Source organism: Agrobacterium sp. B1(2019) (genome assembly GCF_008274755.1).
Classification (GTDB): Bacteria; Pseudomonadota; Alphaproteobacteria; order Rhizobiales; family Rhizobiaceae; genus Agrobacterium; species Agrobacterium salinitolerans.
Map to the genome: position 1 here is coordinate 1,237,515 of NZ_VTPB01000001.1, position 56,387 is coordinate 1,293,901.

A 56,387-nucleotide genomic window follows, 5' to 3' on the forward strand; every position below is an offset into this window, starting at 1 on the left:
CAGCCGCCGCACGAAATATCTGCTGCGCAAGGCGCGCGAACGCGCGCATGTGTTGGTCGGTCTGGCGATTGCGGTCGCCAATATCGACGAGGTCATTCGTGTCATTCGGCATGCGCCCGATCCCGCTTCGGCCCGCGAAGAGCTGATGACGCGGCGCTGGCCGGCGCAGGATGTGGAAAGCCTGATCCGCCTGATCGACGATCCGCGCCACCGCATAAATGAAGACGGCACCTACAACCTTTCGGAAGAGCAGGCGCGCGCCATTCTCGAACTACGCCTTGCCCGCCTCACGGCGCTCGGGCGCGATGAAATCGGCGACGAACTAAACAAGATCGGCGCTGAAATATCCGAATATCTGGAAATCCTGTCGTCGCGCCTGCGTATCCAGCAGATCGTCAAGGACGAGCTTGTCGCCGTTCGTGACGAGTTCGGCACGCCGCGCCGTTCCGAGATTGTCGAAGGCGGCCCAGATATGGACGATGAAGACCTCATCGCCCGCGAGGACATGGTCGTCACCGTTTCGCATCTCGGTTACATCAAGCGTGTGCCGCTGACCACCTATCGTGCACAGCGTCGCGGCGGCAAGGGCCGTTCCGGCATGGCCACGCGCGACGAAGATTTCGTCAACCGTCTCTTCGTCGCCAATACCCATACGCCGGTGCTGTTCTTCTCCTCGCGTGGCATCGTCTACAAGGAAAAGGTCTGGCGTCTGCCGATCGGCACGCCGCAGTCGAAGGGCAAGGCCCTCATCAACATGCTGCCGCTGGAGCCCGGCGAGCGCATCACCACCATCATGCCCTTGCCCGAGGACGAAACGACCTGGGAAACGCTGGATGTGATGTTCTCGACGACGCGTGGCACGGTTCGCCGCAACAAGCTCGGCGATTTCGTACAGGTTAATCGTAACGGCAAGATCGCCATGAAGCTGGACGAGGAGGGCGATGAAATCCTCTCCGTCGAAACCTGTACGGACCGCGACGACGTGTTGCTGACGACCGCGCTCGGTCAGTGCATCCGCTTCCCCGTTGACGATGTGCGCGTCTTTGCCGGCCGCAACTCCGTCGGCGTGCGTGGCATCAACATGGCCGAGGGCGACCGCATCATCTCCATGACCATTGTGGGCCATGTGGAAGCTGAACCGTGGGAGCGTGCGGCCTATCTGAAGCGTTCGGCTACCGAGCGGCGTGCCGCAGGCGTTGATGAGGACGATATTGCGCTCGTCGGCGAGGAGGTGACGGAAGAGGGTGAACTCAGCGAAGAGCGTTATCAGGAACTGAAGGCGCGCGAAGAATTCGTGCTGACGGTTTCCGTGAAGGGCTTCGGCAAGCGTTCCTCTTCTTACGACTTCCGCACCTCGGGTCGCGGCGGCAAGGGCATCCGCGCCACCGATACCGCAAAGACCAACGAGATCGGCGAACTCGTCGCAGCCTTCCCCGTGGAAGAAGGCGACCAGATCATGCTGGTTTCCGATGGCGGTCAGCTCATCCGCGTGCCGGTCAACGGTATCCGCATCGCCAGCCGCGCCACCAAGGGTGTGACGATTTTCTCGACCGCCAAGGATGAGAAGGTGGTTTCCGTGGAGCGCATCAACGAGCCGGAAGGCGACGACGAAGCGGAAAATGGCAATGGCGAAGACGCCGCCGACGATCTGCCGAATACGCCGGAGGCGCCGGAAAGCGAGGCGTAAGCCGCCTCGTTATCTTCGGTTACCAATCAAGAGAAACCCCGCGTCGCTCAGGCTCCGCGGGGTTTTTTCTTTGTGTCTTGTCGACTTCGTTTGATTTTCAGCGTATCCGAATATGCACCGGTGCGCGGCCCGAGCGGCTTGCGACATGAAGGTGGATGTTCGCTTCCGGCTGATTGGAGCGCCAGGCGCGGGCGCCATGCGACAAAAGCAGCGCCACGAGATCGCGCGTCTTCGCCTTGGAACGGTTGAGACCGAGATCGGCGATACGCATCGCCGCCTCGTGAATGGGATGCAGAACCGACAGGCTGCCATGCCCGTTGCCAGACGCAATGTCCGAATAATTCTCGTTGACTGCCATCTTGGAAAGCCTCGCTACACATTACAAATTTCGAGGAGACAGGCGATGTTTCGAGCAGGAACCACCGCCTGTGGAAAGGTCCGTTACTGGCGTGACGCCCAGCAGTTGACGCCTTTCTTTTTCAATGCATTGCATGCATTCACCGCGGCGTTCTGGCCATCGAAGCCGCCGAAACGGGCGCGGTAGATCTGGGAGCCGTCCTTGTTGAAGGCGACCGTAAAAGGCTTTGCGGAGCGCAGCGCAGCGCCGCCTTTTTCCTGCGCGTTCTGCAACAGGCCGCGCGCGGAGTTCTCATCGGGAGATGCGCCGATCTGTATGACCCAGCCGCCCTGCGGAGCCTCGGACCTGGCCGAAACCGAAGGGGCGGAGACGACAGGCGTCGTGGTGGACGCGGTGACGATATCATCCACCTTGGTGGAGTTGGTGATCAGCTTGCGGTCCGGTGCGGAAGGCGCACGAGCAATCGGGTCCTTGCCCTTCTGCCAGGTTGCGGCTTCCATCGCCTTGACGGCTGCATTGGAAGAGGAGCCTGCAAAAGCGGTGACTGGCGCTTCCTCGTAACGGGTCTGCGGCACTGGACCGGAATTGGGCAGGCCGGCTGCCGTTGCTGCAACCGCCACGGAAGGAACGGCAGCGGCTACGGCGACGGGCTCTTCGACCGGCGCTGAGCGGGTCTGCGCAATCAGGTTGCTGTTGCCACCACGCGATGCCTGCGGCAGGTATGTTGCGACAAGCTTGCGCATGGTGGCGTCACGGGCAGCGCTGGAGCGGCCGCCGAGAACGACGGCGACGATGGAACGACCGTCGAGCTGAGCCGATGTGGCAAGGTTGCTGCCGGCTGCACGGGTATAACCGGTCTTGATGCCATCCACACCCTTCACAGTTCCGACGAGGCGGTTATGGTTGCCGATAACCTGCTTGCCGAAGTTGAAGGTGCGGGTAGAGAAATAGCCGTAATATTGCGGGAAATGCTGGCGAAGCGCGATACCGAGACGGGCCTGGTCGCGTGCCGTTGTCATCTGCGCCGTGTTGGGCAGGCCGTTGGCGTTGCGATAGGTCGTGCGGGTCATGCCGAGCGCCCGGGCCTTGGCGGTCATCATTCTGGCGAAACGGTCTTCCGAGCCGCCGAGATATTCGCCGAGCGCGGTTGCCATGTCATTTGCCGACCGGGTGACGAGTGCAAGGATGGCCTGTTCCACGGTGATGCTGCCGCCGGCGCGCACGCCGAGTTTGGACGGCGGCTCCTTGGCAGCGTTCGCTGACACCGGCACCTTCGAATCGAGCGAGATACGTCCGGTATTAAGCGCCTCGAATGTCAGATAAAGCGTCATCATCTTTGTCAGCGAGGCCGGATAACGCAGCCCGTCCGGATCCTCGCCATAAAGAACCTTGCCGGTCTTGGCATCGATGACGATGCCCGCATATTTCGGATCGGCCTTTGCGGTTTGAACGGATGTTGCGGTTATGAACGCCGCCGCAAGGGTTAACGCAATAAACCTCACAAAAGACGTCGCACCCGCTTTGCGCGAATGTGCTCCAGATAGACTTTTCAACACTGCTGAACTCTTCAATCGCATATTTATGTTCCGCTCGGACACGCCCCGCCCGATGCTCCGGGAAGAAACTTTATCGGGATGGCGTTACCAAGTGGTTTATGAAAGGTATCCGCCTTCCATAAAATGCGACTTTTCGCACGCAATCTGTGCCGTGCTGTTTCACCGATTTCCGTCTTTTACGAGGCGGTGCTCTACATAGTTTTTTACATCTGCGTCCAGCTTTTGCCAGTGCGGCAGCAGGGCTGAGGAGAAACGGTAGAACAGGCTGAGGTCCTGTCCGGCGTGAATATCCCTCTGGCAATCGCTGCCGGTGGCCGTCTGCGGCGTTTGCGGCAGCAGGCAGCGCACCACATAGACGCTTTCGCCATCGCGATCGCCGGTCAATATGACTTCCTTGCCATAGCCGGAATCGGCCCGCAGACGGTGCAGCAACAGGCCGTGCTTCAGCGGCACCGGTTGTCCTTCCGTCAGCCGCGAATAGATCGGTCCGAAACGACCGGACATGTCCTCGGACATGGTGCTTTGCGAAAGCTGGATGAAGATCAGACCTGCCGCCTGCGCCGGATCATCGAAAACGGCGCGATTCGCTTCCTCATACCCCTTGAGATCAGGCCAGCTCAGATAAAGGTCGACGCGCTCCCGTTCTCCGCCGAGGCGCCCGGAAGGCGCCCGCAGGGTGTTTTTGGCAAGCTTCAGCCGGTCGTTGCCGATGACGATCTCAACCTCTTCGGTGTCCGTCGTATGGCCCGCCTGAAGAATCCGCTCGCCATACCATTTGATACCGACATTTAGGACGCCGAGAAAGACGAGCAGAATTGCGGCGATAAGGACGGCCCGCAGCATGAGTGATGATGACAGCAGGGGTTTCTGGTCGTTCATGGGCTTCCATATTCATTCCAGTCGCCGGATGAGTTTCCCGCCGGGAAATAGCCGTGCAAAGCTTTAACCCGAGGCGATCGGCATTGAAATGATGTTTTGCCGCTGCTACCTGATAACAACCAAGCAAAGGACGGCATATGGCAGCGCGCGACAGATATTCCCGGAAGCTCGAATGTTCCAAATGTGGTCATCAGGGTTTTGCCGAAGCGTCGGAATCGGATGATAAGAGCCGCCGGGACGTCGATTTTCGCATCGATGAAATGCCGCGCGGATTTCGCGCGGAGCGCGTCTCGGGCGATCCGACGGATTTCATGATCCGCTGCGCCCAGTGCGGCAATATATTCCGTTTCTTGCAGAAAACCGCGTATGCGCCCGGAGGCGAGCCGCGCGTGAAGGCCTGAAGGAAAGGTGCCGGCATGACCTTACCACAACAACCGAACGGAGCGCCGCAAAGGCGCAAGCCGATCTGGCCGTGGATCGTGCTGCTGGTGCTGACGCTCTCGGCCATCTATTCCTATAATCGCGCCAACGAAATCATCACCGAGTTGTCTGATAGCTTGCCGCCGGCGCTGCTAAATCTATTCGAGGATATTCTTCGGGGCGACGGCCGGCACGGCAATAGCGGGCCGAGCATCGGCGTTTGAGACGATGGCGGTTATCGGCCGCTGGCCTTTCGGTAACGTTTGTTTTTTGTGGTCATAATAGAAAAAAAGCCCCGCAAAGAGGCGGGGCAGGTTGATCGCTCGGGGAAAGTTGGGCAATGCCCGGGAGCGATGGCCTGATATAAATGACAATATTGCTGACGCGATAGGCCACTTCCGTCTCAAACAGTACGCCTATGCATAAATTTCGCTCAATTTGCAGATTTTTGAACGATGAGTTTGCAGAATCTGTAAGACAACTTGACAGACTTCCGCTTTGTTCTTTGCATTGCCTAGAATTGCACATATTCGCCTTTAATATAACGTGACATGAGCAAACGCATGGATAAATCGGGAATCCTCTTTGTGGCGCTTTTGCTGGCGCTTGTGGCAATAGTTTTAAGCCTGACGCTATTCGATACGGCTCAGCAGGTGCCGTCGATACCTTCAGGTGACGGATCCCTGCTGCCGCCGGCAACGACACCGGGGCAATGATCTGCCAACCACGAAAGAAGGGCGATGCCGCTCGACCGTGCGGGATTGACGACCTTTTTCAAACCGCTATAAAGCCTCACCACCGATGGATGGGTGTCCGAGTGGTTTAAGGAACCGGTCTTGAAAACCGGCGTGCGTGAGAGCGTACCGTGGGTTCGAATCCCACCCCATCTGCCATCAAGCTTTAAAAATCATTCGAACAATGCTGCGGTGAGGCATGCTTCGCCCCCCTTCCTGGCTTTGGAATGGCTGCAAAAAAAGCGCGAATGGGAAGCCCGCTGTGCGGCGGGTTCCATTTTGTCGATGCAATCATATTTCCGGGCAGCCCCGTTCATTGGCGAAGGTGATGCGATCCGGTCCCCGGCGCGTGAAGCCTTCTACGACGACACGACCCGGGGTGACGCGCACGACCTCGGGATCGCGCAGGCCGGCCTCACGGGCGGCGGCGCGGGCTTCGCGTTCGCTGCAGCCGCGCATGCGGGGCGGGCCGCGGCGGTCTACGTCCCGGTCACGATCGCGGATGACGGGGCGAACGCCGTCGGGGCCGATTCTGAGTTCCATTCCCTGCGCACCGGCGGGGATCGGTGCGGCGAAGGATACGAGGGCGACGCCCATTGCCAGAGCTACGGTTTTCATTAGCTTGATCATGTTTCCTCCCTCAGCCGAAACCGGCGGAAGCTTGTTTGCTTGCGGGGAGAGAACGTGCTCGCCGTCCGTTTGTTCCTTGTGGGAGGGGGTGAGCGGGAGATGCTGCGGTGGCAAGTCTGGCCCGAGGGGAGGGCTGAAAAAATAGAAATCATTAACCACGTTCGTTACAATTTTATCGAATTTGCAGAAGTCGTTCGCATTTTCGCCACGTTATGCACAAGATTAAGCGACTGTTAGGTGCTTCGATGGCAGGGGCAAATAATCGAAGCAAGTGAGGGTGCGGTTCTCCGAGCCAATAGCAGCGTGGGGCAGACGATTTGAATTCTACGGTCAAGAAACTCGGCATCAACGCCAGGTCGGGCGCGAAGTGGCTTGCAATTTCCGTGCTTTGCGCCGCAACCGCGTCGTGTTCCACCACATCCGAGACCAAGTCCAAGCCCAAGCGCAGCAAGGAATATTTTTCCGAATCCGAATATGGCGTCAAAGCCAGCCCACGTGTGGCCGATGGCAAGGCCATTCCGAAGGGCGGCGGTCGCGAGCTGATCGGCAATGCCTATACCGTCAAGGGCCGCCGCTATTTCCCGAAGGAAGAGCCGGGTTACAACAAGACCGGCCTTGCCTCCTGGTATGGTTCCGCCTTCCATGGCCGCCTGACCGCCAATGGCGAAGTCTACGACAAAGAACATCTTTCTGCCGCACATCCGACATTTCCCCTGCCGAGCTACGCGCGCGTCACCAATATGGACAATGGCGCGTCGGTTCTGGTGCGCGTCAACGATCGCGGACCGTTCCACGAAGGCCGCCTGATCGACGTTTCAAGCAAGACGGCCGATCTTCTCGACATGAAGACCACCGGCACGGCCAATGTTCGGGTACAATACGCTGGACGTGCGCCGCTCGATGGCCACGACATGCCTTATCTGATGGCTTCTTATATTCCGAAGGGTTCGCGCTCGCCGGGTGTGGCGCCGGAAGGGCAGATCGCGACAGGCGTGATGGTGGCTTCAGCCTCGCCGAATTTTGTTCCGGCACCGGCGTCCAACCCGAATTATGGTGGTTCGACCCAGACAGCGCTTGTCGGCTCCAGGAAGAATGCAGCGCTGCAGGCCATGCCGCTGGTCAATGGTCCGGCGCCGGCTTTCGAACAGTTCGCGATCCTGCCGGAAATCGGCCCTATCCTGGCCGAGCGTCCGGAAGGCAATTTCATGCGTGAGCCGACGGTGCCCGGCGGCAATTATTTGCGTGTGCCGACGCCTTCGTCCAAATTTGCGGCGGCCTATTCCGAAGAATCGGCTACGGTCTCCAGGACCGAGAGCGCCTTCGACAGCGTGCTCGTCGACCGTGGCGCGCTCAATGAGCAATCGATACTCGCCCATGTGAGGCGTCAGCAGGCGAAGTCGCGCTGACGGATTGAAGGATACGGCCGGCCTTTTGCCTTTGTCGCGGGCAGCCGGTTACGGCAGGCAGGACTGGGCGGTTTCATGCGCAAGGCCATTCATCGCTCCTATTGTTCGCTCGTCGCAGCGGCGGCGTTTGCGTTTTTCAGTGCAGGCCCGGCGCAATCGCAGACCGGCCCCTTCATCGCAAAGGCCGAACAGGCCTATATGATCGATGCCGAAACAGGGACGGTGCTTCTTTCTCAAAATGAGGATCAGCCTTTTCCACCCGCATCGCTTGCCAAGCTGATGACGGTGGAAGTGGTGCTGGATGCGCTCTCAAAGGGGCAGGTGACCGCAGAGACGGCTTATCCCGTTTCGGAATATGCATGGCGCACGGGCGGCGCGCCTTCACGCACCTCAACAATGTTCGCGGCGCTGAAATCCTCGGTCAGCATCAACGATCTCTTGACCGGCATCATCGTTCAGAACGCCAATGACGGCTGCATCGTCGTTGCCGAAGGCATGGCGGGTTCGGATGCCGCTTTCGCCAAGCGCATGACGGTGCGGGCGGGCGAACTGGGCATGAGCCGCAGCACCTTTACCAATTCGACCGGGCTTCCCGACCCCGGCAACCGGACGAGTGCAAGGGACATGGTGCGCCTTGCCCAGCATCTGCATGACACCTATCCCGACCGTTACGGGCTTTTCACCAAACCGGATTTCGAATGGAACCGGATTTTCCAGCGCAACAAGAATACGCTCCTGATGCCCGGCAGTGGTATCGACGGTCTCGGTCTCGGTTTTGCGGAAGGCAGCGGTTTTGCGGCTGTCGTTTCGGCCGAGCGGGAAGGCCGCCGTGTCTATCTGGCGCTTGGCGGTATCGCGGACGACAAGACGCGGCAGGAAGAGGCCCGCCGGGTGGTGGACTGGGGCCTGACCGCCTTTGAAAAGCGCCATCTCTTCAGCAAGGACGAAGCGGTCGGGTCTGTGAGCGTTTATGGCGGCGATGTTTCGCATATCGATCTTTCGCCGAAGGAAGATGTCAGCGTGCTGGTGCCGGTCAATAATCCGGATCGTATTTCCGGCCGCATCGTGTATCGCTGGCCCCTGAATGCGCCGTTGGACGTCGGTGCAAATGCCGGAATGCTTAAGATTTTTTCGGGCGAGCGCCTGTTGCGGGAGGTGCCGCTTTATACGAAGGCGGCGGTCGGCAAGGGGTCTCTCACCCAGAATGCGACAGGCGCGCTGAAGGAACTCTTGCTGTTCTGGCTCTGAAAGATTGATCGAGGCGCGGCCTGGTTCCTATGCTTTTTTGCAGGCATCGGATTTTCTGAAAAGCGCTTCACACTTTTCGGTTCGATGCTGTAAACAGGCATTTCAACATTGACGTGAATTCCTCGCAGGACGTGACATTGGCCGAAAAGACCGGATTGTTTATCAGCTTCGAAGGCGGCGAAGGGGCGGGCAAGTCGACGCAGATTCGCACGCTTGCCGAGGCGCTTCGCGGCCGTGGTTTCGAGGTGGTCGTGACGCGTGAGCCGGGCGGCTCGCCGGGTGCGGAGGCCGTTCGGCATGTTCTCCTCTCTGGTGCGGCGGAGTCCTTCGGGGTGCGCATGGAAGCAATCCTGTTTGCGGCGGCGCGCAACGACCATGTCGAAGAGGTCATTCGCCCGGCGCTTGCGCGCGGCGAGATCGTGCTCTGCGATCGGTTCCTCGATTCGTCCCGTGTCTATCAGGGCACAACCGGCAATCTGGAACCGGATTTCATCGAGACACTGCAACGCATCGCCATTGACGGCATCGTGCCGGAACTGACGCTGATCTTCGACATCGCCGCCGAAAAGGGTCTCGCCCGCGCCAGAAAGCGCGCGGATGAGGGTGCCACGCCGGATCGGTTCGAAAAAGAGGAAATCGAGACCCACGAGAAGCGTCGTGAGGCCTATCTGGATATTGCGCTCGCCGAGCCGCGTCGTTGCCGGATCGTGAACGCCGACCAGCCGCAGGACAAGGTGACGGAGGATGTCATGTCCTTTGTCGAGCCTTTGCTCGAGCGTGCGGGAAAAGCTGCGGACGCCGCGCATGAGTGAGGTTCAGGGCGTTCTCGACGGCGCGATTGCGCCGCAGCAGAACACGAGGCTTTTCGGGCACGAGGAGGCGGAGGCCTTTCTTGCGCAATCTTATCGCTCCGGCAAGGGCCATCACGCCATTCTGATCGAGGGACCGGAGGGGATCGGCAAGGCGACGCTCGCCTTTCGTTTCGCCAATCATGTGCTGACCCATCCCGATCCCGCATCCGCGCCGGATTTCCTTGCCGATCCCGATTCGCAATCACTGGTCAGCCGGCAGATCACCGCCGGCGCCTCGCACAATCTGCTGCATCTGACCCGTCCTGTGGACGAAAAGACGGGCCGTGTGAAATCCGCCATTACGGTGGACGAGGTGCGGCGGGCAGGGCACTTCTTCTCGCAGACCTCTGGCACGGGCAACTGGCGTATCGTCATCATCGATCCCGCCGACGATCTCAACCGCAACGCCGCGAATGCCATTTTGAAGATACTGGAAGAGCCGCCAAAGCGGGCGATGTTCCTCGTCCTGTCGCACGCGCCGGGAAAATTGCTTCCGACCATCCGATCCCGCTGCATGCCGTTGAGGTTGCTGCCGCTTTCCGATGCGACCATGGTGCGATCTCTCGATCATCTCGGTATCAGCCCGGAAGGCGAAAAACGCGACGCTCTGCTTTCCGCCGCCAAGGGCAGCGTGGCGCAGGCGCTGAAACTGATGAATTATGGCGGTTCCGACATTGTCGAGGTCTTTGCCGAGGTGATGGCTGCCGAAGGGCCGGGGGCACGCAAGCGCATGCACAAGCTTGCGGAGGTTCTGGCACAGAAGGATGGCGACATCGTCCTCGGCTTCTTCATGGAGCATGTGACGGAAGAACTGATGGCACGAGCGCGGGCTGCGGCAATGGCGGGCGATATCGCCGCGGCGGAGAAACATGCACGGCTTTCCTCGGCGCTCTCTGAACGCACCGCTGTCGCGCAGGCCTATAATCTCGACAAGAAGCAGATGGTGCTGTCCATTCTGGAAGATATTCGTTCGGTTTAGGCACCGGGGTATGAATCATACCCAAAATGGGGAAGTTGTTGTTTCGCTGCTGCGAACAATGGTTTAAGAGCGGTCTATCCAAAAAACAGCCTGTAAAGTCGATAGACCGTCATGACAGACAAGACACCATTCTACATCACCACCGCGATCTCCTACCCTAACGGCAAGCCGCATATCGGCCATGCCTATGAGTTGATTGCGACGGACGCCATGGCGCGCTTTCAGCGCCTGGATGGAATGGATGTTTTCTTCCTGACCGGCACCGACGAACATGGTCAGAAGATGCAGCAGACGGCCCGGGCGGAAGGTATTTCGCCGGAAGAACTGGCTGAGCGCAATTCAGACCAGTTCCGCGAAATGGGCAAGCTGCTCAATGCCTCCAACGACGATTTCATCCGCACCACGGAAGAGCGCCACCACGAGACGTCGCGCAATATCTGGAACCTGATGGCCGACAGCGGCGACATCTACAAGGACAGTTATGCCGGCTGGTATTCCGTTCGCGATGAGGCCTATTACGCCGAGGACGAGACGGAAGTGCGCGCTGACGGCGTCCGGTACGGGCCGCAGGGCACGCCGGTCGAGTGGGTGGAGGAGGAAAGCTATTTCTTTAAGCTCTCCGAATATCAGGACAAGCTGCTGAAGCTCTATGAGGAAAACCCGGAATTTATCGGTCCGGCCGAACGCCGCAACGAAATCATCTCCTTCGTTAAATCCGGCCTCAAGGACCTGTCGATTTCCCGCACCACCTTCGATTGGGGCATCAAGGTTCCGAACGATCCGAAGCACGTCATGTACGTCTGGGTCGATGCGCTGACCAACTACCTCACTGCCACAGGTTATATCGAAGACAGGAACGGTCCGCGCGCCAAATATTGGCCGGCCGACGTGCATATCATCGGCAAGGACATCATCCGTTTCCATGCCGTCTACTGGCCGGCTTTTCTGATGAGTGCGAAGCTGCCGTTGCCCAAGCGGGTCTATGCACATGGCTTCCTGCTCAACAAGGGCGAGAAGATGTCGAAGTCGCTCGGCAACGTCGTCGATCCGGCCAATCTGGTGAACCATTTCGGTCTCGATCAGGTGCGTTATTTCTTCCTGCGCGAAGTCTCGTTCGGCCAGGATGGCAGCTATAGCGAAGAGGGCATCGCCACCCGTATCAATGCCGATCTTGCCAATGGCATCGGCAATCTCGCCAGCCGTTCGCTCTCGATGATTGTCAAGAATTGCGACGGCCAGATCCCGACGCCCGGTGAGTTCACCGAAGAAGACAAGGCGATGCTTGGCTCCGCCGACGGGCTGCTCGCGCTCTGCCGCGAGGAGATGGGCAAGCAGCTCATCCACCGCGCGCTTGCGGCCATCATCGCCGTCGTCTCGGAAACCGACCGCTATTTCGCCTCGCAGGAGCCGTGGGCACTGAAGAAGACCGATCCCGAGCGCATGGGCACCGTGCTTTACGTGACGGCGGAAGTGGTGCGCCAGATCGGCATTCTCCTGCAGCCCTTCATGCCGCAATCCTGCGAAAAGCTGCTCGATCTTGTCGCTGCGCCTGCCGATAAACGTGATTTCGCTGCTTTGGGCGAAGCTGGCCGTCTGGTTCCGGGTACTCCCCTGGAAGCACCGAAGCCGGTTTTCCCGCGTTACGTCGCGCCGGAAGCGTGAAGGCGACAACGATGCTGATCGATACCCATTGCCATCTGGATTTTTCCGATTTCGAGGCCGAGCGCGACGACATTATCGCCCGCGCGCATGCTTCTGGCGTCGCCCAAATGGTGACGATCTCGACCCGGGTGCGTCGGCTGCCGGAGCTTTTGAAGATCGCGGAAAAATATCCGTCAGTCTTCTGTTCGGTCGGTACGCATCCCAACAATGCCGACGAGGAACTGGATATTTCCGCCGACGAGCTTGTGCGGTCGGCGGAGAGCCACGACAAGATCGTCGCCATCGGTGAGGCGGGTCTGGATTATTTCTACGATACGCAGAAGCCGGAAGACCAGAAGACCGGTCTCATCCGACACATTGAGGCCGCAAGAAGAACAAAGCTGCCGCTCGTTATACACAGCCGCAGCGCCGATGAGGACATGGCCGCTATTTTGCGTGAGGAAAGCGACAAGGGGGCGTTTCCCTTCATTCTGCACTGCTTCTCCGCCGGTCCTGAACTGGCGAAAACCGGCGTCGAACTTGGCGGTTATGTGTCCTTCTCCGGTATTCTGACCTTCCCGAAATCGCAGGATATCCGCGATATCGCCGCCACCGTGCCGCTGGACAGGCTGCTGGTGGAAACGGATGCGCCTTATCTCGCGCCGAAGCGCTGGCGCGGGAAGCGCAACGAACCCTCCTATGTGGTCAACACGGCGGAGGTTCTGGCCGAGGTGCATGGCGTTTCCTTCGAGCGCATGGCCGAAATCACCACCGAAAACGCCTTCCGCTGCTTTTCCAAGATGACAAGGGTGTAGGCGTGGCAATCTACCGTCGTCGCTTCACGGTTCTCGGTTGCGCGTCCTCGCCCGGCGTGCCGCGCATCAACGGCGACTGGGGCGCCTGCGACCCCGAGAACCCGAAGAACCGGCGCACGCGAACGGCCTTCCTAGTGGAACAGATCGGCCCGGATGGCGGCAGGACGACCGTCGTCATCGACACCGGCCCGGATTTTCGCGAACAAATGATCGCGGCGAAGGTGGAGGCGGTCGATGCGGTGCTTTACACCCACGCCCATGCCGACCATCTGCACGGTATTGACGATCTGCGCATTTATTTCGCCCTTCAGCAAAACCGCATTCCCATCTATGCCGATCCCGTTACCATGGCGCGCATAAAGGACGGTTTCGCCTATTGCCTGGAGACCCCGCCGGGCAGCAGCTATCCACCCATCGTCGAACCACGGATCATCGCCGATATCGACACGGCCTTTATTATCGACGGGGCAGGCGGGCCGATCCCATTCAACGTGCACATGCAGCAGCATGGCGATGTGCATTCGTTGGGTTTCCGTATTGGTGACGTCGCCTATTGCACCGATGTCAGCGATTTTCCGGTAAAAAGCCTGCCGAAACTTGCCGGTCTCGATGTCCTCGTCATCGACGCGCTGCAGCACCGTTATCATCCCAGCCATCTTTCGCTGGAACAGGCGCTCGGCTGGATCGAAAGATTCGCACCCAAAAGGGCGATCTTGACCCACATGCACATCCCGCTCGATTATGAAACGGTGATGCGTGAAACGCCTGATCATGTTGAACCGGCTTATGATCAGATGCGTTTCGAAATAGAGATCGAAGCAGCCTGACGCCGCCTGAGAAGGAATAACATGTCGACCAAGCCTTTCCGTGCACCCAGTATGGCGAGCTTTTTCGACAATCTGCGCGCCAGTCGCCTGCGGGCGATGTTTCGGCGCGGTGAAGTGGGGCTGGTGCTTCTTGCCGTCTTGATTGGCATTGCAGCGGGCCTTCTGGTGGCGTTGATCGGCGCCCTGAGCACGGCACTGCATGTTCTGGTTTTCGGCGTCGAGCGGCTGAGCAGCAGCGATCTCTCCGGCCGTATCGTGCTCGCCGGGCCGATCATCGGCGGCATCGTGCTCGGCCTGATCATCTTCATTCTTTCGAAAACACGCAAGAAACCCATGGTCGACCCCATCGAGGCGAATGCGCTGCATGGCGGTCGCCTGTCGCTAACGGACAGCATCATCGTCTGCGTGCAGAATATCGTCTCCAATGGTTTTGGCGCGTCTGTCGGGCTTGAGGCCGGCTACACGCAGATCGCCAGCGGCGTCGCCTCGAAGATCGGCATCAAGCTGAAGCTGCGGCGAGGGGACATGCGCATTCTTGTCGGCTGTGGTGCGGCGGGCGCGATTGCTGCGGCCTTCAACGCGCCTCTGACCGGGGCGTTTTACGCCATCGAACTCATCATCGGCACCTATACCGTGGTGACGCTTGCGCCGCTCATCGTCGCGGCGCTGGTGGCGACGACGGTCATCGGAATTATCGGCGGCCATGGCATTTCGATCGATATTGTCGATGCCAGCCGTGTGACGCCGGCCGATTACGTGCCCGCCATCTTTCTCGGCGTCGTGTGTGCGGCCATTGGCATCGTGCTGATGCAGGCGGTGTCCTTCATCGAAGAAACTGCGCGCAAAAGCGCCATTCCGGGCTGGCTGCGCCCCGCCATGGGCGGCGTGGCGGTGGGTGCTCTTGCGCTGATTTCACCGCAGGTGCTGTCGAGCGGCCATGGCGCACTACATGTCAATATTGATGCCGAACTGACGATATATGGGGTGGCCGGGCTGTTTCTGCTGAAGGCGGCGGCCAGCGCCATTTCCATCGGTTCGAATTTCCGCGGCGGCCTGTTTTTCGCGTCGCTGTTCATGGGATCGCTGCTCGGCAAGATTTTCGCGCTCTGCGCACCCTATATCGGTTATGGGTCGACAGCGCCCATCGTCTATGCCGTGATCGGCATGAGCGCCTTTGCCGCCGCCATCATCGGCGGGCCGCTGACGATGACGTTTCTGGCGCTGGAACTGACAGGCGACTTCCAGATCACGGCGCTGGTGCTTGCCGCCGTCATCACCACCTCGCTCGTGGTGCGCACCACCTTCGGTTATTCCTTCGCCACCTGGCGTTTTCACCTGCGTGGCGAGAGCATTCGCAGCGCCCACGATATCGGCTGGATCCGCGACCTGACAGTCGGCAGGATGATGCGCGCCGATATCCGCAAGGCCAATGTCAGCATGGGGCTTCCGGCCTTCAAGGAGAAGTTCCCCCTCGGCTCCACGCAACGGGTGATCATGACCCATGATGACGGGCGTTATGCCGGCATCGTCCTTGTCCCGGAAATCTACGCCGACCCGATGGATCGCGACCCCAGCAAAATCAGCCTCGAAACCTATCTGCATTACAAGAACGATGTGTTGCTGCCGACCATGAATGCCCGGCAGGCGGCGGCAGCCTTCGATGCGGCGGAAAGTGAAGCCCTTGTCGTCGTCAACGACAAGATTGAAAACCGTCCTGTCGGATTGCTGACTGAAAGCCATACGCTGAGGCGCTACAGCGAAGAACTGGATTTGCGACGCCGGGAAGCGTCAGGAGAATTATGAAATTACATTAATTTATCATTTTTAATTATTGATATAATTGTATTATTGGTTATTTACATGATCATTCTTTCCGCTGAGCGGAGACGACATTCGGCGCTTGACATACTATATATATCCATTATTCTGGATGTATGGATAACAGCAGTGCAATAACCGCGCTCGGCGCGCTCGCCCAATCTACCCGACTGGAGACCTTCCGGCTTCTCGTGCACCATGAGCCGGATGGCGTTCCGGCCGGTGAGCTTGCGCGTCTTGTCGACGTTCCCCAGAACACGATGTCGGCGCATCTCGCCACGCTTTCCCGGGCTGGCCTGGTCAAGAGTGAGCGGCAGAGCCGGTCCATCATCTATCGCGCCGATCTTGACGGGTTGCGTCTGCTGACGCTGTTTCTGCTGAAGGATTGCTGCGGTGGTTCGACCGAGCTTTGTGCGCCGTTGATTGCCGAGCTGACACCCTGCTGCAAACCTGCGGGCGAGGCCGGCATGAACGCCGCCGGGCTGGTGTCCACAACCTCTTCTGCTCCCATCGCGGGGCTTGCCAGACAACCGACCTAACCACGGACCGAAACCATGACCGAAAAGATCTATAACGTGCTCTTCCTGTGCACGGGCAATTCCGCTCGCTCCATTCTCGCCGAATCCATTCTCGCCAAGGAAGGTGAGGGGAGATTCAATGCCTATTCGGCCGGCAGCCAGCCGAAGGGAGAGGTTAATCCCCACGCCCTTAAGGAACTGGCGCTGCTGGGTTATCCCGCGAGCGGGTTCACCTCGAAAAGCTGGGATGTGTTTGCAGGGCCTGATGCGCCACAGATGGATTTCATTTTCACGGTGTGCGACAGCGCGGCCGGCGAAGCCTGTCCTGTCTGGATCGGCCACCCCATGACGGCCCATTGGGGGATAGAGGATCCTGCTGCTGTCGTCGGCTCGGAAATCGAGGTTCAGCGCGCCTTTGCGCAGGCGGCGCGTTTCCTCAAGAACAGGATCGCGGCTTTCATCAGCCTGCCCCTGCAGTCCATCGATCGAATGGCGCTGGAAACCCGACTCAGACAGATCGGCTCTTTGGACGGAACCACCAATCCTGAAGGAAAGTCGGCCTGATGTCCCTGTTCGAACGTTATCTGACCGTCTGGGTGTTTCTGTGCATTGTCGCCGGTGTCGCGCTCGGCCATCTGATGCCCGGCGCGTTTCAGCTCATCGCTGCGGCCGAGATCGCCAAAGTGAACATTCCGGTTGCGATCCTGATCTGGCTGATGATCATTCCGATGCTGCTCAAGATCGATTTCCGGTCTCTTTCGCAGGTCGGCATGTTCTGGCGGGGTATTGGTGTGACATTGTTCATTAACTGGGCCGTCAAGCCGTTCTCGATGGCGCTGCTCGGCTGGGTTTTCATCGGCTGGCTGTTCCGTCCTTATCTTCCGGCTGGTGAGATCGATTCCTATATTGCCGGTTTGATCATCCTTGCCGCGGCTCCATGCACCGCCATGGTTTTCGTGTGGAGCAACCTTACACGGGGTGAGCCGCTGTTTACGCTGTCTCAGGTGGCGCTCAACGATGCGATCATGGTCGTGGCTTTTGCTCCCGTTGTCGGCCTTCTGCTCGGTCTTTCCGCCATTGCAGTGCCCTGGGATACGCTTGTTCTCTCTGTCGCGCTCTATATTGTCGTTCCCGTCATCCTCGCGCAGCTGATCAGGCACCGGCTCATGACTGACGGAACATCAAGAATGCTGGATCGCGTTCTTGCGAGGCTGCAGCCGATCTCGCTGGTGGCGCTGCTTGCAACACTGGTCCTTCTCTTCGCCTTTCAGGGCGAGCAAATCATCGCCCAGCCGGCCGTCATCGGCCTGCTCGCGATCCCCATCCTCATCCAGGTCTATCTGAATTCGGGGCTTGCCTACCTCCTGAACCGCATGACGGGTGAACGCCATTGCGTTGCCGGACCTTCGGCACTTATCGGTGCCAGCAACTTCTTCGAACTCGCGGTCGCGGCCGCCATCAGCCTGTTCGGATTTCAGTCGGGCGCGGCGCTGGCAACTGTTGTCGGCGTCCTCATCGAAGTTCCGGTCATGCTTTCGGTCGTCTGGATCGTGAACCGCTCGAAGGACTGGTATGAGGCTGCCCCCGCTGTTTCCCGAACGATAATGACCGAAAGGCAATGACCATGGACGCCACCATCTATCACAACCCATCCTGCGGGACGTCGCGCAACACGCTGGCGCTGATCCGCGCGGCAGGGATCGAGCCGACCGTGATCGAATATCTGCGGGAACCGCCTACACGCGAGCAGCTTGCACGCATGATTGCGAATGCGGGTCTGACGGTGCGCGAAGCCATGCGCGAGAAGGGGACGCCCCACGCCGAGCTCGGTCTCGACAATCCGGACCTGACTGACGATCAGTTGCTCGATGCGATGATGGAAACGCCGATCCTCATCAATCGTCCCTTTGTCGTAACGCCGCTCGGCACCAGGCTCGCCCGTCCTTCAGAGGTCGTGCTGGATATTCTGCCGGACACATTCAAAGGACCGTTCTTCAAGGAGGACGGGGAGCAGGTCCTCGACAGTGAAGGAAAGCGCGTTGCCTGATAGTTTTCCCGCGTTGCAGGGGCGTCACCTGCACAGCATCGACCCGGAGGCTCTGCGTCCGGCGTTTTCGACCCATAAACCACGCATCCTGATCCTTTACGGCTCGCTGCGCGAAGTCTCCTATAGCCGTCTGCTGGCATTCGAGGCTGGGCGGCTGCTCGAACGGCTCGGTTGCGAGGTTCGGATATTCGATCCGAAGGGCCTGCCTTTGCCCGATGAAGCGCCGGTCAGCCACGCCAAGGTGCAGGAATTGCGTAAACTTTCAGAATGGTCGGAAGGACAGGTCTGGGTGAGTCCCGAACGCCATGGCGCGATGACCGGCATCATGAAATCACAGATAGACTGGATTCCTCTTGCCATCGGTTCTTTACGACCAACACAGGGCAAGACGCTTGCTGTCATGGAAGTGTCTGGCGGCAGCCAGTCCTTCAATGCCGTGAACCAGATGCGAATTCTCGGCCGATGGATGCGGATGATTACCATTCCAAACCAGTCCTCGGTGGCAAAGGCCTATCAGGAATTCGACGCGGAAGGTCGGATGAAGCCGTCATCTTATTATGACCGGGTCGTCGACGTCTGTGAGGAACTGGTGAAATTCACGCTGCTGACGCGTGACGCTTCCGTCTATCTCACAGACCGATATAGCGAACGCAAAGAGCTGGCAGATGAACTTGAGAAACGTGTTTCGCTAAAATCAATCTGACGGGCTGGGGTTTGGTTCAACGTTTCTGCTTTTCAATCGCGGTTGAATGCGGCTGATGTAAAAACGGAATGTCGTATGGCCCAAACACCTCTTAAAAGCCCCTGAACTGCACCCCATTTCGACCGGACAGTCGGCATAAGCAGAAAGGCTCAAGCACAGGCTTGAGGACAGGCTTATGTCTAACGAGTATCGACATGTTGAATTGCTGACGGGTGATGTGCGCCGCAGGCGGTGGACAACCGAGCAAAAGCTGACGATCATTGAGCAGAGTTTCGAACCAGGCGAGACGGTATCGTCCACCGCTCGCCGCCATGGCGTCGCGCCCAATCTGCTTTACCGGTGGCGCAGGCTCTTGAGCGAGGGAGGTGCTGCAGCTGTGGATTCTGACGAGCCGGTGGTCGGCAATTCGGAAGTGAAGAAGCTGGAAGATCGCGTCCGCGAGCTGGAGCGCATGCTTGGCCGCAAGACGATGGAGGTCGAAATCCTCCGCGAAGCCCTTTCCAAAGCGGACTCAAAAAAACGGATATCTCGGCCGATCTTGTTGCCGAAGGACGGTTCGCGATGAAGGCCGTCGCAGATACGCTGGGCGTATCCCGTTCCAACCTCATCGAGCGGCTGAAAGGCAGATCTAAGCCGCGCGGCTCCTATCAGAAGGCCGATGATGCAGAGCTTGTACCCATCATCCGCAGACTGGTAGATCAAAGGCCAACCTATGGCTATCGGCGGATCGCCGCGCTCCTCAATCGCGAAAGGCGAGCCGCCGATAAGCCCGTCGTTAACGCCAAGCGGGTTCACCGCATCATGGGCAACCACGCCATGTTGCTGGAGAAGCATACGGCCGTTCGCAAGGGCCGCATCCATGACGGCAAGGTCATGGTCATGCGCTCCAATCTGCGCTGGTGCTCCGACGGTCTGGAGTTCACTTGCTGGAACGGCGAGGTGATCCGTCTCGCCTTCATCATCGACGCTTTCGACCGGGAGATCATCGCATGGACGGCGGTTGCCAATGCAGGCATTTCCGGCTCGGACGTGCGTGACATGATGCTGGAGGCGGTCGAGAAACGCTTCCATGCAACCCGAGCCCCGCACGCTATCGAGCATCTCTCCGACAATGGCTCTGCTTACACCGCGAGGGACACGAGGCTGTTTGCACAAGCACTCAATCTCACACCTTGCTTCACGCCGGTCGCCAGCCCTCAGTCGAACGGCATGTCGGAGGCATTCGTCAAAACCCTGAAACGGGATTACGTGCGCATATCACCTCTGCCGGACGCCGAAACAGCGCTCCGGCTCATCGACGGATGGATCGAGGATTATAATGAAATCCATCCCCATTCTGCCCTCAAGATGGCTTCCCCTCGGCAGTTCATCAGGGCTAAATCAACCTAGCCGACTTGTCCGGTCAAACGGGGTGCACTCCAGCCCCTGATTTTCAAGGAAAACGGAAGGCTAGAGGCCCAAAACGGAACGTGGCTTGGCCCAAATTTGAGGGAAATCAAGGCACAAAAAAACCGGGTCGAAACCCGGTTTTTATTGGGGATGGCACGAAGTTCAGGCTGGTAAGTCGGACACCAAATTCGGATGCCGCTCCCGCACCACACCTTCGAGAAACTTGCCTAATTCCAAGTATCCTGGCAGGTCATGTCGCTCAATAAGCTCGGCGTATAATCTGCCAAGAAACATCGAAGCTCGTACCCGGCGACTTATCGGATTGAATTCAAGGAATTCCTGAAGGGCAGCTCTCACGGCAGATTCCCCCGTTTCCGCAATTCCAAACCCGATCTCGGCGACCTCTATCCAGTCGTCTGAGGTGTAGCTTTCCAGGTCAGGTTCGGACCCGTCCCGGACGACTGCACCGAGAAGTTCGGCAAAATGTGCCGCTGCCTGCAAAGGGAAATCGTCCAGCCAGCCGCCCTGCGTTTTGCTCCCGCGCATCCGGTTGATCACATAGTCCTGGAGACGAATAGGGATATTCAAACGAGGCTTACTCGCGTGAGTTTTCAGCTCCTCGATTATCGCCCGTATTTGCGTTGCGAAATCACCGAAGTTCTTTCGCCCACCACCAAACCTAACCAGAGGAATTTTATGATCAGGACATGTATGGACGAACCGCAGCATCCATTCTGTGCGACCATAGGCCCGATGGAATGAAAATTCCGGACCGATGTCCCGCAGCACGCATGCCGGGCAGACGCGACAACGGTCCGTGTCGATAAACTCCCGAGTGAAGATGCTCTCTTGGATCACGACCGTTTTCCCATGCTGAGAGAGCTGGCCGCGATGCAACTGAATAGGCATTTTCCCAACAAGCTCTGCAAACACGTCTATCTCCGCGTGCCCGCCCTTCACCAGCCGGTCGAAACGGAAACCAAAATGCGCCGAGAATTCCGACGCACTCTCGATGCCGTTTACAGCAGCAATGCGGGAGCAGTAGCTTGGCAGTGTCTCGTTTGACTGAAACGGAAGTGTCAACGACAGTTTGGTCATGTTGTTACGCAACCTTCTTCCGGGACCAGCGCTGTTGGCGGCTTCGGGTCCCCACCTCATTTTCTGCCGATGTGTATGGTTTGATATCCTCCCAGTTCTTTGCGACAAAGACGTTCTCGGCTTCGTCGCGGCCGGTATTGCTTTCAAAGCACTCGGCGAAATGCTTTCTGGTGATCACGCATTCGTCTGCGTATATCGCAAGCTCAACGGCACCTCGGATCATTTGAACCATGGTACCGAAATCCTTGTCGCAGCCGTGCCTCAATCGCTGGATGAATTCTTGGTCCTCATGCAAAGAGGTCTTCATCTCGGCGTGGTCGAAGATGATCAACCGTGCGACCTCTGCCATTGTGGCAATTCCGGCGGCACCTACCATTTTACCAAAGGGAATCTTCGTGCAACGATTAGCCAACTGTTTCCGGGAAAGGAAAGCGTCGAGCGGTGCAACACCCGCCAGGACGATCCTGACCGGCCAATCGGGCATCTGCACGAGGTTTTTCAACGCGTTGCCGATTTTGGTAATCTCGACACCATTGGAGGCGTCCACCGCGTGTTGGGCTTCGTCGATGACAAGCCACATCACGCCATGCGCCTTCAACACATCGCGGAACAGTTTCCACATTTCGTTTTCCTTGAGGTTCTGGCGGACAGGGTAACCCATCGCATGCAGACCTTCGTATGCCAGGAGCTTTGGAGTACAGGGACTGGGCGCAGTCATCATCAGGAGAGGATGAACAAGGTTTCCGTCGTCGTTGACGTAAGGCAGCATCGCTGCGCACTCCGAGGTATGGGTCAGAAGCGCAGTCGTTTTACCGGCTCCGGATTCACCACAGAGCGCCACAATGCGACGTTTGTCCGGCTTCGCCATGTCGGAGATGCCGATGACAGCAATGCTTGCTACCATGGCTTCGAATGCCTTTTTGAGCGCAGAGTCACGAGCAAGCCCGATATAGCGCCCATTGATCCTTGCGACGCGGTCAGCCTTCGATAAGGCGTCCTGCGACATCAACGCACGAACACGTGCAATTTCGGCTGCAGGAAATTGAGCGACTTTCATATTGTTCTCCCTAAACTAGGGCGCGGACTCGTTAAATGATGCAATCCATATCCTTATTGCTGCGAGCTTGAGTGCTGCCAGATAGTTGTCGGCCCGGCGGTCATATCTTGTGGCAAGTCCGCGCATCTGTTTGATATGATTGAAAAAACGCTCGACGTGGTTGCGCTGACGATAGACCCAGCGGCTGAAGCTGAAGGTCTGTTTGCGGTTGGCCTTGGCGGGAATGTTTGCCCAGCATTTCCGTTGCTTGGCAAAGCGACGGATCGCGTCGGTGTCATAAGCCTTGTCCGCAAGAAGCGTCGCACCGGGCCGCAATCCGCTCAGCAACTTTTCCGCCATGGGAGCGTCGGCAGCCTGACCTGCGGTCAGCTCCATACGAACAGGCCGCCCATCGGCATCCACGAGCGCATGGATTTTGGTGGTCAGGCCGCCACGGGAACGTCCCATGCAAGGATCGGCAGAGCCCCCTTTTTAGCGTTGGCACCGTGCTGGTGAACGCGAACGCACGAGCTGTCGATCATCACGATGTCACCCGCATAACGCTTTGACACGGCATCAAGAAGTTGATCCCAGACACCTGCCTTTCGCCAGCGAGAGAAGCGATTGTAGAGCGTCGTTCGCGGGCCATAGCGCTCGGGCACATCGCGCCAGGACGAACCCGTCCTAAACCGCCAAAGGATACCATTGATCACCCGGCGGTCATCAACGCGTTTCACTCCACGGCTCTTGGTGGGAAGCAGCGGCTCGATGACGGCCCATTCTTCGTCGCTCAGTTCGTGACGGCGCATGACGATCTCCCTTCAAGGGGAGTGAATCATAATCCGCTCGCCACATGAACCCCGTTTATGGGGACGCGTCCTAGGAAAAAGATCAAAATCGAGGCCCGCTGTACCGAGTGCATCTGAAACACGATCTGCTTCCGCGCGAGCGGGAATTGGCTTGGAATTCTCTCGTGCGTACGGGAACGTGTCGCTGATCAGAGCTTTAAGGGATGCCCATGAAACCGCGTCATTGTTGCGCTCATAGTCGACCCACTGTTCTTCTTCCAATACGCTGACGAGAGGTTTGCCGTAAACTTGCTCGGTTCGCGCCAAGGTGATCTGGTAGTTCCTGATTATATTTGACAACCTGGCCTGGGCACATTGGTCAGCGTGCTGGATCGACGCTTTTAGAACATCCAGAGTTTCCGCGCGGCAGGTTCTTACGTTCTCCACCTGCGGCATGTTCGGGATCAAATCGTCCCCGTTGAAATTACGACGAATATTGTGATCGCAAACTTCAACGAAATCATGCAATGCCATCGGCAGTAACGAATTCGCTGCCGACAACGCCGCTTCCCGATCACGATTTTCTCGCTCTCTGAGGTCTCTAACCTGATGGGAAATTCCCAGAAGTGCGATCAAAGCTGCCAGTGCGGTGGCGGCGATGGTGAGGATTGTGTTGAAGTAGCTACGAAAAGCGTCGTCGTTCTTCGTGATGTCGATCAGCCAGAAAACGACGAGGAAAAACTCGGAAGCTAGAAAGATGCCAAGAACGACGCCATTCAGCGAGGTCAAGGATGTGTAACGTTTCCAAAAATACCGCAAGGCTTTAAATCTCGATCTTCTCTTCAGCAGGGGAGATGCCCCAATATGCTTGGTAGCGAGGACCATGAGATTCCGGCTGTTGCCCTTTTTCGGGTCGGTCAATGAGCACGGGCAACGGAGCTGGTAGTTCCGGACCGACAATAATGGCTTCTCCCTGCGCGAGCGATGGAATGAACGCGGCAGCGTCGCGGTCCAGATCACCGCATGCACGCTCGATGGTATCACGGTCACGGTCGTTGGTCAGGCGATGCACGAAAAGCGTCCCGAGCTGACTGAGGACGTCGGTTGGAACGTCTCTGGGTCTTTGTGTGGCTATGGTCGTCGTTAGCCCGTACTTCCGGCCTTCCTTTGCAATTAGACCGAAGGCATCGAGTGTCACATGGTTCGTATCGTCACCAATGGATCGACCGATAAACTGGTGGGCCTCGTCCAAGAAACAGACCAAAGGGCACCTTTGAAAGACATTTTGCCGAGCAAGGCCGAGCAAGTATCGGCCGAGTGTGTTTAACAGCAGTTCGCGCGTATTATATTTGAAGCTGACATGCTCGAAGGACAGAACGAGTGCGTGTCGATTGGGATCGTCGATGAATTTCTTTATCTCATCGCATATGTCAGCGCCGTCGTCAGAAAAAAGACACCGCATTTCCGGTGAAGACAAATAGTTTTCGATGCGGACATTCAAGGAATTGCAGTTGCCCAAAGAAAAATCGTCATAGGTGCCATACTTTCCCATTTCGTCAGGCGTATGCTGCTTGATGCACTCTTCTTTGATCTGATCAGAAAGGAGGCGTATGTCGAAGTCGCAAAAATGAGAGTCCAACTCGCTGGTCAACTCAATCACAGCCACAGACAGCGCATTCCGACTGTTTCCTGCTTTTTTAACCACACCCTTACGTCGAACCTCAACATACCCCCTGTCTCCAATTTGATAGCGCTCGTTTGCGCCCTCCAGAGTTTGGGCATATCTGTGAGGCGTCTTACGAAGGGCAGTAACCAGGCGCAGGCTCTTGATTGCGCTGCGAAGGTTGGGGCCTTGGCTTTGAACCGACGGTGTCAGGAGAGCATAGAGGTCGATTTCCGAAAGCTGCCGATATGGAAACCTCGCTAGAGGCTGTTTGTCATTCGTTTTCGAGAACGAAAACTCTGTTGCGCCGGACACCTTGCCAGCAAACTCGCCCGTGGGATCGAAAAGGATACACTTTCCTCCAAGGCGGACTGTTTCATTCAGAAGCTTTGACAATGTCCAGCTCTTGCCGCCCCCGGTTGCTCCGAATATTCCGCAGTGCCGCCCAAACAACTTTTCCGGGGGCATCGCAATCGTCGCGTTCGCAATGCCGGACAATCTGCCGAGATTCACCAGAAGGCGCTCATCCTTTCCCGGCTCGACTTCTCCTTGCAGCGCTTCTCTGATGGCAGCCGCGAGTGCTCCGCCATCTGCCAGATGGACCCCGTCACCAACGCGCGGCTTGACATTGATACCCCGCGTGACCTTGTGAGTTGCTTTGTTCACAGTGGCGAGAAGTTGGGCACGACCTTGTGGTTCGGCACTCGCGTCAATTTCCATCTGCCGTTCTAATCCAGGCCGTTGCCGGTCGGGGATGAAGACATCTGTTATTCGGCCGAGGATGGTTTCGTGATCGCAATCGATGAACACGAAGTCACCGGTCGCGCCTCTCGCCAAGCCTCGTTGGCCGCTTGCAGCCAGCGCTTTCGGGATCGTTAGCTCAATCGAAGACGCGCTCACCCTCGTCACAGTGCCGACGCGCTTGTCAGGATCGATCAACGCGATTATTGGATCGGTCATACTGCGGCATCCCTGATCTGATCGAGGCGCATCTGGAGGCGTTGCCGATCTGACTCGCCCGTGATCGTGGGAATGGCATCGACCAAATCTTCGAATCTACCGTTCAGCAAGGTCACTCGTGGATCGCCTTCTGCGACCAGGCGAGCCATCCGATTTTGATATTTCCTTGCCGGTAGCCCAACGTCGAGAAGGTGGTCGGGAGCGGGATGGGCGTCCAGCTTCACCGATGGGATGAAAGACGGATCGACCAAAATAAGGCGGAGGCTGAGATTTGATTCCAGAGCTGACCAGATGGGAGTGCTGATATGATCGTCGGCGAAGCCGAAACCGGCTATCAGAAGGGCGGTATCTGGTTCACGAAGAGCAGCTTGAAATGCCGCGAACATATCAAGATACGGGATTTCGAAAGCTTCCTGATATTTTGTGGATCGAGGATAAATCAATACCGGCATCAGGGACGGATCGTTAGCACGGGAGCGGATGACGACGCCATCGGCACGTCGTCGCCAGTCGACCGAACCATGAAGCTTATAAAGTTGGAAGACGCCGTCAATGTAGTCGGCCTTTGTACCGGACGTCTGCCGCCTTACAATATCATGCTGGAAGTAGTCGCGGTTGAAACGTTGTTCAGCGCTATGGGAAAAGCCGTCGATGAGCACGACGCCTAGGCGAGACGCGGCTTCTTCGACGCAAAGATCGTAGTTCGTTGTGAACAACTTGACGCGATGTTTATCTACAGCACGTTTTGCAAATTTCTGGATTAGACCTTTGTGCGCGGGCAATTCCGTCATCTGGCTAACAAAATCGACCTTTTCAAGAATTGCTCCTTCGGCTTTCGTGATAAAGGTCTTCAGTCTGGTGATCGGACTTGCAGGATCAGCCTTTTCAGCTTCCGTGGCTCGAACCTCCATCAATTCAAGTTTCATCTTGCAGAGGCTCAGGAGATTTTCGATGTTGCCAGCTCGTCGCTTCCCACCGTCTTCAGGCGGCAACGTACCGATTACCTCCAACACAACACTATCGAAATCCGAATGGTTTGCCAGATTCTCATCGCAAACTTTTGTTCTAGCGGCGTGCCAAAGATCGCCCATGCCAGGTGCTTGTCGCGCGTCAGCGTTTTTCGCACAGAACGAAGCACCTGAACCAAGGAGCGTCAAAACGTTGGTCGCGTGAACTGACTGCGTCAGAACCTCGTTGACAAGTCCTTTAGCGCCAGCGATCCTTCTGCTGCTGGCATCGTCTCGGTCGGCTTCCCGATCCTCCCATGCGAGCCACTTTCCTTCCCGGGTCAAGAGGCGGAGATTGCTCGCTGCCCCAGGTCTGTCTGTCCAATAGTCGCTCAAGCACTCCCCCGACTCATCAATCAACATAAGGTTGCGGAGAAGCTTATTAGCGCTTTCGCCGTCAAAGCAAGTGGAGCGTTCGACCGAATTAAAGGTACTCCTCTGCGTTATCCTTGCAGTGCTGTAAAACCGTCTCCAGCCATCTCTCAAACCATACCCAGTGGGCCTTATAGTCACCCACGCAGCCGTACCCCTTAGCGGGATTCTTCGCATCAAGCTGGTTCATCAGTTTCGTGTGTGCGCCTGAGCCGAACTTCGGGAACCCTGCTTCCGCGACCTTATCGAGGATGTCCTGCCTAATGTAGCGTGTGCGGTTCACCTCTTTAAAAACCACCTCAACCTGCTCGGCGAGGGAAGAGCCGGGCGAGACGACCACGACAGCCTGATCGGCACCTGCAGCCTTCTTCGCTGCTATAGGAACGAAAGCTACTTTCAACCTGAACGCCGGGTCCTTGACCTGCTCCTCTGTCAGATCGTGTTCAAATGCCGATATAAAGGAGGACACGTGAACAGGTAGGCTTGACGCTTTCTTTAATGTGGTGCGCTGATCCAAACCGAACGACACAAACTGTAGTGCAATGGGCAGGCGCTTTTCCAAACCGAACTGGTGCCCAAACAACTCCTTCAAGGCGTCGTTGAAGTTTAGGCAGCAGGACTGAAGCTCCGCGCCAACTGCGTCATCAATCCTGCTGGTGGATTGATGCTCGATCTCGTTTCGCAGTCCGATCAGGAAATGCAAATTGTTCTTCACCCCTAAAGATAGAGGGCATTTGCCCGTATCCAGACACTGCGTAAGGTCCCAAAAGCGGTCCTGTCCATTAGGTGTCTTTTTCGCCTTATAGACATATGGAACACCCTCGCGCTTGAAGTATGCATGCAATAGATACGTCCAGGCGATGATAGCGGTCACAACGAATAATTCGGCGCGGAACGTTAGGCCTGCGCTGTTGAAAGTATGAACGGCGGCGATCATCGCTTCGCGAGCCTTGATCAAGAGTTCGTCGCCACGGACACTCAAGCCCGTTTCATGATCGATATCCGGCCACGTAGAGAGGAAAGCGTCCAATTCCCCGTCATCTGCACCTTTCACAGCTTTATGTTTTAAACCTGTCCTTATTTCGCCGATCAGCCGGTGATTCACGGTCCGCGTCGGGCGAGTAAAGTAAGAAAGGATATCCTGGTCGTTATAGGTATTGCGGCGAATCATTGCCTTAACTAAGCTTGCTTCCCACTTCTCCAGTGTGTTGCCGCGACGACGTCTGACCTTTGGTTTCGCAATTTCATCTCCTATCTCACCGATTTCAGGTTCGTGCTCTTCATCATCGTCCACTACTGCGACCGGCGCATCGTTATTCTCTACCGCCATTTGCCATCCCTTGTTGCAGCGGACATATTAGCGAGAGTCGCTACGGGAACAACATTAAGTAGCAGTGCTATGCTGGTGGCATTGAAGCCTTTACGGGTCGGTTACAATGTCTTGTTGGTATGGTCGGATATTGCCGAGTGCATTGATCTGTTGTTTATGATCGCTTGTGCTTCGCTCCCTGATCCTCTCAATGGCCAGAGATTACCTCAAAATGGATTACTTTCACCGAGAGGCAGGGTCACAAAAGTAATTTACCGAAGCCCTGTAAGGTGACCTCGAAAATCTTCACCAAACAGTGGTGGAAAATTACATTTCCTTAGGGAGATGCAATCCGCTCTTTGTGCAACATTGAATGGTTAGTAGCAGCACATACCTGCGAGGCGGCAGATTATGAGACTTCATCCAACTCCCAAAGAAGTGGTTTTGTACGAGGAGGGATTCAGCGATTCCGATCTGCTAAGTCGTGCATCTGTCGGGCAAAGAGTTTCAGAACTCGTTGAACGGATCGAAGACCCGATGGTGCTCGCAGTTGATGGACCTTGGGGAAGCGGGAAGTCTTTTTTCCTGAAAAGGTGGGTGGGGGCGCATACGGTTGAGAACGGCGGTACAGCTACGACTGTCTATTTCGATGCTTTTGCGAATGATTTTTTGGACGAGCCCTTGGTTGGGCTGATCGGTGCCATCGGCGAGCGCCTACCGAAAGGAAGACCTCAGAGAAGTCTAAAGAAAGTGAAGGAGGTCGTTTACAAGGTGGCTGGTCCTGTTGCGAGGATTGGTGCGGCTGTCGTGACGGCGGGTGCGACCGAGCTTGCGGGTCCCATTCTTGATGCGGCAATCGAGGCTGGCGGAAAAGAAGCTCAAGACGTGGCCGAAGCGTTTTGGAAACGAGAAGATGGCCGCAGGGCAGCTATTTATCAGTTTCGATCCGCCCTAAGCGAGATTACGAAAGACGGAAAACCTCTCGTAATCGTTGTCGATGAGCTTGATAGGTGCAGGCCGGACTACGCGCTCGCTGTGCTAGAAGTCATCAAGCACTTTTTTGCAGTTGAACGAGTTCACTTCGTGCTGGGTGTAAACCTAGATGCGCTGGAAGATATGGTTCGGATTCGCTACGGAGCCAACATCAATGCGGGGGGCTACCTGAAGCGCTTTGTCTCGCTTTCTCTGTCGCTTCCAAATAATCTCGGCGGTGATCTTTCTGTCAATGCCTCCGTCCATTACTTCCAAGTGACCGGCAGGGAAATGGGTATTGAGCCAAGATTGCTCGATGTAGCGACTGACCAACTAAAAATGGCCGTGACTGCTACGCCGGTATCCCTGCGAGATATCGAGAAGGTGCTTATCCGGTTTGCGCTGCTTCCAAGGAGGAAGGGTTTCGAGCGAACCTACCCCGGATATCAGGCTCTCATCGTGTCGCTGACTTTGTTCCAAGTCTTGAAGCCAGACCTTTTTCGGCGAGCTTTCAGGCGCTCTTTGAAGATCGGCGATATCGAGATTTTTTTCGGTATGACGCAGTCAACGCTCGATGAAAATTCTGATAACTACGACAGAGACGTCTCTTTCCTCAGAGGTCTATGGCAATTTGCGCTGACAGGCACAGTCGATGTCGAGAGTGAAAAGCCACATTTTGCCAGGGCGTTTAATGGACGCGTACGCACCGTTTTTGAAACCATTGAACGAGACTATTTTGCTCTCTTTGAGATCAACGAGACCGCGTAGGAAACGGAATTGTTCGCCTTAGTTCGGAGATTGGCTAAATCATCGAATTCAAGGTTAACGCTGGATCGCTTGCAACTGCAGCGGCATAGACAACCGCTGAGCGTACCGCAGTTTGAATCGCCGCCCGGTCGGCGCGCGCGTCAGCGACTCGCAGTCTCCTCTGGTATCTCTTGAATATTACTGTTTGGTCGTTTCAGCTCCAATTTAGCTGGGCCAGACATCGGGGCTCTTTTATCCATCGTCTGATTGTGCTCTCTAGAATTATTCAACGATAACGGTAATCTGCAGTCTTTAAGGGCTGGGGAGCATCAATGAGTCCAGATTATTCAGTCGCAATTGGCGTTACTTTCGCTCTGGTCATTCCGGTGGCAATGTTGGTTTTCTTGGTGCTGTGGTGGAAGCAGCGCCGAAAAGCAAGAAAGGCCACAACTGAAGCCGCCCAACTCAGCGGTGAACTGACCGAGACGAACGCGAAACTCTCGAAGGCCACGGAGCTAGGACGCAAAACTCACGAAGAAAAAGTCGTCTTGGCTGAGCGCATGGCGGGGTTGGAAGATCGGTTTAAGGGCGTCCTCGATGTCGATGCTGAGGTGTCGAAGCTTCAGACACAGGTGAAGATTGAGACGGCGAAGATAGATGATCTACGCAACTCCTATGTAGAGAAGCGGGCCACCTATGACCGCCTGATAAAGGAAGTTGCCGTCTTCGATGAGAAGCTGGCATTTGCGGAGATGGGCGTTTACGAGCCGCATTTCGAGTTTAACGACAGCGAAGAGTACAAGCGCAATATTGAAATCGTGAGGGCTTCCCAAAAGGCGATGGTGACGGCCAAAACAGCCGCCGTGTGCCCCACCGCCTGGACGGTCGAGGGGAGTACCTCAAAGGGCCAAACGATGACTAATCGGAACATCAAGTTGACGCTCCGAGCCTTCAATAATGAGTGCGAGGCTGCAATAGCGAATTGTCGGTGGAGCAACGTCAACGCGATGGAAAAACGTATTGCCTCTGCCTTCACCCAGATCAACAAGTTGAACGAGTCCAACCATGTTTCTATTACCGAACCGTATTTGAAACTAAAATTCCAGGAGTTGTTCTTGACACACGAGTACCGGGAGAAACTCAAAGCCGAGCGAGAAGAACGGGCGGAATTGGCTAGGGCAGCCAAGGAAGAGCAGAAACTCATCCGCGACATGGAGCGTGCCGAAGAGGAGGAGGCTCGTTATCAGCGTCTTCTCAATAAGGCCAAGGCCGAAGCCGAGAGCGCGGTCGGCCCGAAACTTGAAGCATTCAATACCCAGATTGAGATGCTGGAACGCGACTTGGCGGAGGCGCATGCAAAGTTTGAACGTGCGCAGGCGATGGCTGAGAAGACCCGTTCGGGGTATGTTTACATCATTTCAAACGTCGGTTCGTTCGGCAGTGACGTCGTGAAGATCGGTCTGACACGCCGTCTCGATCCAGCAGACCGCATCCGCGAGCTTGGGGACGCCAGCGTTCCATTTGTTTTCGATACTCATGCCATCATCTATAGCGACAACGCTCCGGGACTGGAGCGTGCTCTGCATGCCGAATTTGAGCCTGTGCGAGTGAATGCCCAGAATTACCGGAAGGAGTTCTTCAAGGCGACTCTGGACGAGGTCGAGACTGCCGTTAAGCGCTTGGCTCCAGATGCCCCGTTTTTCAAAGACGTTGAGGCGCAGGATTATCGGGAGACACTCGCAAAGCGGCGGTCTACCCTTCTTGCTCAGGAAATGGCAGCCGAAGCATTGCTACCCGAGGCGATCTGAGAAAGGACGCGTCACAGGCCCCCGTCAGGAAACCAGCTCTTACTTCATTCGCAACCGGACAAGTTTTCTTGTAGGGAGAGATGGGGGGCGGCCGTGACGATCTCGGAGGGACTGGAACATGATCAATCCAATCGTGAGGGTAATTCAGGGGGCGATTGTTAATCTCTGTTTCTCCGACCCAGCAACCGGTGCCAAGTTGGGACGACTGAAGCTGCAGGCAAACATGAACATCAGGACCGCGTTGAAAGTGGATGGTGACGTGCTCCACTACAGCAGAGAGCACGTTAAAAGCTTGACCACGGCAGAGCTAAAGGACGCTCTAGCGAAGGCGGTCGGGGGATAAGATTTACGGTTCGGATACCACCTCAAAAAAACATTGACGCAGCGGTTTTTGTTCTTTATTCGTTCTAATCATGAAAGACGCACCTCTGCACATCATACGAATATCCCGTTAATCCGCTGCCTCGTCAGAGGCTTCGATTAATCGCGAGTATTCGAGTGTGTAGATGAGTATCCAGCCGTTTCCTTCTGGCAGGACGCCACGTACGTCGTCAGCCATCTTGTCCCAGCCCAAATTCAGCCGATGCGTAGGACGCTTCATCGCCAGAGATCAACTGGCGCGTGATGTCGCGTGCCTTTTGGAATTCGAAGACGCAGTTTCGAGCTGGAACTGCCGGTCCCTGGAGTTTCGACAGGGCTTGGACACGTATCGCCCTGATTTCGTTGCCGAACGATCTCAGGATATCTTGGTAATCGATGCAATCGGGCAACATCGTCCTCCGCCTTGGATTTCTGAAGCCGTCCGCGCAGAGAACTATACTTATCAAACCTGGTCACGCGGCGACATTGATCCGATCCGCTTGAAAAATTGCAAAGACCTGCTTCGTTACGCCGGGACTGAGGTCCGTCTCGGTGACCGCATCCGGTTGCTTTCCGCGCTTGAAGATCAAGGCTCCCTCACGTTTTCAGAGTGCTTGCAGATGATGAGGGAGAGCCAGCCGATATGCGCGCTGGCGAACATGATTTTAGCCCGGTTTATCGAGATCGATCTCGATACCGCGCTTCTAGGGCCTGACACCAGCATCCGCAAGTTCTCTCGATAAATCACGTATTCTCATATTAGATCGCCAAGGGATCACCATGTCACGCAGCAAAAAGCATAGCCGTGCGCCTCAATCCATGCGCCAATACGTATTCGATAGCATCATCACCCGCGCTATCAGGGAGCATCCTCTGTTTGCAGCAGGGGGGCCTGGCTTTCTGGTCCTTGTAACGCCTGAAGGATATCCCCCGTCTGAATATAAAGCGTCTGTTTTCGAGCACCTTACCCAAGAGGACAGCTTCTATAGAAGCGATGATGTAGGCTGCATTCTCATCAATCTGAAAGATAAATCATCGAAGTTCGAAGACGACTATTACCAGTGCTATAGAAGGGAACGCGTCGTCGCTGTGATCGAGAAAGGTGTTGAGTTGCCTTCGGTAATCCGGCTCGCCGCAGACTTGGTGATCGACATTCCCCCTATCACGTCCGACGATCTAAAAGCTGCATCGAGGGCTGTGTTGCGTCTCCCTATGACGGACGAGCAAGCCATCATTGCACTCAGCTATCCACGTGAGCACCTCTGGGCAGCTTTTCGTCCGAGACGTTCGATCAGCGAAACAATGCGACGCTTGAGGGAAACTCCGGTTGCCGCGCCAAGCAATGAGGCGAACCAAAATAAGATGCGGCCAGCCTCTGAAACGCCGATGCTTGCGGAAATGTACGGCTATGGTTCGGCAAAAGAATGGGGCATGCAGCTTGCGACTGATTTAGCCGATTGGCAGGCTGGAAAGATCGACTGGGGCGATGTGGATAAAGGCATCGTGCTTAGCGGTCCTCCTGGCGTTGGCAAAAGCATTTTCGCCAGCGCGCTTGCAAAGCAATGCGATGTTCTCTTGGTCGCATCATCACTTGGACGGTGGCAAAGTAGGGGGCATCTGGGCGATCTACTTAAGGCGATGCGAGCGGACTTCGACCGCGCCCGTAGCAATGCACCGTCTATCATGTTCATCGATGAAATTGATTCCTTCGGGTCACGGGACTGTTTCGACCACGACAATGCTAATTACAGCATTCAAGTCGTGAACGCGCTGCTGGAATGCCTGGATGGATTGGATGGAAGAGAGGGTGTTGTCGTAGTAGGTGCCACGAACAATATTGATCGCATTGACCCGGCGATCATTCGCGCTGGCCGACTTGACCGACATGTTCAGATTCCACTGCCATCAGTTCCAGACAGGATTGCGATCCTTTCCCAATTGACGGACCACTGCATCGCGATTTCTGAACTCGCATCTCTAGGACCGCTCACCAAAGGTATGACAGGTGCCGATTTGGCAAAAGCTGTTCGCGATGGACGGAGGCTGGCAAGGCGGGATAAGCGGCAGCTCACGCTGGAAGACCTGAAGGCAGGACTCCCGGAAGTAGTCAAAATTTCTGGTGAATACCGTTGGGCTATTGCAGTTCACGAAGCCGGGCACACAGTTGTTGGTACTCAACTGAAATACGGCACGTACCTGGGCACTAATATTTCAGATTTCGTGCGCCCTGACTAAAAGCATCAGATGGGCGGAGCAGCTCATTTCGACATTCCCTCGGTTGGTCGTCGTAGCCAACAATTCTATCTGGATTGTGTTGCAGTGATGCTGGCGGGCCTGGCATCAGAACAACTGTGTCTAGGAGACCTTAGTGACGGGGCGGGCGGAGGAGAAAACTGCGACCTCGCCGTCGCCACGCGCATTGCAACCTATGCTGAAGCCAAGCTGGGGATGGGGGCATCGTTCCTTCACAGTAAGGCTGAGAGCGATGAGGAACTCGAAAGGATCAGGCTGCACGACGCGGGTTTGCGAGCCCGAGTGGAAAAGACCCTGACAGACCAATTTGAGAGAGCGAAGGACATCCTGAAAATAAAGCGAGTCCTGCTTGAGATGCTGGCGACGGAACTAGACGCGAACGGCTTTCTCTCCCCTCAACGCGTTATCGAACTGGAGAAAAGCATCGCCGTTTCAATTCCTTCGGAACCTCAAATGATTTGAACCCAGCGGTAACTGCTAGTTGGCCCCAATTTTTTCGAGGGAAGCTTCATGTGGGTTGGTGGTATGCCACGTGTCGGTCTGGGGATTATAGATTCCCGGGAGTGGGTAGCAGCTGTGGATAAGAAGGAAGTCTCGCGTATTGAAAGTCGCAATAGGTGTTCTATGTACCAGAGCTGCTGCGGCAACATGAAGGTCCTGCCCATGTCTGAGACGTTTTGCACCGGGATGAGAAACGATGAGATTGCGTAGCTTCGGATCGGCAGCTAATGTTCCCCAAGCTTCGGCTACCTCTTTCCCTGTTTCCAGGATAGGCATGCCCAACGTCATTAGATTCTGGTACCACCGCGTCAATTGCACCGCTTTCACCGGATCGCGGGAACAAAGCTGCGTAATGCCCTGTTGGAACTCCATGATTGCGGCAGCTGGAATAAAAAGGTTTGAGGCCGTTTCCATGAAGCGAATGACGTCCGGATGAGGCCTCACCCTGCTTGTTTCGCTTAGGACGCATGTGTCGAGAATATATCCTACCACCATGGAAGTATGCTCACGTGAAAATAAGGGCACGCTCCACATTTATAGTTAAAGCGGAGTTAATCTCGCTTTATCGGAAATCGCCCGGCGATATTCATTCACCTAGGAAGCTGCAATGACTGAAGACGAGCATCTCTCACCATCGGAAGGCTCCAGTGGAAACATAACCGGCGAGGAGATTGCTATTCCAGTAAAGGGTGAACTAAGGCGATTCTTTGAACTCCTCCGCAGCAAGGGGAAAATCACGGTCAGCGATGGAACGGATCGCTTTTCAGTGCGTATTTCTCAGATTCAGATTTCCGATAAGGCACGAGAGTTTTTGACGCGGGGAGGGCCTGCTTCAACGGATTGAACATTGTTGTAATCATTGAAATTCTCGAAAAATTGTTCTAGTTTGCAACCGGTGCGGGCGGAGTGGGTAAAACCACTGGCTCACTTGTGGGTCACGGTCATAAAGCAAGGCTTGTCCTTGGCGTCTGCTACATTCCTAGAGAGTGTTTAGTTGCTTCGAGATATTGCGCCCGCACCAATAAGTCGCTTGGGGGGAGCATGGACGCAACTGGGAAGTCTACAATAAACGATACCATATGGATCACATCCAGAGTTCGTATGATTTCGGAGCGGAAGGCGCTTAGAAACCAAAATGTTTCTTTCCTCGCAGTAACTTACTACTCCTTGTTTACGGTAATTCTATCGGTCTTTGATGACTATTACAGAGAGCCGTATCCGTTGCTCGATGAGATTAATCTCTCGTCGTCTGTTATCGTTTTGGTCGCGTCGCTGGTGGCGGCAGGTTTCCGCTTGGAAGCGCGAGCGTCGACTTTCCGGGAGTGCTATCTCAAGCTTCAGACGTTACACGACGAGGATATCCCTGAGCAGGAAAAGAAAATGAAGTACAGGGAAATACTGGTCGATTTTACGAACCATACCCCAAAGGATTACACCGATTTTGTAGTAGGTCACATTTTTGTCGAGCGAAAATCACTTTGCAGTGGTGGCAGAAAGTTGGAGTATACCACGTTGATGGTGTTATCGTATTTCTCCCGGATCGCATTGTACTGGAGCTTGGTCTCAGCTCTTTTTCTAGCGCCGATCCTCTTTCTTCTTAGGCCTCTGGTGTGCTGATGGTCACGACACCAAAGCAGATTTTCGATAATCAGTTCAGCGCGCTCAATCTCTCCACGATTTTCAGTGAACGAGTATCGCAGTCCGGCACTGTGGGGCGGGACGGGGTCCATCCCGTCGCTTTCGAGAAAAATCTCGATCAAGAAATCGCGCTGATTAGAAAAAATGTGAATGCCTGTAAGTACCGTTTTACTACTTACAAACAACGCTTGGTGCTAAAGGGAGCGGGAAAGGCACCACGTGAAATCTCAATAGCGGGTGTCAGAGACAGAGTCTGCCTTCGAGCTTTGAATAATTCATTAGCGGCGATTTTCACTCAGGCGAAACCAGCGCTCGCTCATCAATACATTAGCGAAATTAAGGCATATATTAAGCCGTTGTCGGACGATTACTCGTTCGTACAGATGGACGTTGAAAACTTTTTTCCCTCAATTTTACATCAGGAACTAATGAAGCGCTTGCGCAGCAAGACGCGGTATCAAAAGCTGTTGTCTCTCGTTTCGGCGGCAATTACGACGTCGACAGGTGTGAGTGGCACCAAAGACAAAGGAGTTCCGCAGGGGCTTAGTATTTCGAACGTGCTTTCGTCGATCTACATGATACCCATCGATGAAGAGGCCTGCGATAAATACGAGTATTACAGGTACGTCGACGATATCCTGATCATCTGCAAAAAAGAGAACGCCGAAGCGAATTTAGCCTTCATGACGAAGCGACTAGCGAGGGTTGGTTTGACTGTTCATGAGCCCACGCTTGGCAGTAAGACCAAAATTGAGCCTCTCTCAAAGGGCGTTGAGTATCTAGGCTATCACCTGACGCCGCGTAAGGTCTCAATCAGGCGCAGTTCTTACCGAAACATTATGGAGAAACTTGTTTCCGTCGTCACTGCGGCGAAATACAAGCCGTCCGACCGTCGCCAAGTTCGGCGTCTCAACTTAAAGATCACCGGTTGCTTCGTAAACGGCAAGCGATATGGGTCGATGTTCTATTTTTCGATGACTGATGACAAAGAGCAACTGATGCGTCTAGACAGATTTGTAGGTCGTCTATGGAAAAAAGCAGGCTTCGATAAGTACGGAACGCCGAAAACCTTCGTCAAAACCTTTCATGAGATAAAATATAACCTAGCAGCAACGAAATACATACCACGCTTTGATGATTACACCGTCGAGCAGATGATGCAGTTTATCGCCGATCTGGAAGCCCGAGAACTCGATGATGTTCGGACTTGGACGGAGGAGAAAATCCGGAAGACTTTCAGACGTCACGTTAAGAGAGAAGTTAGCGATCTGCTCAAAGATATGACACCGACGAGTTGAGCTGTCTTGTGACGGCTTCGTTCAAAGTTGGGCCACGCTCAATTCTGTTTTGGGCCAGATAACGCCGGTTTGGGCCATACTGAGTTCCGTTTTTACAGCTGAAATCCATAACCACACCATCAGTTAAGTTCCATAATCTATCTTATGCGATTATTCCTTGTAGCCGCAAAGTTAGAATGTCCTAATTTAGCAAAGTTAGAGTGTCACACTCCCCGCGTTTGATAACGCGGAGACGAGCAGATGGGATTGATAGCGATGAGCGAGCGGGATCTGCAGCGGATCGAGGTTTTGTCGAAGGTGGCGGCTGGCCGTATGACGATGGTGACGGCGGCGCATGTGCTTGACGTGAGCACGCGCCAGGTGCGCCGATTGTTGACCCGGATGAGCATCGGTGGAGCCGCATCGATCCGCCACAAGGCGATCGGACGTCCATCAAACAACCGGATCAGCGACGGCGTTCAGGATTACGCGGTGACGCTGGTCCGGGAAAGTTATGCAGACTTTGGCCCGACCCTCGCGTCAGAGATGTTGGCCGAGCGGGATGGATTGTGTGTGTCGCGCGAGACGTTGCGTCATTGGATGATCGATGCCGGCATCTGGTTGTCGCGCAAGCAGCGCCGGACCTTCCATCAGCCAAGATTGCGCCGCGAGGCTTATGGCGAACTGGTGCAGATTGATGGCTCCTACCATCGCTGGTTCGAAGATCGGGGCGATTCGTGTACGTTATTGGTGTTCATCGACGATGCGACCGGCAAGTTGATGCAATTGCGGTTTGTGCGATCGGAAAGTGCGTTTTCCTACTTTGAAGCGCTAGGGCTTTATTTGCGTGAGCACGGTGCCCCAATCGCGTTTTATTCAGACAAGCATTCGGTGTTCCGAGTGGCAAGGAAGGATGCCAAGGGCGGCCAGGCCATGACGCAGTTCGGGCGTGCGCTTTGCGAGCTAAACATCGAGATTCTCTGCGCAAATTCCAGCCAAGCCAAGGGTCGTGTCGAACGGATGAACCGGACATTGCAGGATCGCCTAGTCAAGGCGCTGCGACTGGCCAGGATCGATAACATGGAGACTGGCAACGCGTTTCTGGCGAGTTTCATGAGCCGGTATAATGCGCGATTTTCCATCGTCCCTGCCCGTTGCGATGATTTGCACCGGCCGCTGAATCTGGCGCCGGATCGATTGACCGAGATCCTATGTAAACGCGAGCAGCGTTACGTCGGAACACAGCTGACGTTTTCGTTTGAACGCAAGCGGATCATGTTGGCGGAGACCGACGTGACGCGTGGTCTGGTTGGCCATTATGTCGAGACCTATGCCTATGAGGATGGTCGGCTCGATGTAAGCTGGCAAGGATATTCCCTACCCTATACGGTGTTCGACAAGGACCAGCGGGTAACGCATGCGGCAATTACCGAGAACAAGCGGCTCGGTGATATTCTGGCTTACGTCAAGGAGCGTCAGGACCAGCATGTGCCACCGGTCGTCAAGACCAACAGCGAGAAGATCGGTTACCAGCCACGGGGTCGAAAGCCGGGACGGAGCACGGATTTCATGAATGATCCCGCGGTGATTGCGCAGCGCAAAAAGGCGCTGTTGAAGCAGACAGCTGCGGAGTGAGCTGAAGGTCGAATAGCCTCAAAGCTAAAGGCGAAGAGGTGTGTTTGCCACCCGCCCCGATCTGATCTTGCAAGCGGGATTAGCCGCTCAGATCGGGGCTGGTCGGTGTGCCGTGTAGCGACCAGTCGGACATTTCTACTTTGCAAACCGGCGGACATTTCAACATCGCTGCCACATTCCTCTTTGAATTGAAGCTAACGGTATTCGGTCGATCCGGTCGAAATCCGTGAAAAATGGAAGAACGATATTCGCACTGCGACCGGCTTCAACGTCGATTTCCAACGATGATGCGCTTGCCCGTTTCGGTTCCTATGACACGGTTCTTCCCTATCTGCGCAAGACCAAACAGCCCGGCAGATTTGAAGCCTGGAGATGGGGCGTTGAAACATCATCGTCCCATCCTTCGCCTCTTTCACGGCTTTATCATTCCGCCATGATAATCAAGCCGGTATGTCTCGACGTGTCCCCGGTAAATGCGCTCCAAGCCGGTGAAGGACTTGAACTCTCCGGCATTCGTGTCGACATAGACCAAATCCTCCACCGGGTGGGTGAAGCCGCCGAGAAAACGGCCCTCACGATAGAGCGTGGAAAGCGACCTCTGGATGACCCTGCCGGCCGTAGCGCCATCGATCATGTCGGGCCGGAGGATGCGGCCGTAACAACTCATCGCCCACACCGCCGTTCCCTTATGCCAAACGACCTCCTGACCTATGAAATCGGTTCCCCCGAAATAGCTGTCGATATAGTGCCAGTCGCCGTTCCGATAACCGAGATCGTGCGATCCCTTGCGAGTGGGCGTCGCGGAGTTGTTGCCGCCGCCGACATACGTCGCGGACTTGGCCTGCACAATGAAATCTTCCAGCATGGGAAACCTTTTGGAGGCAAGAACATAAAGTGAACATAGTCGACTTTTGGGATGTTCGCAAGTGCGCCCCTGCACGGCGTCGAACCCGCATTTCAACAATCGCGGGCTTGGTAATCGCGGCGTTTGCGCTTAGAAGCGTGGCAGGAATTATCCGAAAAGAGTGTCCATGCCGCAAAACCCGCAAATCTATGTCGATGCCGATGCCTGCCCCGTGAAGCCGGAGATTCTCAAGGTGGCGGAGCGGCATGGGTTGGAAGTGACCTTCGTCGCCAATTCCGGTCTGCGCCCGTCGCGCGATCCTATGGTGAAAAATGTCATTGTTTCCGCCGGTTTCGACGCCGCGGACGACTGGATCGCTGACCATGCCGGCGAAAACGACATCGTCATTACCGCCGATGTACCGCTGGCCGGGCGCTGCGTCGCCAAGCGTGCGCTGGTGACCGGGCCGACGGGCCGCGTTTTTGACCAGTCGAATATCGGGATGGCGACGGCGATGCGCGATTTTGGCGCGCATCTGCGCGAAACCGGTGAAAGCAAGGGATATAACGCGGCTTTTTCACCGCGCGACCGCTCGGCTTTTCTGGAGACGCTTGACCGTTTCTGCCGCCGTGTCAAAAAATGACGGCGCCAACGGAGAGGCGCCACCCATGAACCCGGCCACTATGAAAAGCAACAGCTATCGTCGCCATCAACCTTTCGTCATTGCTTTTTTGGTCGGCGCCGTGAGCCTTGGCCTGGCGCTGGTTTTTGCGCCGCCGCTGGCGATCGAGATCGCGGCCGTTCTGTTCTTCCTGACCTATCTCACCTTGATTGCATTTCGCCTGTCGGGGTTGACGGCGCAACATCTGAAGGCCCATGCCGATAGCGATGATCTGCCTGCGGTCGCCATCATCGCCGTCACGCTGCTTGCCGTTGCTGTCGCGGTAGTATCGCTGTTTCAGGCCCTCAATCATACGGGCGAAACGGTCTGGGCGCTGCTCATCGCCTTCGCCTCGGTGATCTTCGGCTGGCTGACCATCCACACCATGACCGCCCTGCACTACGCTCATCTTTACTGGCGGCCGGCAATGGCCGACGGCAAGCGCCAGCATCGCGGCGGCATGGATTTTCCTGGGACGAAGGAACCCTGCGGTTACGATTTTCTCTATTTCGCCGTGGTGATCGGCATGACGGCGCAGACGTCGGATGTGGGGATAACCACGACCGCCATGCGCAAGGTCGCGTTGCTGCACTCCATCGTTTCTTTCTTTTTCAACACGGTTCTGGTAGCGGCGGCGGTGAATGCCGCCGTCTCGCTTGCGGGCTGAACCGGAAAATTTTCACAAGGAATAGCTTCATGAACATTATTTCGCAAAATACGGCCTTTGGCGGCATGCAGGGCGTGTTTTCTCACACATCTGAAACCCTGAAATCTGAGATGACCTTTGCGGTTTATGTGCCGCCGAAGGCGATCCATGAGCCCTGCCCTGTCCTTTGGTATCTTTCCGGCCTCACCTGCACCCATGCCAATGTCATGGAAAAGGGTGAATATCGCCGTATGGCGTCGGAACTCGGGCTGATCATCGTCTGCCCCGACACCAGCCCGCGCGGCAATGATGTGCCAGACGAGCTGACCAACTGGCAGATGGGCAAAGGCGCCGGATTTTATCTCGACGCCACTGAGACGCCCTGGTCCGAGCACTACCAGATGTACAGCTATGTGACAGAGGAACTACCTGCTCTCATCGGCCAGCATTTCCGTGCGGATATGAGCCGCCAGGGCATTTTCGGCCATTCGATGGGCGGCCATGGCGCGATGACCATTGCGCTGAAAAACCCTGAGCGTTTCAAGAGCTGCTCGGCCTTTGCGCCGATCGTGGCTCCCTCGTCGGCCGACTGGTCCGAGCCGGCGCTGGAAAAATACCTCGGTGCGGATAAGGCCGCGTGGCGCCAATATGACGCCTGCGCGCTGGTCGAGGACGGTGCGCGTTTTCCCGAGTTCCTGATCGATCAGGGCAAGGCCGATAGTTTTCTTGAAAGCGGCCTGCGCCCCTGGCTGTTCGAAGAAGCGGTCAAGGGCACGGATATCGGCCTGACGCTGCGCATGCATGAGCGCTACGACCACTCCTATTATTTCATTTCCACCTTCATGGACGACCATCTGAAGTGGCATGCAGAGCGGCTGAGCTAAGAACGGAGAGGCAAGCTGGCGGCGTCCTGTAAGCGCCGCCGCTGCGGATTTAACCTGACATTACGGGATACGGGCAATGACCTTGATCTCGAAATCGAAGCCGGCAAGCCAGTTGACGCCGACGGCGGTCCAGTTCGGGTAAGGCTTTTGGCTGAAAATCTCCTGCTTGACGGTCATGATCGTTCCGAACTGGTGTTCCGGATCCGTGTGGAACGTCGTCACATCCACAATATCCTCGAAGGTGCAGCCCGCCGCCGCAAGCGTTGCCTGGAGGTTTTCGAAGGCAAGCCGGACCTGCCGCTCAAAATCAGGTTCAGGCGTTCCATCGGCACGACTGCCGACCTGGCCGGAAACGAAAAGAAGGTCGCCGGATCGGATAGCTGCGGAATAGCCATGCTCCTCGTAAAGCGCATGCCTGTTGGCAGGGAAAATTGCTTCGCGTGCGGTCATTGAAAATCTCTCTTTTTGGCTTGGGTGGTCATGGACGCGAGAAGCGTTGCTCTTATTCAAAGAAGGCTTCGGACGTCCATTTACATACGTTACGTATGCCAGATAGATACATACGCGCCGCATGTCAATTCCATATACGCGACGTATGTTAACTTAGGGGCACCGAAGATGCGCCCGATTGAAGCTTGAGATAGAAGCTGAAATGCGGACGAATTGCCGTCACGCCTTCGCCTTTTGTGTCCTGCTTATGGAAACAGAGCCGTCGCAAGCGTCGTCGGGGCGGGCCGGTTCAGCCTGAATTCGCGGATCACGCGTTCGGCGACGCCATAGGCAAGTTCCTGCTCTATCGACTGATCGTCGAAGCTGACGACGGTGGCGGTGAATTTGGCTTCCGCGATTACCTCTCCCGTCGCAACAGCGGCGGCGCGGACGATGACCTTGGCTGACGCCCTTTCCCCGAACAGGAAGGGACCGCGTACAACGGATGCGAGACGGATGGTCAGCACCACGCGCGGCCGTGTTTCTCCACGCGCCGTGGTTTTGATCGCATTTTGCACCTGTGCATGGATGGACTGCATCAGCGCCGGAGCGACATCCGGGCGTGCCGCGACGAACGCGCCGCGCACATCGTAGAGCAGCCGGTCGGTATTGGTCGCTTCCGGTTCCAGCCTGAAAGACATGAGCACGAAACACGCCAGCACAAGAATGCCAAGGCGTTTTAGCGTGGTAATCATGATCAGCGGCTCCCCTCGCGCATCGGCCGAAAATCAGAACGATTTTCGACAGGAACGATGCGCAAACTCAAGCTGCTAGAGCGTCCTGTTGCACGCCCTTTCGGGCGTGCGGCGCTCTAGTGTGAGGTAGCCATATGTTCGACGAACAGGGTTAGAAAAGCGTTAAGAGGCGCTCTTCAACGACTCCAGAACATTGAGGGCTGCGCGCATGTCGACAAGCCTGACGGCGCGGCGCTCCAGCGCCTCCTCGTCCTCGCCCCATTGCTCGGCGGTCCAGTCCTCGTCCAGATGGGCGAGCGCCCATGTTTCTTCCAGCGTCAGCTGCCCTTCCGCCAGCGCCAGCGCCAGAATGGCCGAGCCGGTCAGCGACGTCATGGTGTGAAGAGCGGCAAGCGCAATCGGTGTGTCGTATTTCTTCAGCGTTACGGCAAAAGCCGCAATAGCTTCGCGCGGCTGGTCCTGATGCATCACGCCTTCTACGAGAATGAAACGCGCGCCGAGCACATTGGCCGCCCAGTCCAGAACAGGATCCCAGTGGTCCGTCTGACGCGCAACCAGCGCTTCCGGATCGCCGGCGCGATAGCAGAGGAGATCGGAAGAGGAAAAACGAAGTATGTCCTCAAAAACAGCCTGCGTGTCGTTGGCGACGCCATCAATGGCCGTGTTCACATGCCGAGAGACGGGCATGACCACCGGATTGACCACGTCTTTCTGGTCATCCCATTCATCGCGAAGCAGTTCCGCCAGCGCGCGCGTCGGGACGGTCAGCGGCTTCTTGGCTGGAGTGCGCAGCGGCTTGCCATCGAGAAGGATGGTAAAACCGCCCTCCTCCGCCTCGCCGACGGTGACATCCTTGTAGAACCGCTTCGGCAGAGGTTTCTGCATCTGGATCTGCGCGCGCAGGATCGGGTCGGGATGGCTCAGGCCCTCCGAAAGGTCGTTCAGGAGATCACGCATGGCACGTCCTCGTCAGTCGGATAGAAAGGTTATTCAAGAATATCGGCCGGAACATAGGCCGGAATTTCGCGCGGGTGGCTGACGACCGCATCGGCGCCCGCCTTCCAGAGATCGTCAACCGAGGCATAGCCCCAGGCGACGCCGATTGCTTTCGCGCCCGCAGCCTTGGCCATCTGCATGTCGTAGATCGCATCGCCGATAACGACAGTATCGGCCGGAACCATGCCGGTTTCATGGCAGCATTCCATCATCATGGCCGGATGCGGCTTGGAGGGGCAATCATCCGCCGTGCGCGAAACGATGAAGTGATCGGCAAGGCCGTGGGTCTGCAGGATATGGGTAAGACCGCGCCGGCCCTTGCCAGTCACCGCCCCGATCAGCACATCGTCGCGTTTCGAAAGCGCATCGATCAGCGTGGCAATACCGTCGAAAAGCGGCACGGTCATTTCCGGCCGCTCCCGCAGGGGATGATAAATTTCCCTGTAGCGCTCCGTCATCGCCTTCGCTTCGTCATCCACATGCGCCTTGCCGAGCATGCGGGCAATGGCGATATCCAGCGTCAGGCCAATGATCGCCTTGGTTTCGGAGATATCGGGGCGCGGCTTGCCGAAATCAGCGAAAGTGTCAGCCATGACGGCATGGATCAGGCCGGCGCTATCCACCAGCGTTCCGTCGCAATCGAAAAGAACCAGTTTCATGGGCTGTCAGTCTTCCCTATCGCCATCGGCCACGTCGAGACCGAGCAGGTTCCAGGTTTGCACCATATGCGGCGGCAGGGGTGCGCTGACCCGAAGCCGGCCGCCATTCGGATGCGGAATATCGATATGGCGCGCATGCAGATGCAGGCGCTTCTGGATGCCGCCCGGGAAATCCCAGTTCGGATCGTCAATATAATATTTCGGATCGCCGATGATCGGGTGGCCCATGTGCAGCGCGTGCACGCGAAGCTGATGGGTGCGGCCGGTATAGGGTTCCATCTCCAGCCAGGCGAGGTTCTGCGCAGCGGTATCGATGACACGATAATAGGAAACGGCGTGATCGGCCCCCTCCTCACCGTGTTTGGCGATACGCATGCGATCACCATCCATCGTCTGTTCCTTGACCAGCCAGGTGGAAATCTTGTCCTGATGCTTGCGGGGCACGCCCTTGACCAGCGCCCAATAGGTCTTCTTGGTGTCGCGCTCGCGGAAGGCGGCGGTCAGCTTCTGCGCAGCACCGCGGGTGCGGGCAACCACCAGCACGCCCGACGTATCGCGGTCGAGGCGGTGCACCAGACGAGGCTTCTCGCCTTTCTGGCTGGTCCAGGCTTCCAGCAGCCCGTCAATATGGCGGGTGACGCCGGAGCCGCCCTGCACGGCAATGCCGGCCGGCTTATTGAAAACGAAGACCTTGTCGTCTTCATGCAGCAGCATGCGCGCCAGAAGCTCGGAATCCTCGGAATGTTTGAGGTCTCGCGATCCGATCGGGCCGCTCTTGACCTTGAGATCGGAATCGACCGGTGGAACGCGCACCATCTGTCCCGGCTGCACGCGTGCATCCGTCTTCACCCGGCCGCCGTCCACACGCACCTGGCCGGAGCGCAGAAGCTTCTGCAACTGCCCGAAACCAAGTCCAGGATAATGAATCTTGAACCAGCGATCGAGGCGCATACCGGCCTCGTCGGCCCCGACCTTGATATGCTCGATACCTGCCATGAAATTTCCAGTCTTTCTGTCCTAATCGCGCGCCCTGTTCGCCAGCGCGCCGTTTGGACCAAGCCTTTAGAACAAACTGCGGCCCAAGGCCAGCCCGGCGAAAACCGCAGCGATGGAAACCACAAGGCTTGCAAGCACGTAAACGGCGGAAAGCCCGAGTGTGCCGCGTTCGAACAGCGAGACCGCATCGAGCGAAAAGGACGAGAACGTCGTAAACCCGCCGAGCAAGCCGGTGACGATAAACAGGCGCATTTCCATCGATGCATTCAACCGCCTTGCCACGAGTTCGACCAGCAGACCGATCAGGAAAGATCCGGCCACGTTGACCGCAAGGGTTCCCCATGGAAAATTCGGGCCGGCAAACCGCATACACAAGACCCCGACCAGATAACGGAAGACGGAACCGATTGCGCCGCCTGCGGCGACAAGGGCGATATTGATCATTGGGAATTGTGTCTCCGGAAGAAATCGTCGGACCGCGCGGTCCAAGCTATTTTTAGACCATGAGAACTGCTGGCGAAACCCCATCGCCCCGTGCTTTCGGTTATTAAAATTCGATTAAATTGCAGCTCCGCGATTTAGCCTTCCGACAATGGGCAGCTGTTAATCTCCGGTTTTTCAGGGTCGGCTAAGATCGCCGGAGGTTCGATGACACAGGTTCTTTCCGTTTCCGCGAATACAGCGGCCTATGCACTCGAGGCCGTAAAACCGCCGCAACGCGTGCCGCGCAAGAGCGAGATTGAAGAGGCCATTCACGAACTGGCGCGCAAGGCCGAACACGGGGATGACTTCCAGCTCAGGGGCCTGATGACGACGATCAAGCCTCCGGCCCTCACCCTCTATTTCCTGATAGCAAGCAGCCAGCGTCAGGAGCCGCAGGCGACACTGGAGCAGGCCGTGGAGGCCTACGAGGAAAACAGCTTTACATCAAAATCTGAAAGTAATTTATAGATCAGGTAGATATATAGATATTTAAATGTGGTTTCTTCAGTTTCTCGACATATAGACGGGATCCCCGCATTCATCCTGGTGTCAGACTGATTTTCTAGAGATTTGCGACCGAGTTCCGGAAAATCTCGTGGGCGAACCCTTCCTTTTCCGCCACGGTGCTGAAGAACAAAAACGATAGATCAAAATTTGCGGCTACCGGACGTGTCACGCTTTCCGGTAGCCGTTTTTCATCGGTCAATTATGCTGGTGGTCGCCGCCGCCCTTGGCTGCGCCTGCGGACAGCACGATCTCGACCTTGCCGGCCTTTTCGAAGATGAGCGTTACCGGCACCTTGTCGCCTTCGGCAAAAGGCTTCTTCACATCGAAGAACATCATGTGCAGGCCGCCGGGCTTCAGCTCCACCGTCTGGCCGGCGGGAATGACGATTCCGTCATCCAGCTTGCGCATTTTCATGACGTCGTTGACCATGGCCATCTCGTGAATTTCAGCACGTCCGGCGGACGAAGATTCGACACCGATCAGCTTGTCGTCGCTATCGCCGGCATTCTTGATTGTGACATATCCACCGCCCACGGGCTGGCCCGGCAGCATGGCCTTGGTCGCGCCGCCCGACACTTCGAGGCTGCCGGCCTTTACGATATCCATATCCATGGCCGAGTGATCATGCCCGCCGGCATGTGCAGCTTTTGCGGTAACGCGAATGGTGGGAGCGGGACTTTTCAGGGAATGCGGATCGACGCCGGCCGCTGCCACTTCGTCCCAGGCAACCTTGCCTTTGTCGCCGCAGAGCTGCGTTACTTTGAATGGCAGGTCCTGCCCCGCCTCAATACCGGAGATTTTTCCCTGCACGGCGAAGGTGTCGTAGAATTCATCCGGCAGGTTGCCGCCCTTCCAGCGGATTTCAACCGGTCCGCTTTTAATCTCATTGCCGTGGTTCTTGTAGGCCTTCTGGTAGTCTCCCTTGATGACCTCCAGTTCCCAGCCGGCCTTCGGCTGCGGCTTGGCGGAAATGAATCCTTCCGGCAGCTTGATCTGAACTTCGGTCGTGGCGAGCCCGCCTTCGCAGCCATGCGGCACCTGGAGGGCCGCGACGATGGTGCTTTCCTGTTCGGCCGAACCGTCAACGAATGTGGCGTGGGCGAAAGCCTGCGCGGTCGATACCGAAGCGACGAAAAGGCTGCATGTGATGATCTTGGTAGTTTTCATTTGCTTGTCCCTGCGACTGCTCTCCCTCTGGGTCCGCGCAGCCGATCCGTGCCACCAAAGGCGGCGATGATACCGTAAAACGAATAATCAGTCGGACCGGGTTGGCGGGCCGCGCGCAGCGGGCTTCTGGATCGTCAGCACGGAGCGGAAGCTCCATTCCGAAGGCAGGCGATTGTCGAGCCAGGCAAATTCAGTCCTCAGCCAGCCAGCCATATCAGGCGTCGGCAGAAGAATGGATGAGGCCAGGAGGCAGGCCTCACAAAACAGGATGGCATCGCCGGAATGAGCGGGGCCTTCCTTGGTATGGGAAGCGTTGACGCCGTCGCCATGACCAAAACAGATTTCCGCAAAGGTGCCGTCCGGCAGCCGGTAACTCTCGTCAAGGACAACCAGAGAGCTGACGGCAAGCGCGGGCTTGTGGGCAAAACCGAGCGACAACATCAGGGCAGCGCAGAAAATGCGAAGCATCTTCTCCAATCCTGCCCGCCGTCGCTTTCGATCTGTATCCATACTCTACGCGATATCTCGCTTTCCTGCCGATTTCAAAGGGGAATTTTGCCGCAGGCTCGATAGTTGCGAGGGAACAATCAATGCAAGCCGGCATTTTTCTGCTGGAGCCATCGTTTCAAAGGAGGCAACCATGCCAGCCAAATCGAAAGCCCAGCAGAAAGCCGCGGGTGCGGCTCTCGCCGCCAAACGCGGCGAAGTGAAAAAATCAAGTTTACAAGGCGCTTCAAAAAGCATGGAGAAGTCTATGACAGAAAAGGAACTTGAGGATTTTGCCTCGACGAAACGGAAGGGCTTGCCGGAGAAAAAATCCGATTAGCATTGCATCTTTACGCTGGCCGAATTCCGGTCGCTGAAGCGCATCTGCAAACCTTTCTACGAGACGGCTGCTATGACGATGGCGCAGATGGAGCAAGAATCTGTTCAGATGCGTCATTTGGTCCTTGCCAATAGCCGGGCTTCGAAGATAATGAGCGCGCATCATCGTTGGGAGAAACCGCTTTAATGCGGTGCCGAAGGAGCAACCGCCCCGGAAACTCTCAGGCAAAAGGACCAGCGGTGACGACGGAACTCTGGAGAGAAGCCACCTTTAAACAGGACGGCTCGCCGAAGGGATAACAATCTCAGGCGACAAGGACAGAGGGGGCTCTTGAACCCGGCGCATCGCGCCATGACCTGAGCCCGCGCGATCATTCGCGCAACCCTGGAGGCGTCCTTGGACGATACCGCCGCGCTGAAAACCACGCCGCTTCATTCCCTGCACATATCGCTTGGCGCCCGCATGGTGCCATTTGCCGGTTACGACATGCCTGTGCAATATCCGGCCGGTGTGTTGAAGGAGCACCTTCAGACCCGCACCTCCGCCGGCCTGTTCGACGTGTCCCATATGGGCCAGGTGATCCTGAAGGCAAAGTCCGGCGACAATGCCGATGCCGCGCTCGCGCTCGAAAAACTGGTGCCGGTGGATATTCTCGGCCTGAAGGAAGGCCGGCAGCGTTACGGTTTCTTCACCGACGAAAACGGCGGTATCCTCGACGACCTGATGATCACCAATCGCGGCGATCATCTTTTTGTTGTCGTCAACGCCGCCTGCAAGGATGCCGATGTCGCCCATATGAAGGCGCATCTTTCCGATGCTTGCGAGATAACGCTTCGCGACGACCGGGCGCTGATCGCGCTTCAGGGACCGCGCGCGGAAGAGGTGCTGGCGGAGCTTTGGACGGGCGTATCCGACATGAAATTCATGGATGTGCAGGAAGTGCCGCTGCACGACGTACCCTGCATCGTCTCCCGCTCCGGTTACTCCGGTGAAGACGGTTTTGAAATCTCCGTGCCTGCGGACAAGGCAGAAGAGATCGCCAGAGCCTTGCTCGAACATCCCGATTGCGAGCCAATCGGGCTTGGCGCGCGCGACAGCCTGCGCCTCGAAGCCGGACTTTGTCTCTACGGCAACGATATCGACACCACGACCTCCCCCATCGAAGCGTCGCTTGAATGGGCGATCCAGAAGGCACGCCGCGCCGGTGGTGATCGCGAAGGCAGTTTCCCGGGGGCGAAACGCATTCTTGGCGAACTCAAGGATGGCACCGCGCGCCGCCGCGTCGGCCTGAAACCCGAAGGCAAGGCGCCGGTGCGCGGCCATTCGAAGCTTTTCGCAGATGCCGAAGGCAAGACGGAAATCGGTGAAGTCACCTCAGGCGGTTTCGGCCCATCGGTCGAAGGTCCCGTCGCCATGGGTTACGTGCCTGTTTCCCACGCTGCTCCCGGTACAGCTGTTTTTGCGGAAGTGCGCGGCAAATACCTGCCCGTCACCGTCGCCGCCCTGCCCTTCATCAAGCCCACTTATAAACGATAATCTTCATCCCATCTCCGGAGAGAATACGATGCTGAAATTTACCGCAGAACACGAATGGCTGAAGTTCGAAGGCGACGTCGCCACCGTTGGCATTACCAGCCACGCCGCTGAACAGCTCGGCGACCTCGTCTTCGTCGAATTGCCGGAAGTGGGTGCCACCTTCGCCAAGGATGGCGACGCGGCGACCGTTGAATCCGTGAAGGCTGCCTCTGACGTCTATTGTCCGCTGGATGGCGAAGTGGTGGAAATCAATCAGGCGATCGTTGATGATCCCTCGCTGGTCAATTCCGACCCGCAGGGCGCGGGCTGGTTCTTCAAGCTTAAGCTTTCCAACGCTGCGGATGCCGAGACGCTGCTCGACGAAGCAGCCTACAAGGAGCTGATCGCGTAATGACGACGCCCACCGAATTCCATTTTACCGACTATCAGCCCTATGATTTCGCCAACCGGCGTCACATCGGGCCGTCGCCGTCGGAAATGGCGGAGATGCTGAAGGTCGTCGGCTATAAGAGCCTCGACGCACTGATCGACGCCACCGTTCCCTCCTCCATCCGCCAGAAGGTGCCGCTGACCTGGGGTGCGGCGCTGACCGAACGCGAGGCGCTCGACCGTCTTCGCGAAACGGCCAACAAGAACCAGGTGCTGACCTCGCTGATCGGTCAGGGCTATTACGGCACCATCACCCCGCCGGTCATTCAGCGCAATATTCTGGAAAACCCGGCCTGGTACACGGCCTATACGCCCTACCAGCCGGAAATCAGCCAGGGCCGCCTTGAGGCGCTGCTGAATTACCAGACCATGGTCTGCGATCTGACCGGTCTCGATGTCGCCAACGCATCTCTGCTGGATGAGGCGACGGCGGCTGCCGAAGCCATGGCCATGTGCCAGCGCGTCGCCAAGTCCAAGGCGACGGCCTTCTTCGTTGACGCCAACTGCCACCCGCAGACCATCGCGCTGATCGAGACCCGTGCGGCCCCGCTGGGCTGGAAGGTGATCATCGGCAATCCCTTTACCGATCTTGATCCTGTCGACGTGTTCGGCGCGATCTTCCAGTATCCCGGCACCCACGGCCATGTCAGCGATTTTTCCGGCCTGATTTCACGCCTGCACCAGACGGGCGCGATTGCCGCCGTCGCCGCCGATCTGCTGGCGCTGACGCTGCTCAAATCTCCCGGCGAAATGGGCGCGGATATCGCCATCGGCACGTCGCAGCGTTTTGGCGTTCCGGTTGGTTACGGCGGTCCACACGCGGCCTATATGGCGGTCAAGGATGCGCACAAGCGTTCCATGCCCGGCCGTCTGGTTGGCGTCTCCGTCGATGCGCGCGCCAATCGCGCCTATCGCCTGTCGCTGCAGACGCGCGAGCAGCATATCCGTCGCGAAAAGGCCACTTCCAACATCTGCACGGCGCAGGTACTGCTGGCTGTCATGGCCTCCATGTACGGCGTCTTCCACGGCCCGCAGGGCATCAAGGCGATTGCCCAGCAGACCCACCAGAAGGCCGTTCTGATGGCCAAGGGCCTTGAGAAACTTGGCTACGTCATCGAGCCGGAAACCTTCTTTGACACGATCACCGTCGATGTCGGCCATATGCAGGGTGTCATCCTGCGCTCGGCTGTGGCGGAAGGCGTGAACCTGCGCAAGGTCGGTGCGACCAAGATCGGCATGAGCCTTGACGAGCGCACGCGCCCGGCGACGCTTGAGGCCGTGTGGCGGGCGTTCGGCGGCAATTTTTCGATTTCGGATTTCGAGCCGGAATATCGCCTGCCGAAAGAACTGCTGCGTACCAGCCAGTACATGACGCATCCGATCTTCCACATGAACCGCGCCGAAAGCGAGATGACCCGTTACATCCGCCGTCTTTCGGACCGCGATCTGGCGCTCGACCGCTCGATGATCCCGCTCGGTTCCTGCACCATGAAACTGAATGCGACAGCGGAAATGCTGCCGATCACCTGGCCGGAATTTTCCGACATCCATCCCTTCGTGCCGGCCAATCAGGCGCTCGGTTACAAGGAGATGATCGACGATCTCTCCGAGAAGCTTTGCTCGGTCACTGGTTACGACGCCTTCTCCATGCAGCCGAATTCCGGCGCGCAGGGGGAATATGCGGGGCTTCTGACCATCCGCAACTATCACTTGGCCAATGGCGACAGCCATCGCGATATATGCCTCATTCCAACGTCCGCGCATGGCACCAACCCGGCCTCGGCGCAGATGGCCGGTATGAAGGTGGTGCCGGTGAGGGCACGCGATAACGGTGACATCGATATCGATGATTTCCGCGCAAAAGCAGAGCAGTATGCGGAAAACCTCTCGTGCTGCATGATCACCTACCCGTCCACCCACGGCGTGTTCGAGGAGACGGTTCGCGAGATTTGCGAGATCACCCACAAGCATGGTGGACAGGTCTATCTCGACGGGGCCAACATGAACGCCATGGTCGGCCTCGCCCGTCCCGGCGATATCGGCTCTGACGTTTCCCACCTCAACCTGCACAAGACTTTCTGCATTCCGCATGGCGGCGGCGGTCCGGGCATGGGGCCGATTGGCGTCAAGGCGCATCTGGCGCCTCACCTGCCTGGCCATCCGGCGACGGACGGTCGTGAGGGTGCGGTGTCTGCTGCCCCGTTCGGCTCACCATCGATCCTGCCGATCTCCTGGAGCTATTGCCTGATGATGGGCGGCGAAGGGCTGACGCAGGCGACCAAGGTGGCGATCCTCAACGCCAACTACATCGCTGAACGGCTGAAGGGCGCTTATGATGTGCTTTACAAGTCCGAAACGGGACGCGTGGCGCATGAGTGCATCATCGACACCCGCCCGCTGGCAGACAGCTGCGGTGTGACTGTTGACGATGTCGCAAAGCGCCTCATCGATTGCGGTTTCCATGCGCCGACCATGAGCTGGCCGGTTGCCGGAACGCTGATGATCGAGCCGACGGAATCCGAGACCAAGGCGGAAATCGACCGTTTCTGCGATGCCATGCTGGCGATCCGCGAGGAAGCCCGCGACATCGAGGAAGGCCGTGCGGACAAGAGCAACAATCCGCTGAAGAACGCGCCGCACACGGTGGAAGACCTCGTCGGCGAATGGGATCGTCCCTATAGCCGCGAAAAGGGCTGCTTCCCGCCCGGTGCCTTCCGCATCGACAAATACTGGTCGCCGGTCAACCGCATCGACAACGTTTATGGCGACCGCAACCTCATCTGCACCTGCCCGCCAATGGAGGCTTACGCCGAAGCGGCGGAATAAGGCATCGGAGCAAACCGACATGCGAAGGCCCGGAGCAATCCGGGCCTTTTCCGTCAAGGCGGTATCTTTGCTATCTCGCTCACGCCTTCGCATGGTTGATCACGGCATATCCCGTGTTAAACAGATGACGCTGCGACATGGGGATGGAGTTGGAATGCGTCTGATTTGCCTGAACGGTTGGGGCGGAAAGCTCCACGATGAACTTGTCCCGTATATTGTCTTGTCCAACCCCGATATCCTATGTCTGCAGGAGGTGGTGCACACGCCGTCCGCGACGCACGATTGGCTGAGTTATCGTGATCAAGGTATCGAACTGCCGCAGAGGGCGAATTTCCTGCGTGATGTCGCCGAGGCCTTGCCGGATCATGTGGCAATATTTTGCCCCGCGGCGCAGGGCGATCTCTGGCAGGGCGAGACTCGATATTCTTCCCAATGGGGACTGGCGACATTCGTACGCAAGTCCATAGCCATCGTTGCACAGGCGCAGGGGTTTGTGCATGGAGCCTTCTCCGCGGATGGATATGGCGATCATCCACGTTCACGCACGGGCCACGCCATCAGGGTTTTTGACTTCACGATCGGTCAGCCCGCCGTGATCGCCCACATGCACGGGCTGCGAGACCCCAACGGCAAGCACGACACCCCCGATCGTCTGGCGCAGGCAAAACGTCTCGTCCAACTTGTAAAAAACATTGCGGAGGATGGCGACAGGATCGTCATCTGCGGCGACTTTAATGTCCTGCCAGAGAGCCAAACCTTTGCCATACTCAAGGAATTGGACCTCGTCGAGCTTGTCACCACGCGCGGCTTTACCGACACTCGGACCTCACATTACCCCAAACAGAACCGCTATGCGGATTACGTGTTGGTCAATGAGGCTGTGAAGATCGACTGCTTTGACGTGGTGAAAAGGCCGGAAGTATCGGACCACTGCCCTCTGCTCCTGGAATTCCACTGACAATTCGGGTTGCCTTTTCCGACATCGTCATTTTCTCGATCAGCGCACCAGCCTTATATCGCTCGTTACCACCGTCTTGCCTGTCTTCCCATCCTTGTCCGTGGTGCGCAGCCGCAGGCCGTTATCGCCGACTTTCTCTATGGTCATGGCGGCGGTACGGTCACCATTAATGTTGCGTTGCCAGCGGACAGTGAGATTGATCGCATTTCCCCGACGATTACCAGCGAGCGCGGAAGGGCGGCCGGAAGGTCCCGTGTAGGTGCCGCTGTAACGCGCGCCGCTGGCAGCCAGATCGGCGGCGATGGAGCGTTTTACCACGAGGAGTCCCCGGCAGGTGCCAGACATGCGCAGCGCCGTTTGCCGAGCGTTGGAATTCAGCGTGCAATTTACGTTGATTGCCGGCCTGCCTATGCGGGTTATCACCGTCCCCTTCCCGGTCCACGTGCCCTGAAGCGACGACAGAAAGGTGCTTTCATCGGCGGCGGCCGGCCGCATGGCAAAAAAACCTGCCGTAACGGCAATGATCGTGGCGCTGATTGTTCCGTTTCTCATCATGGAGCGGTTACGTCGGTTTGGTTTCGTTCAAACGCTAACGCGCCATCGCGCTCGGATGTTCCATCGCGATGATGCCGCACAGGTCAGCCAATCGGCTTTATAAACAAAAAAGGAGGCCCAAAGGCCCCCTGGTCTTTATTCAATTGTATGGAAATCCGGCGTCAACCGACGAACGCCCGCTCGATCACGAATTCGGCCGGCTTGTTGTTGGCGCCTTCGTTAAGGCCTGCCTTTTCAAGCAGTTCCTTGGTGTCCTTGAGCATCGCCGAAGAACCGCAGATCATGCCGCGATCGACTTCG

The 56,387-nt window shown here is 56.8% G+C and carries 59 protein-coding genes, 1 tRNA gene, 2 pseudogenes and 1 riboswitch (2 of these 63 cut by a window edge); of the genes and pseudogenes, 39 read left to right on the plus strand and 23 right to left on the minus strand.

The genetic code is table 11. The features are described 5' to 3' along the window. A protein-coding gene (gene gyrA / locus AGR1_RS06140; protein WP_080790742.1) for a DNA gyrase subunit A crosses the window boundary here: on the plus strand, positions 1-1,687 show its 3' portion. It extends 1,106 nt beyond the left edge of the window; 1,687 of the gene's 2,793 nt are visible here — the last part of the coding sequence; the start codon falls outside the window, past its left edge; it ends in the stop codon at positions 1,685-1,687. A 97-nt stretch (positions 1,688-1,784) separates the two neighbouring features. Here the strand turns inward: gyrA and AGR1_RS06145 are convergent, their stop codons facing one another. The 3 genes from AGR1_RS06145 to AGR1_RS06155 form a co-directional block, all read right to left on the minus strand. Next, positions 1,785-2,045, minus strand: coding sequence for a hypothetical protein (locus AGR1_RS06145; protein ID WP_003502750.1), 261 nt, complete (start codon positions 2,043-2,045; stop codon positions 1,785-1,787). Between the two features lie 83 nt (positions 2,046-2,128). Next, positions 2,129-3,622: a D-alanyl-D-alanine carboxypeptidase family protein gene (locus tag AGR1_RS06150; protein WP_149146456.1), complete on the minus strand. Its 1,494-nt coding sequence runs from the start codon at positions 3,620-3,622 to the stop codon at positions 2,129-2,131. A 138-nt stretch (positions 3,623-3,760) separates the two neighbouring features. Further along, positions 3,761-4,480 (minus strand): hypothetical protein, encoded by a 720-nt coding sequence (locus AGR1_RS06155; protein WP_149146457.1) that lies wholly within the window; start codon positions 4,478-4,480, stop codon positions 3,761-3,763. Positions 4,481-4,617: 137 nt separating this feature from the next. Here AGR1_RS06155 and AGR1_RS06160 point away from each other — a divergent pair, with 137 nt between their 5' ends. From AGR1_RS06160 to AGR1_RS06175, 4 genes are all read left to right on the plus strand, one after another. Next, complete coding sequence (locus AGR1_RS06160) at positions 4,618-4,881, plus strand: hypothetical protein (RefSeq protein ID WP_003502742.1); 264 nt, start codon at positions 4,618-4,620, stop codon at positions 4,879-4,881. Positions 4,882-4,896: 15 nt separating this feature from the next. Continuing rightward, complete coding sequence (locus AGR1_RS06165) at positions 4,897-5,124, plus strand: hypothetical protein (RefSeq protein WP_080790745.1); 228 nt, start codon at positions 4,897-4,899, stop codon at positions 5,122-5,124. 339 nt (positions 5,125-5,463) lie between these two features. Continuing rightward, positions 5,464-5,616: a hypothetical protein gene (locus AGR1_RS06170; protein WP_187772061.1), complete on the plus strand. Its 153-nt coding sequence runs from the start codon at positions 5,464-5,466 to the stop codon at positions 5,614-5,616. 87 nt (positions 5,617-5,703) lie between these two features. Next, positions 5,704-5,793: transfer RNA gene (locus AGR1_RS06175), tRNA-Ser, on the plus strand. A gap of 132 nt (positions 5,794-5,925) precedes the next feature. On the opposite strand, the gene AGR1_RS06180 is transcribed toward AGR1_RS06175, so the two are convergent. Then, positions 5,926-6,264, minus strand: coding sequence for a hypothetical protein (locus tag AGR1_RS06180; RefSeq protein ID WP_149146459.1), 339 nt, complete (start codon positions 6,262-6,264; stop codon positions 5,926-5,928). Between the two features lie 317 nt (positions 6,265-6,581). On the opposite strand from AGR1_RS06180, the gene AGR1_RS06185 reads away from it, so the two are divergent. The 14 genes and pseudogenes from AGR1_RS06185 to AGR1_RS06250 all read left to right on the plus strand — a co-directional run bounded on the left by AGR1_RS06185 (position 6,582) and on the right by AGR1_RS06250 (position 20,506). Continuing rightward, entirely contained in the window at positions 6,582-7,670 is a 1,089-nt protein-coding gene (locus AGR1_RS06185; protein WP_149146460.1) for a septal ring lytic transglycosylase RlpA family protein, read from the plus strand. A gap of 75 nt (positions 7,671-7,745) precedes the next feature. Continuing rightward, positions 7,746-8,918 carry a D-alanyl-D-alanine carboxypeptidase family protein gene (locus tag AGR1_RS06190; protein ID WP_149146461.1) on the plus strand — a complete coding sequence of 391 codons (1,173 nt, stop codon included), beginning with the start codon at positions 7,746-7,748 and terminating at the stop codon, positions 8,916-8,918. Positions 8,919-9,055: 137 nt separating this feature from the next. After that, entirely contained in the window at positions 9,056-9,730 is a 675-nt protein-coding gene (gene tmk, locus AGR1_RS06195) for a dTMP kinase (RefSeq protein WP_080792980.1), read from the plus strand. After that, positions 9,723-10,748 carry a DNA polymerase III subunit delta' gene (locus AGR1_RS06200; protein WP_149146462.1) on the plus strand — a complete coding sequence of 342 codons (1,026 nt, stop codon included), beginning with the start codon at positions 9,723-9,725 and terminating at the stop codon, positions 10,746-10,748. The genes tmk and AGR1_RS06200 overlap by 8 nt, the downstream gene beginning before the upstream one ends. Before the next feature lie 111 nt (positions 10,749-10,859). Beyond that, entirely contained in the window at positions 10,860-12,410 is a 1,551-nt protein-coding gene (gene metG / locus AGR1_RS06205; RefSeq protein WP_149146463.1) for a methionine--tRNA ligase, read from the plus strand. Positions 12,411-12,421: 11 nt separating this feature from the next. After that, complete coding sequence (locus tag AGR1_RS06210) at positions 12,422-13,204, plus strand: TatD family hydrolase (RefSeq protein ID WP_149146464.1); 783 nt, start codon at positions 12,422-12,424, stop codon at positions 13,202-13,204. Between the two features lie 2 nt (positions 13,205-13,206). After that, positions 13,207-14,031: an MBL fold metallo-hydrolase gene (locus AGR1_RS06215; RefSeq protein WP_149146465.1), complete on the plus strand. Its 825-nt coding sequence runs from the start codon at positions 13,207-13,209 to the stop codon at positions 14,029-14,031. 51 nt (positions 14,032-14,082) lie between these two features. Beyond that, positions 14,083-15,834, plus strand: coding sequence for a chloride channel protein (locus AGR1_RS06220; RefSeq protein WP_187772168.1), 1,752 nt, complete (start codon positions 14,083-14,085; stop codon positions 15,832-15,834). 131 nt (positions 15,835-15,965) lie between these two features. Next, positions 15,966-16,295: pseudogene (locus AGR1_RS06225) on the plus strand (metalloregulator ArsR/SmtB family transcription factor); the annotation flags it as partial. Positions 16,296-16,403: 108 nt separating this feature from the next. Further along, entirely contained in the window at positions 16,404-16,931 is a 528-nt protein-coding gene (locus tag AGR1_RS06230; RefSeq protein WP_080790755.1) for an arsenate reductase ArsC, read from the plus strand. Beyond that, on the plus strand, positions 16,931-17,989 hold the full coding sequence (gene arsB / locus AGR1_RS06235) for an ACR3 family arsenite efflux transporter (RefSeq protein ID WP_149146467.1): 1,059 nt from the start codon (positions 16,931-16,933) through the stop codon (positions 17,987-17,989). The genes AGR1_RS06230 and arsB overlap by 1 nt, the downstream gene beginning before the upstream one ends. A gap of 2 nt (positions 17,990-17,991) precedes the next feature. Further along, complete coding sequence (gene arsC / locus AGR1_RS06240) at positions 17,992-18,414, plus strand: arsenate reductase (glutaredoxin) (RefSeq protein WP_080790757.1); 423 nt, start codon at positions 17,992-17,994, stop codon at positions 18,412-18,414. Beyond that, positions 18,407-19,117, plus strand: a complete 711-nt coding sequence (gene arsH, locus AGR1_RS06245) for an arsenical resistance protein ArsH (protein ID WP_281406418.1) — start codon at positions 18,407-18,409, stop codon at positions 19,115-19,117. Before arsC ends, arsH begins: the two co-directional genes overlap by 8 nt. Positions 19,118-19,292: 175 nt before the next feature. Continuing rightward, a protein-coding gene (locus AGR1_RS06250) for an IS3 family transposase (protein WP_149146468.1) occupies positions 19,293-20,506 on the plus strand; the annotation gives its coding sequence in 2 pieces (ribosomal slippage) (positions 19,293-19,629 and positions 19,629-20,506; 1,215 coding nt in all). Between the two features lie 162 nt (positions 20,507-20,668). Here the strand turns inward: AGR1_RS06250 and AGR1_RS06255 are convergent. The 7 genes from AGR1_RS06255 to AGR1_RS06285 form a co-directional block, all read right to left on the minus strand. Beyond that, the gene (locus tag AGR1_RS06255) at positions 20,669-21,604 is read right to left on the minus strand and encodes a TniQ family protein (RefSeq protein WP_187772062.1); all 936 of its coding nucleotides are present in this window, start codon (positions 21,602-21,604) and stop codon (positions 20,669-20,671) included. A 4-nt stretch (positions 21,605-21,608) separates the two neighbouring features. After that, positions 21,609-22,661, minus strand: a complete 1,053-nt coding sequence (locus AGR1_RS06260; RefSeq protein ID WP_149146470.1) for an ATP-binding protein — start codon at positions 22,659-22,661, stop codon at positions 21,609-21,611. A gap of 15 nt (positions 22,662-22,676) precedes the next feature. Then, positions 22,677-23,455, minus strand: a protein-coding gene (locus AGR1_RS06265; RefSeq protein WP_246669654.1) for an IS5 family transposase whose coding sequence is annotated in 2 segments (ribosomal slippage) — positions 22,677-23,126 and positions 23,129-23,455 — 777 coding nt in all. Because the reading frame shifts where the segments join, the coding sequence is not laid out codon by codon here. A 6-nt stretch (positions 23,456-23,461) separates the two neighbouring features. Beyond that, positions 23,462-24,217: a hypothetical protein gene (locus tag AGR1_RS06270; RefSeq protein WP_149146472.1), complete on the minus strand. Its 756-nt coding sequence runs from the start codon at positions 24,215-24,217 to the stop codon at positions 23,462-23,464. A 34-nt stretch (positions 24,218-24,251) separates the two neighbouring features. Then, positions 24,252-26,051, minus strand: coding sequence for an ATP-binding protein (locus AGR1_RS06275; RefSeq protein WP_149146473.1), 1,800 nt, complete (start codon positions 26,049-26,051; stop codon positions 24,252-24,254). After that, positions 26,048-27,394, minus strand: coding sequence for an SIR2 family protein (locus AGR1_RS06280; protein ID WP_149146474.1), 1,347 nt, complete (start codon positions 27,392-27,394; stop codon positions 26,048-26,050). Before AGR1_RS06280 ends, AGR1_RS06275 begins: the two co-directional genes overlap by 4 nt. Before the next feature lie 88 nt (positions 27,395-27,482). Then, positions 27,483-28,760: a DUF3644 domain-containing protein gene (locus AGR1_RS06285; RefSeq protein WP_149146475.1), complete on the minus strand. Its 1,278-nt coding sequence runs from the start codon at positions 28,758-28,760 to the stop codon at positions 27,483-27,485. A 390-nt stretch (positions 28,761-29,150) separates the two neighbouring features. Here AGR1_RS06285 and AGR1_RS06290 point away from each other — a divergent pair, with 390 nt between their 5' ends. The 6 genes from AGR1_RS06290 to AGR1_RS06315 all read left to right on the plus strand — a co-directional run bounded on the left by AGR1_RS06290 (position 29,151) and on the right by AGR1_RS06315 (position 35,341). Next, positions 29,151-30,479 carry a P-loop NTPase fold protein gene (locus AGR1_RS06290; RefSeq protein ID WP_149146476.1) on the plus strand — a complete coding sequence of 443 codons (1,329 nt, stop codon included), beginning with the start codon at positions 29,151-29,153 and terminating at the stop codon, positions 30,477-30,479. Between the two features lie 311 nt (positions 30,480-30,790). Further along, entirely contained in the window at positions 30,791-32,266 is a 1,476-nt protein-coding gene (locus AGR1_RS06295) for a DUF4041 domain-containing protein (RefSeq protein WP_149146477.1), read from the plus strand. Between the two features lie 118 nt (positions 32,267-32,384). Continuing rightward, positions 32,385-32,609, plus strand: coding sequence for a hypothetical protein (locus tag AGR1_RS06300; RefSeq protein ID WP_149146478.1), 225 nt, complete (start codon positions 32,385-32,387; stop codon positions 32,607-32,609). Between the two features lie 355 nt (positions 32,610-32,964). Further along, positions 32,965-33,369 carry a hypothetical protein gene (locus AGR1_RS06305; RefSeq protein ID WP_187772064.1) on the plus strand — a complete coding sequence of 135 codons (405 nt, stop codon included), beginning with the start codon at positions 32,965-32,967 and terminating at the stop codon, positions 33,367-33,369. Positions 33,370-33,406: 37 nt separating this feature from the next. Continuing rightward, positions 33,407-34,861, plus strand: coding sequence for an ATP-binding protein (locus tag AGR1_RS06310; protein ID WP_149146480.1), 1,455 nt, complete (start codon positions 33,407-33,409; stop codon positions 34,859-34,861). A 9-nt stretch (positions 34,862-34,870) separates the two neighbouring features. Further along, positions 34,871-35,341, plus strand: a complete 471-nt coding sequence (locus tag AGR1_RS06315; RefSeq protein WP_149146481.1) for a hypothetical protein — start codon at positions 34,871-34,873, stop codon at positions 35,339-35,341. A gap of 15 nt (positions 35,342-35,356) precedes the next feature. Here the strand turns inward: AGR1_RS06315 and AGR1_RS06320 are convergent, their stop codons facing one another. Next, a complete protein-coding gene (locus AGR1_RS06320; protein WP_149146482.1) occupies positions 35,357-35,914 on the minus strand; it encodes a PIN domain-containing protein in 558 nt (185 codons plus the stop codon). Between the two features lie 73 nt (positions 35,915-35,987). Here AGR1_RS06320 and AGR1_RS06325 point away from each other — a divergent pair, with 73 nt between their 5' ends. The 5 genes and pseudogenes from AGR1_RS06325 to AGR1_RS06345 all read left to right on the plus strand — a co-directional run. Further along, on the plus strand, positions 35,988-36,224 hold the full coding sequence (locus tag AGR1_RS06325) for a hypothetical protein (protein ID WP_149146483.1): 237 nt from the start codon (positions 35,988-35,990) through the stop codon (positions 36,222-36,224). 197 nt (positions 36,225-36,421) lie between these two features. After that, positions 36,422-36,997: an SLATT domain-containing protein gene (locus tag AGR1_RS06330; RefSeq protein ID WP_149146484.1), complete on the plus strand. Its 576-nt coding sequence runs from the start codon at positions 36,422-36,424 to the stop codon at positions 36,995-36,997. Next, positions 36,997-38,316, plus strand: coding sequence for a reverse transcriptase/maturase family protein (locus tag AGR1_RS06335; protein ID WP_149146485.1), 1,320 nt, complete (start codon positions 36,997-36,999; stop codon positions 38,314-38,316). The genes AGR1_RS06330 and AGR1_RS06335 overlap by 1 nt, the downstream gene beginning before the upstream one ends. Positions 38,317-38,556: 240 nt before the next feature. Continuing rightward, complete coding sequence (locus AGR1_RS06340) at positions 38,557-39,930, plus strand: ISNCY family transposase (RefSeq protein ID WP_149146486.1); 1,374 nt, start codon at positions 38,557-38,559, stop codon at positions 39,928-39,930. A 265-nt stretch (positions 39,931-40,195) separates the two neighbouring features. Further along, a pseudogene (locus AGR1_RS06345) lies at positions 40,196-40,282 on the plus strand (peroxiredoxin); the annotation flags it as partial. Between the two features lie 60 nt (positions 40,283-40,342). Here AGR1_RS06345 and AGR1_RS06350 read toward each other — a convergent pair. Continuing rightward, complete coding sequence (locus tag AGR1_RS06350; RefSeq protein ID WP_149146487.1) at positions 40,343-40,795, minus strand: DUF5680 domain-containing protein; 453 nt, start codon at positions 40,793-40,795, stop codon at positions 40,343-40,345. Between the two features lie 166 nt (positions 40,796-40,961). On the opposite strand from AGR1_RS06350, the gene AGR1_RS06355 reads away from it, so the two are divergent. The 3 genes from AGR1_RS06355 to fghA are packed head-to-tail and all read left to right on the plus strand — an operon-like array spanning position 40,962 to position 42,965. Continuing rightward, positions 40,962-41,417 (plus strand): YaiI/YqxD family protein, encoded by a 456-nt coding sequence (locus AGR1_RS06355; protein ID WP_149146488.1) that lies wholly within the window; start codon positions 40,962-40,964, stop codon positions 41,415-41,417. Positions 41,418-41,442: 25 nt separating this feature from the next. Further along, positions 41,443-42,102 carry a DUF1345 domain-containing protein gene (locus AGR1_RS06360; RefSeq protein ID WP_149146489.1) on the plus strand — a complete coding sequence of 220 codons (660 nt, stop codon included), beginning with the start codon at positions 41,443-41,445 and terminating at the stop codon, positions 42,100-42,102. Positions 42,103-42,131: 29 nt separating this feature from the next. After that, positions 42,132-42,965 (plus strand): S-formylglutathione hydrolase, encoded by an 834-nt coding sequence (gene fghA / locus AGR1_RS06365; protein WP_080790762.1) that lies wholly within the window; start codon positions 42,132-42,134, stop codon positions 42,963-42,965. Positions 42,966-43,025: 60 nt separating this feature from the next. Here fghA and AGR1_RS06370 read toward each other — a convergent pair whose 3' ends face one another. From AGR1_RS06370 to crcB, 6 genes are all read right to left on the minus strand, one after another. Next, positions 43,026-43,415: a RidA family protein gene (locus tag AGR1_RS06370; RefSeq protein WP_080790763.1), complete on the minus strand. Its 390-nt coding sequence runs from the start codon at positions 43,413-43,415 to the stop codon at positions 43,026-43,028. A gap of 245 nt (positions 43,416-43,660) precedes the next feature. Beyond that, positions 43,661-44,149, minus strand: coding sequence for a hypothetical protein (locus tag AGR1_RS06375; protein ID WP_080790764.1), 489 nt, complete (start codon positions 44,147-44,149; stop codon positions 43,661-43,663). A 162-nt stretch (positions 44,150-44,311) separates the two neighbouring features. Next, positions 44,312-45,106, minus strand: a complete 795-nt coding sequence (locus tag AGR1_RS06380) for an ATP12 family chaperone protein (RefSeq protein WP_080790765.1) — start codon at positions 45,104-45,106, stop codon at positions 44,312-44,314. Between the two features lie 29 nt (positions 45,107-45,135). Continuing rightward, positions 45,136-45,804: an HAD family hydrolase gene (locus AGR1_RS06385; protein WP_149146490.1), complete on the minus strand. Its 669-nt coding sequence runs from the start codon at positions 45,802-45,804 to the stop codon at positions 45,136-45,138. A 6-nt stretch (positions 45,805-45,810) separates the two neighbouring features. Further along, complete coding sequence (locus AGR1_RS06390) at positions 45,811-46,800, minus strand: RluA family pseudouridine synthase (protein WP_149146491.1); 990 nt, start codon at positions 46,798-46,800, stop codon at positions 45,811-45,813. Positions 46,801-46,866: 66 nt separating this feature from the next. Further along, positions 46,867-47,244, minus strand: coding sequence for a fluoride efflux transporter CrcB (gene crcB / locus AGR1_RS06395; protein WP_080790768.1), 378 nt, complete (start codon positions 47,242-47,244; stop codon positions 46,867-46,869). Positions 47,245-47,448: 204 nt separating this feature from the next. Here crcB and AGR1_RS06400 point away from each other — a divergent pair, with 204 nt between their 5' ends. Continuing rightward, positions 47,449-47,751 (plus strand): hypothetical protein, encoded by a 303-nt coding sequence (locus tag AGR1_RS06400; protein WP_080790769.1) that lies wholly within the window; start codon positions 47,449-47,451, stop codon positions 47,749-47,751. A 234-nt stretch (positions 47,752-47,985) separates the two neighbouring features. Here AGR1_RS06400 and AGR1_RS06405 read toward each other — a convergent pair whose 3' ends face one another. Both AGR1_RS06405 and AGR1_RS06410 read right to left on the minus strand, forming a co-directional pair. Further along, positions 47,986-48,957 carry a copper chaperone PCu(A)C gene (locus AGR1_RS06405; protein ID WP_149146492.1) on the minus strand — a complete coding sequence of 324 codons (972 nt, stop codon included), beginning with the start codon at positions 48,955-48,957 and terminating at the stop codon, positions 47,986-47,988. 87 nt (positions 48,958-49,044) lie between these two features. Further along, positions 49,045-49,425, minus strand: a complete 381-nt coding sequence (locus AGR1_RS06410) for a hypothetical protein (RefSeq protein WP_149146493.1) — start codon at positions 49,423-49,425, stop codon at positions 49,045-49,047. 172 nt (positions 49,426-49,597) lie between these two features. Here AGR1_RS06410 and AGR1_RS06415 point away from each other — a divergent pair, with 172 nt between their 5' ends. The 5 genes from AGR1_RS06415 (at position 49,598) to AGR1_RS06435 (ending at position 55,532) form a co-directional block, all read left to right on the plus strand. Then, entirely contained in the window at positions 49,598-49,783 is a 186-nt protein-coding gene (locus tag AGR1_RS06415; protein WP_006315333.1) for a DUF3008 family protein, read from the plus strand. A gap of 158 nt (positions 49,784-49,941) precedes the next feature. Beyond that, positions 49,942-50,029, plus strand: a riboswitch (glycine riboswitch). A gap of 150 nt (positions 50,030-50,179) precedes the next feature. Further along, positions 50,180-51,319, plus strand: coding sequence for a glycine cleavage system aminomethyltransferase GcvT (gene gcvT, locus AGR1_RS06420; protein WP_149146494.1), 1,140 nt, complete (start codon positions 50,180-50,182; stop codon positions 51,317-51,319). A 28-nt stretch (positions 51,320-51,347) separates the two neighbouring features. Beyond that, complete coding sequence (gene gcvH, locus AGR1_RS06425) at positions 51,348-51,710, plus strand: glycine cleavage system protein GcvH (RefSeq protein ID WP_080790774.1); 363 nt, start codon at positions 51,348-51,350, stop codon at positions 51,708-51,710. Beyond that, positions 51,710-54,574 carry an aminomethyl-transferring glycine dehydrogenase gene (gene gcvP, locus AGR1_RS06430; RefSeq protein ID WP_149146495.1) on the plus strand — a complete coding sequence of 955 codons (2,865 nt, stop codon included), beginning with the start codon at positions 51,710-51,712 and terminating at the stop codon, positions 54,572-54,574. Before gcvH ends, gcvP begins: the two co-directional genes overlap by 1 nt. Positions 54,575-54,728: 154 nt before the next feature. Continuing rightward, on the plus strand, positions 54,729-55,532 hold the full coding sequence (locus AGR1_RS06435; RefSeq protein WP_149146496.1) for an endonuclease/exonuclease/phosphatase family protein: 804 nt from the start codon (positions 54,729-54,731) through the stop codon (positions 55,530-55,532). Positions 55,533-55,571: 39 nt separating this feature from the next. Here AGR1_RS06435 and AGR1_RS06440 read toward each other — a convergent pair whose 3' ends face one another. Then, on the minus strand, positions 55,572-56,084 hold the full coding sequence (locus AGR1_RS06440) for a hypothetical protein (RefSeq protein WP_187772169.1): 513 nt from the start codon (positions 56,082-56,084) through the stop codon (positions 55,572-55,574). A 164-nt stretch (positions 56,085-56,248) separates the two neighbouring features. Beyond that, positions 56,249-56,387 carry the 3' portion of a ferredoxin--NADP reductase gene (locus tag AGR1_RS06445; RefSeq protein ID WP_149146497.1) on the minus strand. 674 nt of this gene lie beyond the right edge of the window, so 139 of the gene's 813 nt are visible here — the last part of the coding sequence; its start codon lies off the right edge, out of view — the gene reads right to left on this strand; the stop codon is at positions 56,249-56,251.

Bases quoted from the DNA above. Each gene is read 5' to 3' on its own strand.
- AGR1_RS06370 (WP_080790763.1), bottom strand. From the start codon at position 43,415: ATGACCGCACGCGAAGCAATTTTCCCTGCCAACAGGCATGCGCTTTAC.
- AGR1_RS06260 (WP_149146470.1), bottom strand. From the start codon at position 22,661: ATGAAAGTCGCTCAATTTCCTGCAGCCGAAATTGCACGTGTTCGTGCG.
- AGR1_RS06375 (WP_080790764.1), bottom strand. From the start codon at position 44,149: ATGATTACCACGCTAAAACGCCTTGGCATTCTTGTGCTGGCGTGTTTC.
- AGR1_RS06315 (WP_149146481.1), top strand. From the start codon at position 34,871: ATGGGCGGAGCAGCTCATTTCGACATTCCCTCGGTTGGTCGTCGTAGC.
- AGR1_RS06400 (WP_080790769.1), top strand. From the start codon at position 47,449: ATGACACAGGTTCTTTCCGTTTCCGCGAATACAGCGGCCTATGCACTC.
- gcvH (WP_080790774.1), top strand. From the start codon at position 51,348: ATGCTGAAATTTACCGCAGAACACGAATGGCTGAAGTTCGAAGGCGAC.
- AGR1_RS06210 (WP_149146464.1), top strand. From the start codon at position 12,422: ATGCTGATCGATACCCATTGCCATCTGGATTTTTCCGATTTCGAGGCC.
- AGR1_RS06160 (WP_003502742.1), top strand. From the start codon at position 4,618: ATGGCAGCGCGCGACAGATATTCCCGGAAGCTCGAATGTTCCAAATGT.
- AGR1_RS06200 (WP_149146462.1), top strand. From the start codon at position 9,723: ATGAGTGAGGTTCAGGGCGTTCTCGACGGCGCGATTGCGCCGCAGCAG.
- gcvP (WP_149146495.1), top strand. From the start codon at position 51,710: ATGACGACGCCCACCGAATTCCATTTTACCGACTATCAGCCCTATGAT.
- AGR1_RS06385 (WP_149146490.1), bottom strand. From the start codon at position 45,804: ATGAAACTGGTTCTTTTCGATTGCGACGGAACGCTGGTGGATAGCGCC.
- AGR1_RS06340 (WP_149146486.1), top strand. From the start codon at position 38,557: ATGGGATTGATAGCGATGAGCGAGCGGGATCTGCAGCGGATCGAGGTT.
- AGR1_RS06440 (WP_187772169.1), bottom strand. From the start codon at position 56,084: ATGAGAAACGGAACAATCAGCGCCACGATCATTGCCGTTACGGCAGGT.
- AGR1_RS06190 (WP_149146461.1), top strand. From the start codon at position 7,746: ATGCGCAAGGCCATTCATCGCTCCTATTGTTCGCTCGTCGCAGCGGCG.
- AGR1_RS06255 (WP_187772062.1), bottom strand. From the start codon at position 21,604: ATGACCAAACTGTCGTTGACACTTCCGTTTCAGTCAAACGAGACACTG.
- AGR1_RS06325 (WP_149146483.1), top strand. From the start codon at position 35,988: ATGACTGAAGACGAGCATCTCTCACCATCGGAAGGCTCCAGTGGAAAC.
- AGR1_RS06165 (WP_080790745.1), top strand. From the start codon at position 4,897: ATGACCTTACCACAACAACCGAACGGAGCGCCGCAAAGGCGCAAGCCG.
- AGR1_RS06290 (WP_149146476.1), top strand. From the start codon at position 29,151: ATGAGACTTCATCCAACTCCCAAAGAAGTGGTTTTGTACGAGGAGGGA.
- AGR1_RS06350 (WP_149146487.1), bottom strand. From the start codon at position 40,795: ATGCTGGAAGATTTCATTGTGCAGGCCAAGTCCGCGACGTATGTCGGC.
- AGR1_RS06335 (WP_149146485.1), top strand. From the start codon at position 36,997: ATGGTCACGACACCAAAGCAGATTTTCGATAATCAGTTCAGCGCGCTC.
- AGR1_RS06145 (WP_003502750.1), bottom strand. From the start codon at position 2,045: ATGGCAGTCAACGAGAATTATTCGGACATTGCGTCTGGCAACGGGCAT.
- AGR1_RS06300 (WP_149146478.1), top strand. From the start codon at position 32,385: ATGATCAATCCAATCGTGAGGGTAATTCAGGGGGCGATTGTTAATCTC.
- arsC (WP_080790757.1), top strand. From the start codon at position 17,992: ATGGACGCCACCATCTATCACAACCCATCCTGCGGGACGTCGCGCAAC.
- AGR1_RS06275 (WP_149146473.1), bottom strand. From the start codon at position 26,051: ATGACCGATCCAATAATCGCGTTGATCGATCCTGACAAGCGCGTCGGC.
- AGR1_RS06380 (WP_080790765.1), bottom strand. From the start codon at position 45,106: ATGCGTGATCTCCTGAACGACCTTTCGGAGGGCCTGAGCCATCCCGAC.
- AGR1_RS06230 (WP_080790755.1), top strand. From the start codon at position 16,404: ATGACCGAAAAGATCTATAACGTGCTCTTCCTGTGCACGGGCAATTCC.
- AGR1_RS06435 (WP_149146496.1), top strand. From the start codon at position 54,729: ATGCGTCTGATTTGCCTGAACGGTTGGGGCGGAAAGCTCCACGATGAA.
- AGR1_RS06320 (WP_149146482.1), bottom strand. From the start codon at position 35,914: ATGTGGAGCGTGCCCTTATTTTCACGTGAGCATACTTCCATGGTGGTA.
- AGR1_RS06355 (WP_149146488.1), top strand. From the start codon at position 40,962: ATGCCGCAAAACCCGCAAATCTATGTCGATGCCGATGCCTGCCCCGTG.
- AGR1_RS06180 (WP_149146459.1), bottom strand. From the start codon at position 6,264: ATGATCAAGCTAATGAAAACCGTAGCTCTGGCAATGGGCGTCGCCCTC.
- AGR1_RS06285 (WP_149146475.1), bottom strand. From the start codon at position 28,760: ATGGCGGTAGAGAATAACGATGCGCCGGTCGCAGTAGTGGACGATGAT.
- AGR1_RS06360 (WP_149146489.1), top strand. From the start codon at position 41,443: ATGAACCCGGCCACTATGAAAAGCAACAGCTATCGTCGCCATCAACCT.
- arsB (WP_149146467.1), top strand. From the start codon at position 16,931: ATGTCCCTGTTCGAACGTTATCTGACCGTCTGGGTGTTTCTGTGCATT.
- AGR1_RS06155 (WP_149146457.1), bottom strand. From the start codon at position 4,480: ATGAACGACCAGAAACCCCTGCTGTCATCATCACTCATGCTGCGGGCC.
- AGR1_RS06220 (WP_187772168.1), top strand. From the start codon at position 14,083: ATGGCGAGCTTTTTCGACAATCTGCGCGCCAGTCGCCTGCGGGCGATG.
- AGR1_RS06415 (WP_006315333.1), top strand. From the start codon at position 49,598: ATGCCAGCCAAATCGAAAGCCCAGCAGAAAGCCGCGGGTGCGGCTCTC.
- fghA (WP_080790762.1), top strand. From the start codon at position 42,132: ATGAACATTATTTCGCAAAATACGGCCTTTGGCGGCATGCAGGGCGTG.
- metG (WP_149146463.1), top strand. From the start codon at position 10,860: ATGACAGACAAGACACCATTCTACATCACCACCGCGATCTCCTACCCT.
- AGR1_RS06150 (WP_149146456.1), bottom strand. From the start codon at position 3,622: ATGCGATTGAAGAGTTCAGCAGTGTTGAAAAGTCTATCTGGAGCACAT.
- AGR1_RS06405 (WP_149146492.1), bottom strand. From the start codon at position 48,957: ATGAAAACTACCAAGATCATCACATGCAGCCTTTTCGTCGCTTCGGTA.
- AGR1_RS06295 (WP_149146477.1), top strand. From the start codon at position 30,791: ATGAGTCCAGATTATTCAGTCGCAATTGGCGTTACTTTCGCTCTGGTC.
- crcB (WP_080790768.1), bottom strand. From the start codon at position 47,244: ATGATCAATATCGCCCTTGTCGCCGCAGGCGGCGCAATCGGTTCCGTC.
- AGR1_RS06390 (WP_149146491.1), bottom strand. From the start codon at position 46,800: ATGGCAGGTATCGAGCATATCAAGGTCGGGGCCGACGAGGCCGGTATG.
- AGR1_RS06310 (WP_149146480.1), top strand. From the start codon at position 33,407: ATGTCACGCAGCAAAAAGCATAGCCGTGCGCCTCAATCCATGCGCCAA.
- AGR1_RS06410 (WP_149146493.1), bottom strand. From the start codon at position 49,425: ATGCTTCGCATTTTCTGCGCTGCCCTGATGTTGTCGCTCGGTTTTGCC.
- AGR1_RS06170 (WP_187772061.1), top strand. From the start codon at position 5,464: ATGGATAAATCGGGAATCCTCTTTGTGGCGCTTTTGCTGGCGCTTGTG.
- AGR1_RS06330 (WP_149146484.1), top strand. From the start codon at position 36,422: ATGGACGCAACTGGGAAGTCTACAATAAACGATACCATATGGATCACA.